The organism is Aggregatibacter kilianii (genome assembly GCF_003129965.1).
GTDB classification, from domain to species: domain Bacteria; phylum Pseudomonadota; class Gammaproteobacteria; order Enterobacterales; family Pasteurellaceae; genus Aggregatibacter; species Aggregatibacter kilianii_A.
On the sequence record NZ_NRCJ01000005.1, the window covers coordinates 115,344 to 172,581 of the forward strand.

At 45.9% G+C, this 57,238-nt stretch carries 58 protein-coding genes, 1 riboswitch and 1 other annotated feature (2 of these 60 only partly in view); of the genes, 44 read left to right on the plus strand and 14 right to left on the minus strand.

Annotated features, from left to right (window positions below):
* The 7 genes from rpoC to glmS all read left to right on the plus strand — a co-directional run.
* Positions 1–621, plus strand: the 3' end of a protein-coding gene (rpoC, locus tag DK430_RS04955) for a DNA-directed RNA polymerase subunit beta' (RefSeq protein ID WP_109078001.1). 3,648 nt of this gene lie to the left of the window's left edge; 621 of the gene's 4,269 nt are visible here — the last part of the coding sequence; its start codon lies off the left edge, out of view; its stop codon occupies positions 619–621.
* Between the two features lie 163 nt (positions 622–784).
* Positions 785–1,567: an NAD(+) diphosphatase gene (gene nudC, locus DK430_RS04960; RefSeq protein ID WP_109078002.1), complete on the plus strand. Its 783-nt coding sequence runs from the start codon at positions 785–787 to the stop codon at positions 1,565–1,567.
* 9 nt (positions 1,568–1,576) lie between these two features.
* A complete protein-coding gene (gene hemE / locus DK430_RS04965; RefSeq protein ID WP_109078003.1) occupies positions 1,577–2,641 on the plus strand; it encodes a uroporphyrinogen decarboxylase in 1,065 nt (354 codons plus the stop codon).
* 22 nt (positions 2,642–2,663) lie between these two features.
* Positions 2,664–3,254: a YjaG family protein gene (locus tag DK430_RS04970; protein WP_109078004.1), complete on the plus strand. Its 591-nt coding sequence runs from the start codon at positions 2,664–2,666 to the stop codon at positions 3,252–3,254.
* Between the two features lie 166 nt (positions 3,255–3,420).
* Positions 3,421–3,693 carry a non-specific DNA-binding protein Hbs gene (hbs, locus tag DK430_RS04975; protein ID WP_005541993.1) on the plus strand — a complete coding sequence of 91 codons (273 nt, stop codon included), beginning with the start codon at positions 3,421–3,423 and terminating at the stop codon, positions 3,691–3,693.
* 145 nt (positions 3,694–3,838) lie between these two features.
* On the plus strand, positions 3,839–4,615 hold the full coding sequence (locus DK430_RS04980) for a DeoR/GlpR family DNA-binding transcription regulator (protein WP_204352513.1): 777 nt from the start codon (positions 3,839–3,841) through the stop codon (positions 4,613–4,615).
* A 65-nt stretch (positions 4,616–4,680) separates the two neighbouring features.
* Positions 4,681–6,513 carry a glutamine--fructose-6-phosphate transaminase (isomerizing) gene (glmS, locus tag DK430_RS04985; protein WP_109078006.1) on the plus strand — a complete coding sequence of 611 codons (1,833 nt, stop codon included), beginning with the start codon at positions 4,681–4,683 and terminating at the stop codon, positions 6,511–6,513.
* 90 nt (positions 6,514–6,603) lie between these two features.
* Here the strand turns inward: glmS and DK430_RS04990 are convergent, their stop codons facing one another.
* Both DK430_RS04990 and DK430_RS04995 read right to left on the minus strand, forming a co-directional pair.
* The gene (locus DK430_RS04990) at positions 6,604–7,419 is read right to left on the minus strand and encodes a class I SAM-dependent methyltransferase (protein ID WP_109078007.1); all 816 of its coding nucleotides are present in this window, start codon (positions 7,417–7,419) and stop codon (positions 6,604–6,606) included.
* Positions 7,420–7,649: 230 nt separating this feature from the next.
* Entirely contained in the window at positions 7,650–9,149 is a 1,500-nt protein-coding gene (locus tag DK430_RS04995) for a helicase HerA-like C-terminal domain-containing protein (RefSeq protein WP_109078008.1), read from the minus strand.
* Positions 9,150–9,274: 125 nt separating this feature from the next.
* On the opposite strand from DK430_RS04995, the gene DK430_RS05000 reads away from it, so the two are divergent.
* From DK430_RS05000 to gltS, 5 genes are all read left to right on the plus strand, one after another.
* Complete coding sequence (locus DK430_RS05000) at positions 9,275–9,943, plus strand: MOSC domain-containing protein (protein ID WP_109078009.1); 669 nt, start codon at positions 9,275–9,277, stop codon at positions 9,941–9,943.
* A gap of 2 nt (positions 9,944–9,945) precedes the next feature.
* Positions 9,946–10,434, plus strand: coding sequence for a YchJ family protein (locus DK430_RS05005; RefSeq protein ID WP_109078010.1), 489 nt, complete (start codon positions 9,946–9,948; stop codon positions 10,432–10,434).
* Positions 10,431–11,276, plus strand: a complete 846-nt coding sequence (locus tag DK430_RS05010; protein WP_109078011.1) for a virulence factor BrkB family protein — start codon at positions 10,431–10,433, stop codon at positions 11,274–11,276. The genes DK430_RS05005 and DK430_RS05010 overlap by 4 nt, the downstream gene beginning before the upstream one ends.
* Entirely contained in the window at positions 11,273–11,707 is a 435-nt protein-coding gene (dtd, locus tag DK430_RS05015; RefSeq protein ID WP_109078012.1) for a D-aminoacyl-tRNA deacylase, read from the plus strand. Before DK430_RS05010 ends, dtd begins: the two co-directional genes overlap by 4 nt.
* Positions 11,708–11,870: 163 nt before the next feature.
* On the plus strand, positions 11,871–13,079 hold the full coding sequence (gene gltS / locus DK430_RS05020; protein ID WP_109078013.1) for a sodium/glutamate symporter: 1,209 nt from the start codon (positions 11,871–11,873) through the stop codon (positions 13,077–13,079).
* Positions 13,080–13,146: 67 nt separating this feature from the next.
* Here gltS and cpxA read toward each other — a convergent pair whose 3' ends face one another.
* The 4 genes from cpxA to yejK all read right to left on the minus strand — a co-directional run bounded on the left by cpxA (position 13,147) and on the right by yejK (position 16,818).
* On the minus strand, positions 13,147–14,535 hold the full coding sequence (cpxA, locus tag DK430_RS05025; RefSeq protein WP_109078014.1) for an envelope stress sensor histidine kinase CpxA: 1,389 nt from the start codon (positions 14,533–14,535) through the stop codon (positions 13,147–13,149).
* Positions 14,536–14,579: 44 nt separating this feature from the next.
* Positions 14,580–15,275, minus strand: a complete 696-nt coding sequence (locus tag DK430_RS05030; protein WP_109078015.1) for a response regulator — start codon at positions 15,273–15,275, stop codon at positions 14,580–14,582.
* 38 nt (positions 15,276–15,313) lie between these two features.
* Complete coding sequence (gene bamE / locus DK430_RS05035; protein WP_109078016.1) at positions 15,314–15,727, minus strand: outer membrane protein assembly factor BamE; 414 nt, start codon at positions 15,725–15,727, stop codon at positions 15,314–15,316.
* A gap of 65 nt (positions 15,728–15,792) precedes the next feature.
* Positions 15,793–16,818, minus strand: coding sequence for a nucleoid-associated protein YejK (gene yejK, locus DK430_RS05040; protein ID WP_109078017.1), 1,026 nt, complete (start codon positions 16,816–16,818; stop codon positions 15,793–15,795).
* Positions 16,819–16,945: 127 nt separating this feature from the next.
* On the opposite strand from yejK, the gene DK430_RS05045 reads away from it, so the two are divergent.
* From DK430_RS05045 to DK430_RS05055, 3 genes are all read left to right on the plus strand, one after another.
* A complete protein-coding gene (locus DK430_RS05045) occupies positions 16,946–17,170 on the plus strand; it encodes a YejL family protein (RefSeq protein ID WP_109078018.1) in 225 nt (74 codons plus the stop codon).
* A gap of 4 nt (positions 17,171–17,174) precedes the next feature.
* Complete coding sequence (locus DK430_RS05050; protein ID WP_109078019.1) at positions 17,175–18,914, plus strand: DUF3413 domain-containing protein; 1,740 nt, start codon at positions 17,175–17,177, stop codon at positions 18,912–18,914.
* A gap of 259 nt (positions 18,915–19,173) precedes the next feature.
* The gene (locus tag DK430_RS05055; protein WP_005546155.1) at positions 19,174–20,163 is read left to right on the plus strand and encodes an amidohydrolase family protein; all 990 of its coding nucleotides are present in this window, start codon (positions 19,174–19,176) and stop codon (positions 20,161–20,163) included.
* A 65-nt stretch (positions 20,164–20,228) separates the two neighbouring features.
* On the opposite strand, the gene mazG is transcribed toward DK430_RS05055, so the two are convergent.
* A complete protein-coding gene (gene mazG / locus DK430_RS05060; protein WP_109078061.1) occupies positions 20,229–21,023 on the minus strand; it encodes a nucleoside triphosphate pyrophosphohydrolase in 795 nt (264 codons plus the stop codon).
* Positions 21,024–21,205: 182 nt separating this feature from the next.
* Here mazG and uspA point away from each other — a divergent pair, with 182 nt between their 5' ends.
* The 9 genes from uspA to ruvX all read left to right on the plus strand — a co-directional run bounded on the left by uspA (position 21,206) and on the right by ruvX (position 29,440).
* On the plus strand, positions 21,206–21,631 hold the full coding sequence (gene uspA / locus DK430_RS05065; protein WP_109078020.1) for a universal stress protein UspA: 426 nt from the start codon (positions 21,206–21,208) through the stop codon (positions 21,629–21,631).
* A 215-nt stretch (positions 21,632–21,846) separates the two neighbouring features.
* Entirely contained in the window at positions 21,847–24,471 is a 2,625-nt protein-coding gene (gene alaS / locus DK430_RS05070) for an alanine--tRNA ligase (RefSeq protein ID WP_109078021.1), read from the plus strand.
* 140 nt (positions 24,472–24,611) lie between these two features.
* Complete coding sequence (gene csrA / locus DK430_RS05075; RefSeq protein ID WP_005702075.1) at positions 24,612–24,794, plus strand: carbon storage regulator CsrA; 183 nt, start codon at positions 24,612–24,614, stop codon at positions 24,792–24,794.
* Between the two features lie 32 nt (positions 24,795–24,826).
* A complete protein-coding gene (locus tag DK430_RS05080) occupies positions 24,827–26,191 on the plus strand; it encodes a phosphohexomutase domain-containing protein (protein WP_109078022.1) in 1,365 nt (454 codons plus the stop codon).
* A gap of 76 nt (positions 26,192–26,267) precedes the next feature.
* Positions 26,268–27,155, plus strand: a complete 888-nt coding sequence (galU, locus tag DK430_RS05085) for a UTP--glucose-1-phosphate uridylyltransferase GalU (RefSeq protein ID WP_109078023.1) — start codon at positions 26,268–26,270, stop codon at positions 27,153–27,155.
* Between the two features lie 152 nt (positions 27,156–27,307).
* Positions 27,308–27,625 (plus strand): met regulon transcriptional regulator MetJ, encoded by a 318-nt coding sequence (metJ, locus tag DK430_RS05090; RefSeq protein WP_109078024.1) that lies wholly within the window; start codon positions 27,308–27,310, stop codon positions 27,623–27,625.
* Positions 27,626–27,712: 87 nt separating this feature from the next.
* On the plus strand, positions 27,713–28,447 hold the full coding sequence (rsmE, locus tag DK430_RS05095; protein WP_109078025.1) for a 16S rRNA (uracil(1498)-N(3))-methyltransferase: 735 nt from the start codon (positions 27,713–27,715) through the stop codon (positions 28,445–28,447).
* Between the two features lie 16 nt (positions 28,448–28,463).
* Positions 28,464–29,021: a YqgE/AlgH family protein gene (locus tag DK430_RS05100; protein ID WP_204352519.1), complete on the plus strand. Its 558-nt coding sequence runs from the start codon at positions 28,464–28,466 to the stop codon at positions 29,019–29,021.
* The gene (gene ruvX / locus DK430_RS05105; RefSeq protein ID WP_109078027.1) at positions 29,021–29,440 is read left to right on the plus strand and encodes a Holliday junction resolvase RuvX; all 420 of its coding nucleotides are present in this window, start codon (positions 29,021–29,023) and stop codon (positions 29,438–29,440) included. Before DK430_RS05100 ends, ruvX begins: the two co-directional genes overlap by 1 nt.
* 97 nt (positions 29,441–29,537) lie before the next feature.
* Here ruvX and eno read toward each other — a convergent pair whose 3' ends face one another.
* Positions 29,538–30,848 carry a phosphopyruvate hydratase gene (eno, locus tag DK430_RS05110; protein ID WP_109078028.1) on the minus strand — a complete coding sequence of 437 codons (1,311 nt, stop codon included), beginning with the start codon at positions 30,846–30,848 and terminating at the stop codon, positions 29,538–29,540.
* Between the two features lie 214 nt (positions 30,849–31,062).
* The gene (gene thiE / locus DK430_RS05115) at positions 31,063–31,713 is read right to left on the minus strand and encodes a thiamine phosphate synthase (protein WP_109078029.1); all 651 of its coding nucleotides are present in this window, start codon (positions 31,711–31,713) and stop codon (positions 31,063–31,065) included.
* Positions 31,714–31,768: 55 nt separating this feature from the next.
* Positions 31,769–31,869: riboswitch (TPP riboswitch) on the minus strand.
* A 161-nt stretch (positions 31,870–32,030) separates the two neighbouring features.
* On the opposite strand from thiE, the gene DK430_RS05120 reads away from it, so the two are divergent.
* Both DK430_RS05120 and DK430_RS05125 read left to right on the plus strand, forming a co-directional pair.
* Complete coding sequence (locus DK430_RS05120) at positions 32,031–32,276, plus strand: AbrB/MazE/SpoVT family DNA-binding domain-containing protein (RefSeq protein ID WP_109078030.1); 246 nt, start codon at positions 32,031–32,033, stop codon at positions 32,274–32,276.
* A complete protein-coding gene (locus tag DK430_RS05125; protein ID WP_204352514.1) occupies positions 32,270–32,587 on the plus strand; it encodes a type II toxin-antitoxin system PemK/MazF family toxin in 318 nt (105 codons plus the stop codon). The genes DK430_RS05120 and DK430_RS05125 overlap by 7 nt, the downstream gene beginning before the upstream one ends.
* Before the next feature lie 84 nt (positions 32,588–32,671).
* On the opposite strand, the gene pyrG is transcribed toward DK430_RS05125, so the two are convergent.
* The gene (gene pyrG / locus DK430_RS05130; RefSeq protein ID WP_109078032.1) at positions 32,672–34,306 is read right to left on the minus strand and encodes a glutamine hydrolyzing CTP synthase; all 1,635 of its coding nucleotides are present in this window, start codon (positions 34,304–34,306) and stop codon (positions 32,672–32,674) included.
* Positions 34,307–34,533: 227 nt separating this feature from the next.
* On the opposite strand from pyrG, the gene brnQ reads away from it, so the two are divergent.
* The 12 genes from brnQ to hisIE all read left to right on the plus strand — a co-directional run bounded on the left by brnQ (position 34,534) and on the right by hisIE (position 46,436).
* Complete coding sequence (gene brnQ / locus DK430_RS05135) at positions 34,534–35,835, plus strand: branched-chain amino acid transport system II carrier protein (protein ID WP_109078033.1); 1,302 nt, start codon at positions 34,534–34,536, stop codon at positions 35,833–35,835.
* A gap of 126 nt (positions 35,836–35,961) precedes the next feature.
* Positions 35,962–36,100: a sequence feature (His leader region), on the plus strand.
* A 31-nt stretch (positions 36,101–36,131) separates the two neighbouring features.
* Entirely contained in the window at positions 36,132–37,031 is a 900-nt protein-coding gene (gene hisG / locus DK430_RS05140) for an ATP phosphoribosyltransferase (protein WP_109078034.1), read from the plus strand.
* A gap of 215 nt (positions 37,032–37,246) precedes the next feature.
* A complete protein-coding gene (gene hisD, locus DK430_RS05145) occupies positions 37,247–38,533 on the plus strand; it encodes a histidinol dehydrogenase (RefSeq protein WP_109078035.1) in 1,287 nt (428 codons plus the stop codon).
* Positions 38,534–38,736: 203 nt separating this feature from the next.
* Positions 38,737–39,792, plus strand: a complete 1,056-nt coding sequence (hisC, locus tag DK430_RS05150) for a histidinol-phosphate transaminase (RefSeq protein ID WP_109078036.1) — start codon at positions 38,737–38,739, stop codon at positions 39,790–39,792.
* A 161-nt stretch (positions 39,793–39,953) separates the two neighbouring features.
* A complete protein-coding gene (gene hisB / locus DK430_RS05155) occupies positions 39,954–41,042 on the plus strand; it encodes a bifunctional histidinol-phosphatase/imidazoleglycerol-phosphate dehydratase HisB (RefSeq protein ID WP_109078037.1) in 1,089 nt (362 codons plus the stop codon).
* Positions 41,043–41,164: 122 nt separating this feature from the next.
* Entirely contained in the window at positions 41,165–42,247 is a 1,083-nt protein-coding gene (locus DK430_RS13160) for a putative phage abortive infection protein (protein ID WP_162616807.1), read from the plus strand.
* Positions 42,244–42,837 carry an imidazole glycerol phosphate synthase subunit HisH gene (gene hisH / locus DK430_RS05165; protein WP_109078038.1) on the plus strand — a complete coding sequence of 198 codons (594 nt, stop codon included), beginning with the start codon at positions 42,244–42,246 and terminating at the stop codon, positions 42,835–42,837. The genes DK430_RS13160 and hisH overlap by 4 nt, the downstream gene beginning before the upstream one ends.
* 117 nt (positions 42,838–42,954) lie before the next feature.
* On the plus strand, positions 42,955–43,410 hold the full coding sequence (tnpA, locus tag DK430_RS05170) for an IS200/IS605 family transposase (RefSeq protein WP_109078039.1): 456 nt from the start codon (positions 42,955–42,957) through the stop codon (positions 43,408–43,410).
* 72 nt (positions 43,411–43,482) lie between these two features.
* Entirely contained in the window at positions 43,483–44,229 is a 747-nt protein-coding gene (gene hisA, locus DK430_RS05175) for a 1-(5-phosphoribosyl)-5-[(5-phosphoribosylamino)methylideneamino]imidazole-4-carboxamide isomerase (protein WP_109078040.1), read from the plus strand.
* Entirely contained in the window at positions 44,211–44,984 is a 774-nt protein-coding gene (hisF, locus tag DK430_RS05180) for an imidazole glycerol phosphate synthase subunit HisF (protein WP_109078041.1), read from the plus strand. Before hisA ends, hisF begins: the two co-directional genes overlap by 19 nt.
* A gap of 226 nt (positions 44,985–45,210) precedes the next feature.
* Positions 45,211–45,834 carry a DUF2726 domain-containing protein gene (locus tag DK430_RS05185; RefSeq protein WP_109078042.1) on the plus strand — a complete coding sequence of 208 codons (624 nt, stop codon included), beginning with the start codon at positions 45,211–45,213 and terminating at the stop codon, positions 45,832–45,834.
* Positions 45,834–46,436 carry a bifunctional phosphoribosyl-AMP cyclohydrolase/phosphoribosyl-ATP diphosphatase HisIE gene (hisIE, locus tag DK430_RS05190; RefSeq protein WP_109078043.1) on the plus strand — a complete coding sequence of 201 codons (603 nt, stop codon included), beginning with the start codon at positions 45,834–45,836 and terminating at the stop codon, positions 46,434–46,436. The genes DK430_RS05185 and hisIE overlap by 1 nt, the downstream gene beginning before the upstream one ends.
* A gap of 49 nt (positions 46,437–46,485) precedes the next feature.
* Here hisIE and nfuA read toward each other — a convergent pair whose 3' ends face one another.
* Together nfuA and DK430_RS05200 are read right to left on the minus strand one after the other, a co-directional pair.
* Positions 46,486–47,070: a Fe-S biogenesis protein NfuA gene (gene nfuA, locus DK430_RS05195; protein WP_109078044.1), complete on the minus strand. Its 585-nt coding sequence runs from the start codon at positions 47,068–47,070 to the stop codon at positions 46,486–46,488.
* Positions 47,071–47,182: 112 nt separating this feature from the next.
* Entirely contained in the window at positions 47,183–47,869 is a 687-nt protein-coding gene (locus DK430_RS05200) for a phosphoribosyltransferase family protein (protein ID WP_109078045.1), read from the minus strand.
* A gap of 156 nt (positions 47,870–48,025) precedes the next feature.
* Here DK430_RS05200 and DK430_RS05205 point away from each other — a divergent pair, with 156 nt between their 5' ends.
* Complete coding sequence (locus tag DK430_RS05205; protein ID WP_109078046.1) at positions 48,026–48,838, plus strand: Cof-type HAD-IIB family hydrolase; 813 nt, start codon at positions 48,026–48,028, stop codon at positions 48,836–48,838.
* 90 nt (positions 48,839–48,928) lie between these two features.
* On the opposite strand, the gene DK430_RS05210 is transcribed toward DK430_RS05205, so the two are convergent.
* Positions 48,929–49,270 (minus strand): carboxymuconolactone decarboxylase family protein, encoded by a 342-nt coding sequence (locus DK430_RS05210; protein WP_109078047.1) that lies wholly within the window; start codon positions 49,268–49,270, stop codon positions 48,929–48,931.
* A gap of 115 nt (positions 49,271–49,385) precedes the next feature.
* Between DK430_RS05210 and DK430_RS05215 the strand changes: the two genes are divergently transcribed.
* Positions 49,386–50,324, plus strand: coding sequence for a cupin domain-containing protein (locus tag DK430_RS05215; RefSeq protein ID WP_109078048.1), 939 nt, complete (start codon positions 49,386–49,388; stop codon positions 50,322–50,324).
* Positions 50,325–50,390: 66 nt separating this feature from the next.
* Positions 50,391–52,235 carry an ABC transporter ATP-binding protein gene (locus DK430_RS05220; protein ID WP_109078049.1) on the plus strand — a complete coding sequence of 615 codons (1,845 nt, stop codon included), beginning with the start codon at positions 50,391–50,393 and terminating at the stop codon, positions 52,233–52,235.
* 62 nt (positions 52,236–52,297) lie between these two features.
* Here the strand turns inward: DK430_RS05220 and uvrA are convergent, their stop codons facing one another.
* Positions 52,298–55,129: an excinuclease ABC subunit UvrA gene (gene uvrA / locus DK430_RS05225; protein WP_109078050.1), complete on the minus strand. Its 2,832-nt coding sequence runs from the start codon at positions 55,127–55,129 to the stop codon at positions 52,298–52,300.
* Between the two features lie 169 nt (positions 55,130–55,298).
* On the opposite strand from uvrA, the gene DK430_RS05230 reads away from it, so the two are divergent.
* The 3 genes from DK430_RS05230 to DK430_RS05240 all read left to right on the plus strand — a co-directional run.
* Entirely contained in the window at positions 55,299–55,778 is a 480-nt protein-coding gene (locus DK430_RS05230; RefSeq protein ID WP_109078051.1) for a single-stranded DNA-binding protein, read from the plus strand.
* 149 nt (positions 55,779–55,927) lie between these two features.
* Positions 55,928–57,208, plus strand: a complete 1,281-nt coding sequence (locus DK430_RS05235) for a site-specific integrase (RefSeq protein ID WP_109078052.1) — start codon at positions 55,928–55,930, stop codon at positions 57,206–57,208.
* On the plus strand, positions 57,195–57,238 hold the 5' portion of the coding sequence (locus DK430_RS05240) for a site-specific integrase (protein ID WP_204352516.1). It continues 1,477 nt past the right edge of the window; the window shows 44 of its 1,521 coding nt (coding positions 1–44); the start codon lies at positions 57,195–57,197; the stop codon falls past the right edge of the window. The genes DK430_RS05235 and DK430_RS05240 overlap by 14 nt, the downstream gene beginning before the upstream one ends.

Consider the following 57,238-nt stretch of genomic DNA (forward strand, 5'->3'; position numbering starts at 1 on the left):
CCACATGACATCTTACGTTTACGCGGCGTACACGCGGTGACCGAATACATCGTGAACGAAGTGCAGGAAGTTTACCGCTTACAAGGGGTGAAAATTAACGATAAGCACATCGAAGTCATCGTACGTCAAATGTTGCGTAAAGCCATCGTCACCAAAGCCTACGACTCCGAATTCCTCGAAGGGGAACAAGTGGAAGTGGCGCGTGTGAAAATCGTTAACCGCAAACGCGAAGCAGAAGGCAAACCGCCGGTTGAATATGAGCGCGAATTATTGGGTATCACCAAAGCCTCCTTGGCAACCGAATCCTTCATCTCTGCGGCATCCTTCCAAGAAACCACTCGTGTGTTAACGGAAGCGGCGGTTGCAGGTAAACGCGATGAATTACGCGGCTTGAAAGAAAACGTCATTGTGGGTCGCTTGATCCCGGCGGGTACCGGTTTTGCGTATCACCAAAACCGTCACAAAAACCCGGCTGTGATTGCTGATGAAGAGGTGCCGGTAAGATTATCGGCGGCGGATGAAGAAGAAATCGCTTCCGAATTCGTGATGACCTCCGACGATGCGTCAGCCAGTTTAACCGAAATGTTAAACATGGTGGAAGAAGACGATCACGCGGAATAAGATTCCCGTTAATAAAAACCCGAGCTAAGTCTCGGGTTTTTTGTGGGCATTATTCGCTAAATGAAAAAATACCCTCTATAATGACCGCACTTTTTTCACGCTTATCTCAAAAAGTACGGTGCAAAATTTCCGTGTTTTTCATGTATTCAAACAGGTATCTAAAATGAAATCAATTCAGCCTGAAGACAAGGGCTTTTGGCTTTTCACGCAAGGTTCAACGATACATCTCGTTGACGGCAATCTTCCTTTCGGCAGCGCAGCCGAGTTCGGTTTAACCGGGCTGTGTGCCATGCTTATCGGCGAATGGTCGGGGCAACCGTTATATCTCGTGGAAACGCAAACGAACGATAATCGCGAATATTTTTCTTTGCGCGATCAATTGCCGTTGCCGCAGGAACAGTTTAATTTGCTCGCTCGCGGCGTGGAGTTGAATCATTTTTACCAAACCCACCGATTTTGCGGCAAGTGCGGTGGCAAAACCGAACAAACCCAAGATGAATGGGCGGTGCAATGTCAGTCTTGCGGTTTTCGGACATATCCCGTGATTTGCCCTTCTATTATTGTCGCCGTGCGACGCGGGTCACAAATTCTGCTGGCAAATCATATGCGCCACAAAGGCGGTATTTACACTACCTTGGCGGGTTTTGTGGAAGCCGGTGAAACCTTTGAGGCAGCGGTTCACCGTGAAATTTGGGAAGAAACTCAAATTAAAGTGAAAAATTTACGTTATTTCGGCAGCCAACCCTGGGCATTTCCAAATTCACAAATGGTGGGTTTTTTAGCTGATTATGCGGAAGGTGAAATTCATATCCAACGGGAAGAAATCTATGATGCGCAGTGGTTTGATTGTGATCAGCCGTTGCCGGAATTGCCGCCTCACGGCACCATCGCGCGTAAATTGATTGAAACCACACTGGCATTATGTCAACAAGAGAAAAATAACTAACGAGGCTTTATGACCACATTAAAAAACGATCGCTATTTAAGAGCCCTTTTGCGTCAACCTGTCGATATGACGCCCGTTTGGATGATGCGTCAGGCGGGGCGCTATTTGCCGGAATACAAAGCCACTCGTGCGCAGGCGGGCGATTTTATGTCCTTGTGCCGTAATGCGGACTTGGCGTGCGAGGTCACATTACAGCCGTTGCGCCGTTATGAGCTGGACGCGGCGATTTTATTTTCCGACATTCTCACCATTCCTGACGCCATGGGTTTAGGCTTGCGTTTTGGCGCGGGTGAAGGGCCGAAATTCGAACGGGTGATTGACAGCAAAAGTGCGGTGGAAAATTTGCCTATTCCTGATCCGGAACAAGAACTGCAATATGTCATGAATGCGGTGCGTACCATTCGCCGTGAATTAAAAGGCGACGTGCCGCTTATCGGTTTTTCCGGTAGTCCGTGGACATTGGCGACGTATATGGTGGAGGGCGGTTCCTCCAAAGCTTTTACCAAAATCAAAAAAATGTTGTACAGCGAACCGCACTTATTACACGCATTGCTGGATAAACTTGCCGACAGCGTGATTTTGTATTTGAACGCGCAAATTAAGGCGGGTGCACAGGCGGTGATGGTGTTCGACACTTGGGGCGGCGTGTTGGCGCATAAGGATTATGCAGAGTTTTCGTTGCGTTATATGCACAAAATCGTGGACGGTTTGCTGCGTGAGCATGATGGGCGCCGCGTGCCGGTGACGTTATTTACCAAAGGCGGCGGCTTGTGGTTGGAAGCCATTGCCGACACCGGTTGTGATGCGGTGGGTTTGGACTGGACGGTGGATATTGGCGAGGCGCGTCGTCGTGTCGGGCACAAAGTGGCGCTGCAAGGCAACATGGATCCGAGCGTGCTATATGCGTCGGCGGGTCGTATTGAAGACGAAGTGTGGTCGATTTTGGCAGCGTTTGGGGCAGGCAGTGGCCATGTGTTTAATCTCGGGCATGGCATTCATCAGGATGTACCGCCGGAAAGCCCGAAAGTATTGGTGGACGCCGTACATCGGCTGTCCAAACCTTATCATCTTTAATCTAAAGTGCGGTGAAAATAGTATGCGAAATCCCATTCAAAAACGCTTAGAAAATTTAGCTACCTGGCAACACATGACCTTTATGACGTGTTTGTGCGAGCGAATGTATCCCAATTATCAGCTGTTCTGCCAAATTACCGAGCAACCGCAACACGCCAAGGTGTATCACAGTGTGCTGAATTTGGTGTGGGAATATTTAACCGTTAAAGAGGCGAAAATTAATTTTGAGAATCAGCTGGAAAAATTGGAAAACATCATTCCTGATGTGAACGACTACGATTTTTATGGCGTGGTGCCGGCGCTGGATGCCTGTGAAGCCTTATCCGAAGTGTTGCATACGATTATTGCCGGTGATTCCTTAACCCAGGCGGTGAAATTGAGCCAACTCTCTCTGCAAACCGTAGCGGATTTGTTGGTGGAACAAAACGGTCGCGAATTATCCGAATCGGAATTAAAGGAAACGGAAGAAATTCAGCAGGAATTGGATGTTCAATGGCAGATTTATCGTGCGTTGAAAGAGGCGGAAAGGCATGATGTGGCGCTGATTTCGGATTTAAAAAACGAGTTACGAGAGGTGGGAATTTCGAATATTTGTGTAAAAATTGACCAATAACGCGAGATTTTCCGCAAAAACAGCATTTCCCGCTTTGCTTTAAGTGCAACTTAGATTAAGCTTTGCACTGCACTGATTCCAGTGATTATGGTCATTGAATAGATAATATGAAAGTTGTTTATTCCACCACTGTCAAATTTTATTTAAAAATAGAAGGTACTAATCCATGAACAAAACAGATTTAATTGATGCTATTGCAAGCTCAGCTGAATTGAACAAAAAACAAGCTAAAGCAGCTTTAGAAGCAACTTTAGACGCTATCACCGGCAGCTTGAAAAAAGGTGAAGCTGTACAATTAATCGGTTTCGGTACATTTAAAGTTAACGCACGTAAAGCGCGTACCGGTCGTAACCCGCAAACCGGTGCAGAAATCAAAATCGCTGCATCTAAAGTGCCGGCATTCGTTTCCGGTAAAGCATTAAAAGACGCTGTTAAATAATTAGCCCTTATATTTAATTACGGAACCCTGTTTAATAAACAGGGTTTTTTGTTTTCTATTTCTCCCGCATTCTTCCGTTTACATCCCGTCTAAATAACGCTAAACTTTCGAACCGAAATTTAATTTGAACTATTTTGACTTAAGAATGACTAAACGAAATATCCAGACCCGTAATACGCAACAACGTCGTCACGGCATCATGCAATTATTGCAGGAGCGGGGCGAAATCAGTGTCGAGCAATTGGTGCAATTATTTGATACCTCGGAAGTGACAATTCGTAAAGATTTGTCGGTGCTACAAAGTAACGGTTTTCTGCTGCGTCGTTACGGCGGCGCGATTTTAATGCCGCAGGAATTGCTGGAAGACGCGCAGGAAGATATTCTTTCGGAACGAAAGTTGGCGATTGCAAAAGTCGCTGCAGAACGCATTCGCGATCATAACCGCATTATTATCGACAGCGGCACGACAACCGCGGCATTAATTAAGCAGCTAAATCATAAACAAGGCTTGGTGGTGATGACCAATTCCATGTATGTGGCGAACGAACTGCGCTCCTTGGAAAACGAGCCGACCTTGCTCATGACCGGCGGCACCTGGGACAACCGTTCCGAATCCTTCCAAGGCAATGTAGCGGAGCAGGTGTTGCGCTCTTATAACTTTGATCAGTTATTTATCGGCGCGGACGGTATCGATTTTGAGCGGGGCACGACCACGTTTAACGAATTGGTAAGTTTAAGTCGCGTGATGGCGGAAGTGGCGCGTGAAGTCATTGTGATGGTGGAATCACAAAAAATCGGGCGAAAAATGCCCAACGTAGAATTAACCTGGCAGCAAATTGATGTGCTAATTACCGATAATTTGCTGTCGGAAGAAAGCAAAAACCGCATTGAAGCCCACGGCGTAGAAGTTATTTGCGCTTAATTGCGGCTAAAAGTGCGGTCGTTTTCGTAAACGTTTTTTTATTTAATTTAGGAGAGCTAAAGCTTATGTGTGGAATCGTCGGTGCAGTCGCACAACGTGATATCGCGGAAATTTTAATTAACGGATTACATCGTCTTGAGTATCGTGGTTACGACTCGGCAGGTTTGGCGGTGGTCAATTCTCAACACGAACTACAACGTGTGCGCTGTTTGGGTAAAGTCAAAGCGTTAGATGACGCCGTGGAGAAAACACCTCTTATCGGCGGCACTGGGATTGCGCACACCCGTTGGGCGACCCACGGCGAGCCTTCTGAAGAAAATGCTCACCCGCACGTTTCCGGCAATTTCGCCGTGGTGCATAACGGCATTATCGAAAACTACGAAGAATTGCGTACTTTATTGAAAGAGCGCGGCTATGTGTTTACTTCACAAACCGATACGGAAGTGATTGCACACTTGGTGGAATGGGAAATGCGTACCGCAGGCAGCTTGTTGGAAGCGGTACAAAAAGTGGTGAAACAATTAACCGGTGCTTACGGCATGGTCGTAATGGATCGTATGCAACCGGAACATTTGGTTGCCGCCCGTTCCGGTAGTCCGCTGGTGATCGGTTTAGGTATCGGTGAAAATTTCCTGGCCTCCGACCAACTTGCCTTGCTAAGCGTAACCCGTCGCTTTATTTTCTTAGAAGAAGGCGACATTGCCGAAATCACCCGTCGTTCCGTGGCGATTTACGATCGCGAAGGCAACAAAGTGGAACGTGAAGCTCATGATTCCAATTTGGAAAACGACGCGGCGGAAAAAGGCAAATATCGCCACTTCATGCAAAAAGAAATTTACGAGCAACCGACCGCATTAATTAACACCATGGAAGGTCGTGTCACTCATAATAACGTGGTGGTGGAAGCCATCGGCAACGGCGCGAAAGAAATCTTGGAAAAAGTTGAACACATTCAAATCGTGGCGTGTGGGACATCTTACAACTCCGGTATGGTGGCGCGCTATTGGTTTGAAAGCCTGGCAGGCGTGAGTTGCGATATTGAAATCGCTTCCGAGTTCCGTTACCGCAAATTCGTGGTGCGTCCGAACAGCTTGTTAATCACACTTTCCCAATCCGGTGAAACGGCGGATACCTTAGCCGCCTTGCGTTTGGCGAAAGAAAAAGGCTACATGGCGGCGATGACCATTTGTAACGTGGCGGGTTCCTCCTTGGTGCGCGAATCCGATTTAGCCTTCATGACCCGCGCCGGCGTGGAAATTGGGGTAGCGTCTACCAAAGCCTTCACTACTCAGTTGGCTTCCTTGTTAATGTTGGTGATTGCCATCGGTAAAGCGAAACATACTCTTTCCGCCGAGAAAGAACAGGAAATGGTGAAAGCCTTGCAAGCCTTGCCGGCGGAAATCGAAAAAGCCTTGGCGTTCGATAAACAAATTGAAGCCTTGGCGGAAGATTTCGCGGAAAAACATCATGCATTATTCTTAGGTCGCGGCGAATATTACCCGATCGCCATGGAAGCCTCTTTGAAGTTGAAAGAGATTTCCTATATTCACGCCGAGGCTTATGCTGCCGGTGAATTGAAACACGGCCCATTGGCGTTAATTGACGCAGATATGCCGGTGATCGTGGTGGCGCCGAACAACGAATTATTGGAAAAAATCAAATCCAATATTGAAGAAGTACGCGCCCGTGGCGGTCAGTTGTATGTCTTCGCCGATAAAGAAGCCGGTTTCAGCGAAGCGGAAGGCATGAAAATCATCACGATGCCGACCGTAAACGAAATCACCGCGCCGATTTATTACACCGTGCCGATGCAATTATTGGCGTATCACATTGCGCTGATTAAAGGCACCGACGTGGATCAGCCGCGTAACTTGGCGAAAGCCGTTACGGTGGAATAAGCACGAAAAAACAACTTGAGAGCTGACCGCACTTTGCTTCCCTCGATCAAAGTGCGGTCTTTTTTTTCGTTAAATTTTTGCTAACTCGTCCTAAGTCATTCGGTAGTGTAGAAAACGATAAGAACGGCGCACTGTCGGCACAATCCACATGATGGCGGCTTTCAATAAACCGATACGTTTCCAAGTGGGGAAATCGAACATATATTTTGCCGAAATCAGTTGCAAATTATGCGCCCAACGTTCCATTTCATGATCGTCGTCACAGCCGTAATCAAATTGCGCGCGCATATGTTTCATCACGTCATGATGTTTTTGCGAATTACGACTCATCCAAGTGCTACCGATGTCAAATGCGATTTCTCCGCCGCTAAAACGGGCGGCTAAGTCTTTAAACAGCTTTTTCACCTGTGCTTCGCTGAAGTACATCAGCACGCCCTCAATCACAAATAAAAACGACGCATGAGGGTGCTGCGTCCGTAATTCGTCCATCCAATCCGTTTCAAGTGCCGAGGCGGCGAGCAGAATTTCATTGTCCGCCGGCGGTAATAATTGTCGGCGTAGCGCAATCACATCCGGCAAATCCAGTTCGTAAAACGGCACATGATTGCCGATGTCGCCGACACGCTTGTTACGACTGTCCAAGCCGCAACCGATCATCACGATAATCGGTTGTTGGTGGCGTTGAATAAAGGTTTTAGTCACCTCATCCAAGTAAACCGCACGAATTGCCGAACCGACGGAACTACGGATTGCCGTATCGAACTTACTGAAATCATAATCGATTTGCGGTATCAGCCGCATCGCCTCTTCATCATGAATAATCGGATCGGGTTTGAGGGATTCGTGATAACGCATGTACAGCGGAATAAGCAGGGTCTCGCTGACCGCATCTTGAATTTTAAACATCATTACCTCCTTGTGGAAACGCGCGATTTCATCGCGTGGAGTCATGAGCGGCGGACAGTACGGCTAAAGCTGCCGTCAGAATAAGTGAATATTGTCTTGTAGAGAACAGGAAGATTATAGATGAGAATTATTCTTAATTAAAGGGTAATTGATGGTGATTGAAAAACGCTTAGAAAAACCACCGCACTTTTCATGGAACAAAAAAGTGCTGTGGTTTTTTCAGGTGAATGTTACTTCTTAAACGCCCCCAAAATCCCGCGCATGATTTGCTTGGTGATTTGGTTACGGATGTTGCGCCCCACGGCTTTGGTTACGCCGCTGACCAGTTCTTCCGTCACGGTCAGTTGTTCGCCGCGTTTTTTGGTGCCGAAAATCATGCGGCTGAGGCTACCCATGATACCGTTTTCTTCTTCCTGTTTGGCTTGTTCCTCCTGTTTTTGCGCTACGGCGGCAAGATCCGCTTGCGCGTTTAACACTTCAAACGCCGATTCGTTATCCACATAATCTTTATAGAAGGTGTATAAATCGTCGTCTTTCACCCAAGCAGTGCGCTGTTCGGCGGTAATTGGCGCCAGTTGGCTTTTTGGCGGAAAAATGTAGGCGATCTCCACCGGTGTCGGCATGCCTTTTTCATCTAAGAACGAGACTAACGCTTGCCCCACTCCAAGGGTGGAAATGGCTTCCACCACATTCACTTTCGGGTTGGAACGGAACGTATCCGCCGCCGATTTCACCGCTTTTTGATCCCGAGGCGTGAAAGCACGCAGGGCGTGTTGCACGCGATTGCCAAGCTGACCCAGTACGGTGTCCGGCAAATCCAGCGGGTTTTGCGTCACGAAATAAATGCCCACGCCTTTGGAACGAATCAGGCGCACCACCTGTTCCACTTTGTCCACTAACACGCTCGGCGCACCATCAAACAACAAATGCGCTTCATCAAAGAACATCACAAATTTCGGTTTGTCGGGGTCGCCCACTTCCGGCAGCTGCTCGAACAATTCCGCCATTAACCACAGCAAGAACGCGCTGTACATCCGCGGAGAGTTAATCAGTTTTTCCGAATTGAGCACGTTAATCACGCCGCGCCCGTCTCGGGTTTGCAGCCAGTCTTCCAAATTCAGTGCCGGTTCGCCGAATAAATTTGCCGCCCCTTCGTTTTCCAGCGTTAATAAAGCGCGTTGAATGGCGCCCACGCTGGCGGCAGACACATTGCCGTATTCCACTTGGAAGGTTTTGGCGTTTTCCGCTACGTATTTCAACATGGCGCGCAAGTCTTTTAAGTCGATAAGCAACAAGCCTTTGTCATCGGCAACGCGGAATACGAGGTTGAGCAAACCTTCTTGGGTGGCGTTTAAATTCAATAAACGGGATAACAATAACGGCCCCATTTCCGAAATGGTGGTGCGCAGCGGAATGCCGGTTTCGCCGAACACGTCCCAGAAAGACACCGGGTAGCCGCTCAAATAGCTTTCCCCGCCTAAATTGAATTGTTCGATACGCTCGGCGATTTTACCCTGCATGGCGCCCGGTTGTACCAAGCCGGAAAGGTCACCTTTGACATCCACTAAAAATACCGGCACACCGTCATCACTAAAGGCTTCCGCCATTTTACGTAGGGTGACGGTTTTCCCGGTACCGGTGGCGCCGGCGATTAATCCGTGGCGGTTTGCCATTTTGGCGGTAATGCCGAGTTGCTGGTTTTGTTCGGTTTGGGCGAGTAAATATTGCATGTTTATTGTTCCTGCTGGATTGCTGATAAATTTTCCGCATGATATTTAAAAATAGAAGTGCGGTCAAAAATTTCGTTGTTTTTACGGTATAATTCCACAAATTTCGAATAAGAACGGGGAAAATGATGACAAATGCAGAAGTTTTGATCATTAAAATCGGGCAGGTGCAACAGCTGACCTTTGCCGACGGTTCGCAATATGAAAGTGCCATTCGTAAACAGCCGGTGGAATCGGTGAAAATTCATGGCTTAGGCGCGGAAGGCAATGATGTAGGGTTAAAAGCCCATCATGGCGGCGTGGACAAAGCGCTGTTTTTTATGTCGGCAGATGCTTTTCCCGCGTTAAATGCCTTGCTGGGCGAAAATTTTTCTTATCAGGGCACGGCGACTTACGGCGAGAATTTCGTCGTTTCGGAGCTGAACGAGGATTCCGTGTGTGTCGGCGATCGGTATCAAATCGGTTCTTGTGTGGTGGAGGTCTCGCAGCCGCGTAAGCCTTGCGAGCGGCTATCGAAAAATACCGATAATCCGAATACCCAACAAACCGTATACCGTTCCGGCTGGTCGGGCTGGTATGTGCGGGTGGTGCGTGAGGGCGAGATTCGGCGCGGCGATAAATTGCTGTTGCAGGCGCGTCCGCACCCTGATTTTACTATTCGTCATTTGAATCGTTTATTATCGGCGCCGAAGAATGTCAGCGAATTGGAGCAGGCGTTGGCGCTTGACGTGTTGGCGTCCGCGTTCAAACGTTCGCTCAATTCTCAACTCATGAAACTACAGCAAAAACAGAGTTAAAAATGACCGCACTTTTAGATTCAGTTTGCCCTTGTCAATCGAATAAATCCTATGCAGATTGTTGCGGGCGTTTCCATAGCGGCGCACAGTTCCCGCAAACTGCCGAGCAATTAATGCGTTCCCGTTATGCCGCCTATGTGTTAAAAAACGTGCCTTATATTGTAGCAACGACGGTGCCGAGCCAGCAGGCGTTGCTGAACGTACCGGCAATTCAGGCTTGGGCGGAGAACACCCAATGGCTTGGCTTGCAGATTCTGAACACGGAAACCTTAACGAAGGTACAAAGTGCGGTAGAATTTAACGCCCTTTTTAAAGGGGAAAAAGGTCAGGGCGAAGAGGGCGAACAAGCGCATCATGAGCGTTCAATTTTTGTGAAAATTGACGGGCGTTGGTATTTTGTGGATCCGACCGTGCCGTTGCCGAGCATGAAACAGCCTTGCGTATGCGGTTCCGGCAAAAAATTTAAGCACTGCTGCGGAGGCTTTTTATGATTGATCTGAAACCCTTTTGCACCTTATTTTGGCAGCGTTTTAATCAGAATAAACTCACGCAAGCCGCCGGGTATCTCACTTACAGCACCATGCTTGCCATCGTGCCGTTGATTATGGTGGTGTTTTCCATATTTTCTGCGTTTCCGGTGTTTAATGAAGTCACCGGTGCCTTGAAAGAGTTTATTTTCACTAATTTTGCGCCATCGGCAAGTGACGTTGTGGGGCAATATATTGATGAATTTGTGAACAATTCCAAACAAATGAGCGCCGTGGGGATTATCAGCTTGATTGTGGTGGCGTTGATGTTGATTAACTCTATCGATCGCACGCTAAACGGCATTTGGCATGACACCAGCACCCGCCCGATTTTCACGTCTTTTGCCATTTATTGGCTCATTCTCACGCTAGGACCGCTGTTAGTCGGCACCAGTATTGCCGCCAGTTCCTATGTCAAAACGATGTTTGAACAGTCGACAACCTTCTCTTTTGGATTGAAATTGCTTAGTTTCGTGCCGTTTCTTTCCACCTGGTTTATTTTCACCGTGCTTTATATGGTGGTGCCGAATAAAAAAGTCAGCATTAAACATTCCGCCGCCGGTGCACTCATCGCCGCCGTGTTCTTCACGTTGGGCAAGCAGGCGTTTGCTTGGTACATCGTGACGTTTCCGTCTTATCAATTAATTTACGGTGCCATGGCAACCTTGCCGATTATGTTGTTATGGATTCAGTTAAGCTGGACGTTCGTATTGCTCGGCGCGCAATTGGCTGCAGTGTTGGCAGAAGTGCGGTCGAAAAAACAAGTAAATCATCAGGAGCAAGTCAATTATCAGGAGGAAGCGTGATTGCGTTAATTCAACGGGTAACCCAAGCGAAAGTGGACGTCGGCGGCGAAACTGTCGGACAAATCGGTAAAGGCTTGCTGGTATTGTTGGGGGTAGAAAAGGATGATGATCACCAGAAAGCGGATAAGTTGGCGGAGAAAGTGCTGAATTATCGTGTGTTTAGCGATGAGGATGACAAAATGAATCTGAACGTGCAACAAATCGGCGGTGAAGTGTTGGTGGTGTCGCAGTTTACTTTGGCGGCGGATACGCAAAAAGGCTTGCGTCCGAGTTTCTCCAAGGGTGCGCCACCGCAGTTGGCGAACGAACTTTACACCTATTTTGCGCAAAAGTGCGGTGAAAAAATCAAGGTGGAATGCGGGCGATTTGCCGCCGATATGCAAGTGAGCTTAGTGAATGACGGGCCGGTCACCTTTTGGTTAAGTTGTTAGACCGGGTGAAAATTTTGTGAGTTTTCCTAGCAGTAGCCTGATTTTTCTGCTAAATTGAAGTTCCTTCCGTGATCGATAAAAATTTTTTATTCTTCGCATAAAATTTCCTAGCGCTTTAAATCTGAATAATCACTGGGATTCATCATTACAAAGAGGATGTTCTATGACTTTCAATACTTTTGAAACCCTCGCATTGGCGGGCTTTGTGCTGTTGCTTGGGTATTTTTTGGTAAAACGTATTTCCTTCTTAAAAAATTATAATATTCCCGAGCCGGTGGTGGGCGGTTTCTTAGTGGCAATTTTATTGACCGTTTTATATCAAGGTTGGGGCTTGTCTTTTACTTTCGACGATAATTTGCGTTCTACCATGATGTTGGTGTTCTTTTCTTCCATCGGTTTGAGCGCCAACTTTGCCCGTTTGGTTAAGGGTGGTAAGCCGTTAATTATTTTTGTGATTGCCGCAGGGATATTGATTGCCGTACAAAATATCGTCGGTGTAGCAGGTTCTGTGTTACTTGGTATCGATCCGGCTTATGGTTTAATTGCCGGTTCGGTAACTTTAACCGGGGGGCATGGTACCGGTGCTGCGTGGGCAGGCAAGTTAACGGAATTATTCCAACTTGAGGGTGCGTTAGAACTGGCAATGGCTTGTGCGACCTTCGGTTTAGTTTCCGGTGGTATTATTGGTGGTCCGGTGGCTCGCCATTTATTGAATAAAATGAAACATGGCGAGAACCCGGAAAATGATGAAGTTGATGATGTGCAGGAAGCCTTTGAGCATCCCACTTATCAACGTAAGATTACAACCCGCTCCTTAATTGAAACCATTACGATGATGGCGTGCTGTTTGCTTATCGGTCAGTTCTTGGATGCGCATACAAAAGGTACGGTCATTGAGTTGCCGACATTCGTATGGTGTTTATTTACCGGTGTGGTGATTCGTAACTCATTAACCCATATCTTCAAATTTAACGTTGCCGATTCTGCCGTGGATGTATTAGGTAACGTGGGCTTATCTTTGTTCTTGGCGATCGCGTTGATGTCTTTAAAACTGTGGCAGTTGGCAGGTTTAGCATTGCCGGTAATGGTTATCTTGGCGATTCAGGTTGTTATTATGGCGTTATTCGCTATTTATGTGACTTATCGCATGATGGGTAAAGATTATGATGCGGTGGTATTGAGTGCCGGTCACTGCGGTTTTGGTCTTGGTGCGACACCTACTGCGGTAGCGAACATGCAGGCGGTGACCAGTCGTTTCGGACCATCACACAAAGCCTTCTTAATTGTACCGATGGTAGGGGCGTTCTTTATTGACTTGGTGAATGCGTCTTTACTTAAAGTCTTTTTATTTGTGGTATCTGCACTGCACTAATTGGCGATATAAAAAAGAAAACCCCACTATGTTTGAGTGGGGTTTTTTGTTGTTTGGATGCGTTAGGCTATTTTGCTGCCCAAAGAGGTAAACGTAGGGTGACGGCTAAACCGCCCAGATTGGCTTTTCCTGCCCAGACCGCGCCGTGGTGATCTTTGGCGGTATTGGCTACGATAGATAAACCTAAGCCGGTTCCGCCGGTTTCGCGGGTACGGGCTTCGTCAACGCGATAAAACGGTTTAAAGATTTTTTCGTATTCATCTTCCGGTAAGCCGGCTCCGTTGTCTTCAATACGAATGAATAAATCATTTTCATGGGTATAAATGTGCATGGAAATTGCCGATTTAGTATATTTCAATGCATTTCTGACAATATTTTCTACCGCACTTGCAAGGAGTCCGTGGTTGCCATTGAGATAATATTGTTCAGGATGATCAATTCCCTGTTCCACATTAAAACGAATGTTCCTTTGTGCTGCTTCAAACTCCGCATCTTCTAAAATTTCTTCCCATAGTAAAGGCACAGGGAAGATATCTTTTTCCAGATGGCTATGGAGTTGTTGACGGGAAAGCTGCAGTAAATCGTTGATCATTTTATCTAAACGTTGAGCTTCCGTGTCAATGCGCTGAATTTCGTTACTATCACCCAGGCGGCGGCGCAGTAGTGCTGTTGCCAGCTGTAAACGGGTTAACGGTGTTCTTAATTCATGGGAAATGGAGGAGAGCAATGATTGTTGATTTAGCAACACCTCTTCAAGGGAAAGCATCATACGATTGAAACTTTGCCCCACTTGACGTAGTTCAATTAATCCTTTGGTTTCAAGATCTTTATTAATGTTGAGATTTCCCACCGCGACTGCATTTGCTGCCAGTTGTAAATTACGAATAGGTTGCCCGATACTGCGTGATAGCCACCATAGCAAAGGTGTGGAAATTAAAATAACCAGAATAATCAGGAAAAACGGGCGATCAAAAATATAGTTGAGAATTTCCTTTTGTGCATTGATCTGATTGACAAAATAGAGGCTGTAAGATTGATTATGCTCCGGGTTTAAATAGAGCGAAAACGGACCAACAATTTGAATATTGGAATAGATTTTTTTCAGTGGTTGATCCAGTGAGGCGTTGTTAAAGATAAATTGGCGCACAGACTTTTCTTCCTCAGGCAATGCACCGAGGATTTGTCCGCTTGGCGAAATTAATACCGGATGGGAGGTGAATCGATCATTCGGTAAACTTGGAACGCCGGCCAAAATACGGGAAATTTGGTTGTTACGAATGGATGTGGTGATTTCTTTTTGATATTTGGCAACTTCATATTCTTTTAGGTTCGAGTAAATGTGGGCATCAAAATAAGGTAATAGAAAAATAAAAATAAGTAAAATGGAGAATGTTAGCCAGAAGAAGGTGAAAATTCGTATGGTTAATGAGTTAAAAATAAATTCTTTTCTGAACATGATTGTTGGGGGATGAAAAAGGCTATATAAAATAGCCTTTATTGTTATTTTTCAGCAATTAACAAATAACCGCGACCGCGAAGTGTTTTAAACCATGGGAGATCATCGGGACGGGATGGTAATTTTTTTCGTAAATTCGACATATGCATATCAATAGCGCGATCGAATGGTGTAAGCGGTTTGCCTAACACTTCAAGACTTAATTCTTCACGGGTTAAAATGATGCCCGGATTGGTGATCAGTTTTAATAATAAAGCAAATTCGGTGCCGGTTAATTCCAGATCTTTTGAGCCTAACATCGCTTGCTGGCGACCCGGATAGAACATAATGCCACCAAATTCCACTTTATCCACATCTGCCGGATCTTTTGTGCTGTTAGCTTGTGCGGTACGTCTTAAAATCGCTTTAATGCGTGCCACTAATTCACGGTCATTAAACGGCTTCGGCAGATAATCGTCTGCACCTAATTCAAGCCCTAAAATACGGTCAATGTCATCACCGCGTGCGGTCAACATCATGACCGGTGTGGAATAGTTTTTTCTAATTTGTTTGAGTGTTTCGATACCATTTAAGACCGGCATCATAATGTCTAACAAGATGAGATCGTAACTATGGTCAAGTAATTCCAACGCTTCTTTACCATTGTTTGCAACATTCACCTGAAAGCCCTCTAAATCTAATAATTGGGCTAACAATTCGGTGAGTTCCGCATCGTCATCAACAAGTAAAATTTTAGCCATAGGTTAAACCTTATTTGGGTTACAAATAAAAAATCGAATTATTTCCAGAATTGCCACCAGCGCTTGGTTTGTGCGTCAGGTGCAGTGATAATGGTATTGTTTACTTCGACTTTATCATCGTTCGGCAAGGGTTTGTCCAAATCAAAGTTGCTGACGATGCCGTTTTGATCGAAATGTACTACCAACGTATGTTGTTCCGGTGTTTCATACGCTTTTTGTTGCAGATAAACATAATACCAAGTGTGATTACTGTAAGGATCAATGAGAACCGGCGTACCCAATAAATATTGAACCTGTTGAGCGGTCATCCCGGTTTTTAGTTGTGTCACTTTTGACGCTTCCAAATAATTGCCTTGCGGCACATCAATACGATAAACAATTTTATTGACACTGGAGCAAGCGGTAACACTAAGCGCGAAAATAAGTGCGGTTACAACAGATTTGAATTGCATTTCTTTGCCTTTTTATTCTCTAAATAATGTAAACGATGATACCGAAAGTTTAATTAATTGCCAAACTAATTCTGTTCTTTTAACCCGCGCTGTAACTGATCGCGCAAATTCGGCGGTAATCCTTTAATGGTCAGCGTATCGGCGGCTTCATCCCAAATAATGCGTTGATTAATTAATTCCGCATCAAAGCTAATGGTAATCCCTTTGCCGGAGCCGGAAAATTTCGTCAGCGACTTAAGTGCAGTGCGAATTGGCGGTATATTTTCTTCTAAACCGTAATTTTGCGCTTGGGTAAACTCGGCGAAAGGTTGTTCGTTTAGAGTCGGCAGCTCGCCGGAAAGTTCCGCCAGTTCAATGTCTTCACCGCTGTTTATCTGCCCTTTGCAATATTCAAACACCTGTTTTTTCACCGCTTGGGTTTGCTCGGAGTTTAACTCGCCTTGTGCGCAGTAATCGCTCACCGCCTGCAATAAACATTGATTTTGCACCTGCGGGTTAAGCCCTTCTTCCGCACCGAGGAAATCCATAAAAAAGTCAGCAATTTTGCGTCCTACACGACCTTTAATGAAGGTTAAATAACGATTGGAATTGGCGTTGAGTTGCAGATCGGTCAAATTAATGCGCGCGGCGACATCAAATTGGGTGATGTCCAAGTATTCGGTGCGTTGAATTTCCAGTTTTTCGTCCACAAGCATACTGACACGACTGTCCAATAGGGCGATAAACAAATAATCGGTGGCGAGAAAATTGTACTGACACAAGACTAATGTGCCGCTGTCGGCAAAATTGTATTTACCGAGCTCGTTAATTAGCAAATGGGTGGATTCATAGCTGAAAGGCAAAAATTCCAGTTCATTTTCCAATAAACGATTCAGGCTTTGGGCAAATACGGAAGAATCAAGAAAAACGCCGTAGGCTTTGGCTTTATTTTGATAACCTTGATGTAATTGCAACATCATTTGTTCTACTTCCGGCGTGATAGTCAGCACTTGTTCACGTAACACGCTATGTAGTTGCGGCGCGCTTTCCGGTTCGGTTTGGGGCGATTTAATAATCTGGTGAAGAATAACTTGTTTGACGGTAATGCTCATAAAATTGTCCTTAAAAAAATTCCGCCTATTATAACCGCACTTTTTAACAGAACTAACAAAATATGTTAGGATTAGCGCAATTATCGGTTAATATAAGCGACATTTTAAATCGGCAAACCAATCCAACATGGCAATTCAATCAAAATACCAAGATAAACAAATAGATGAGATTCTCAATGACATGATCGCGGTGCTTGAAAAACATCAGGCGCCACTGGATTTATCCTTAATCGTGTTAGGCAATATGACCACCAATTTACTGCTCGGCAGTGTCGGAAAACAACAGCGACAAGTTCTCGCTCAAGCCTTTTCCGATGCTTTGCTGAACTCCGTTAATACGGCGAATCAATAGCATCATGTGGAAATTCAACAGCAAACAATATCGTGAAGAAACCTCACAAAAAATTTCGTGGGGGCACTGGTTTGCTTTTTTTAATATTCTGTGGGCGGTTTTTATCGGCGCCCGTTATGCCTTTATTATTGATTGGCCGGATACTTTATTCGGCAAAATTTATTTTTTCATCAGCCTGTTAGGGCATTTTAGTTTTATTGTTTTTGCCTTCTATTTGCTGGTGATTTTCCCCCTCAGTTTTATCGTCAAAAACCACCGCACTTTTCGTGGATTGACTGTAATTCTCGCAACTATCGGCAATACGTTATTGCTGGTAGATACGGAAGTGTTTGTTCGCTTTAATCTACACCTTTCTTCTTTGGTCTGGAATTTGTTAGTGAATCCGGAAAACGGCGAACTTTCCCGCAACTGGCAGCTTTTCTTTGTACCGATGCCCTTGATTTTATTGGTTCAAATGCTGTTTTCCCGTTGGTCTTGGCAAAAATTGCGCAGTTTGGAACGGCAAAAATGGCTGAAAGGCGCGGGCATCTTTTTTGTCTGCACGTTTATCGCGACCCACCTAATTTACGCCTGGGCGGATGCGTATTTATACCGTCCGATTACCATGCAACGTTCGAATTTCCCGTTGTCTTATCCGATGACCGCCCGCTCGTTTTTAGAAAAACACGGTTTTATTAATAAGCAGGAATACGCCGAACGTTTGGAACAGGAAGGGCGCCTGGATGCCTTGGCGATTAATTATCCTAAACAGCCGCTTACTTTTAACGAACCGCCGGAAAAGCAGAATATCGTGCTAATTACGGTTTCGGGGTTGCGTTATGATGCTGTAAATGAGGAAAAAATGCCGAATTTGACACAGTTTGCAGCGGATTCCACACAATTTACCAATCATTACAGCAGCGGCAATAACAATAATGCCGGGTTAACCGGCTTATTTTACGGTTTGAACGCAAACTATACGGACAGTTTATTGAGCAACAAAACGCCGTCGGTGTTGGTTGACCGCATAGCACAACAGAAATATGCGCAAGGGCTATTTTCCGGCAATAAATTTGCTTCCAGTATTTTACGGCGCGCTATTTATCAGCAAACCAAACCGAGTGGCGATACGTCCAACCAAGCGGCGGTAAGTGCCTTCCAACGTTGGTTGGAAAGTGCAAAAGCACAAGAGAACCCCTTCTGGGGTTATTTAAGTTTGAGTATTAAGCCGAATTTGTCGCAGGAAAAATATGCACAGGAACTTGCCAAAATCGATGAATTACTGGGGCAAATTTTACCGCAATCAGATTTGCCGAACACACTGGTGATTGTGACCGCCGAACATGGTTATACCTTCCGCAAACTCACAGAAAAAGAGGAAAACAGCTATTTCGCCCGTGATGAAGTACAAGTGCCGATGATTGTCCATTGGCAGGGGCTGGCGAAAGGCAAGGTGGCGAAATTAACCTCTCATGTGGATCTCTTGCCGGCGCTGATGAAACACGTTTTCTATGTCAAAAATCCGATTGGCGATTATGCGCAGGGACGGGATTTATTTGATTTGAATCAGACGCCGGATTGGGTGTTGGTGTCCAATTACCGTTGGAATGTGATTATTCAGCCGGACGGTACGCAATACCATATTAATACGCGTGGAAACTATCAAAAATATGACCGCACTTATCAAAAAATTTCCTCCGAAAGACCTCCGTTGGGGCTGTTTTTGGACGTGTTTAATCAGGAACGTTCATTTTTAGAAAAATGATTAAAAATACGCCAGACCAATAGTCAAAACCGATTATATTTTTAAGGTGGCTCGCTTTATACTAGCGGGCAAATTTAATCAGGACAAATACGATGTTATTAATTAAAAATCTGCGAATTTTTCATAACATTATCCGTTATTGCAATGAAACCGTTTCATTGATCGCCTTTCTTTTTTCAATTAATAAACAATCCTCTTTTGAGGATTTTTTTCTATTTGCTCCCACCACATTGTCAAATCTGCTTAGCACGGAGTAATTATGACGAAGAACCATGTTCGTAGTTTCAAAACCTATATTCGAGATGAAATTATTAAAAAAGGCGGCTGGGTCAATGCGCACGCGCACGCCGACCGCGCTTTTACCATGACTCCGGAAAAAATCGGGATTTATCACAGCAGTAATTTGCAGCAAAAATGGGATTTGGTGGACGAGGTTAAACGCACGTCTTCCGTGGACGATTATTACGCCCGTTTTTGCCAATCTATCGAGTTAATGATTTCCCAAGGGGTGACGGCATTCGGTACTTTTGTGGACATCGATCCGGTGTGTGAGGATCGCGCGATTATCGCCGCCCACAAAGCGCGCGAAGTGTATAAAAATGACATTATTCTGAAATTTGCCAATCAAACCTTGAAAGGCGTGATTGAGCCGACGGCACGCAAATGGTTCGACATCGGCTCGGAAATGGTGGACATGATCGGCGGCTTGCCGTATCGCGATGAGCTGGACTACGGACGCGGTTTGGACGCCATGGATATTTTGCTGGATAAAGCCAAATCCCTCGGCATTATGTGCCATGTGCATGTGGATCAGTTCAATTCGCCGCAGGAAAAGGAAACGGAACAGTTATGCGATAAAGCCATCGAGCACGGTATGCAAGGGCGTGTGGTGGCGATTCACGGGATTTCCATCGGCTCGCATTCCAAAGAATATCGCTATCGTTTATATGAAAAAATGCGTCAGGCGCAAATGATGATGATCGCCTGCCCGATGGCATGGATTGACAGCAACCGAAAAGAAGAGCTGATGCCGTTCCATAATGCCTTAACACCGGCGGATGAAATGATTCCGGAAGGCATTACGGTGGCGATCGGCACCGATAATATTTGCGATTACATGGTGCCTTTGTGCGAAGGCGATATGTGGCAGGAGCTGAGTTTGCTCGCCGCCGGTTGTCGTTTCCCGGATCTGGATGCTATGGTGAATATCGCCAGCATCAACGGGCGCAAAGTGCTCGGCATTGATTAGAAAAGAAAATACCGAGTTTGGCGCTCGGTATTTTTTATTGTGAGAACGGAAAAGTGCGGTCGTTTTTAACGGTGTTTTTCTTCCCGCTTTACTTCATCCCACAACACATCCATTTCTACCAGGGAAGTTTCTTCAAAACGACGATTTTGTTGCGTTAACTTTTCCTCCACGCGACGGAAACGTTGCTCAAATTTTTGGTTGGCTTTACGCAGACTTTCTTCCGCCTGACATTTTAAATGGCGGCTTAAGTTGACGGTGGCAAACAACAAATCGCCCATTTCTTCTTCGATTTTTTGTTGATCCGGTGATGAACATTCCATTTCCTGTTTTACTTCCTGCAATTCTTCTTCTACCTTGGCAAAAACCTGCGCAATCTCCTTCCAATCAAATCCGACTTTGGCACAGCGTTTTTGCAATTTTTCTGCGCGCATGAGGGCGGGGAAGGCATTTGGAATGTTATCTAAAATGGACGTGTGACCTTGATTTTGGTGTTCCTTTGCCTTCATCGCATTCCAATTCTGCAAGGCCTCCAGTTCGTTATTGGCGTGTTTATCGCCGAACACATGCGGATGACGGCGCACGATTTTTTCCGCCACGTCCTGTACCACTTGATCGAAGGTAAATTTCTTTTCTTCCGTCGCCAACTGGCTCAGAAACACCACTTGTAGCAACAAATCGCCCAGTTCTTCTTTAAGGTTTTCCACATTGTCCTGTTCGATTGCTTCAATGACTTCGTAGCTTTCTTCTTTCAGGCAAGGAATCATGGATTGGTAGGTTTGTTTGATGTCCCACGGGCAACCGTGCTCGGGATCGCGTAATTGGGCGATTAATTTGACAAAATCATGGATAGAATAGGTCATTTTTTGCTCCATGTTAGTTAAATAAAGGAAATGGGATCCTAACACAAAAGGCATTTTGGATCATTTTCTGCATCTCAAATGAAAGTTTTTCTCAAAATGTGATCCAGCACATATTTTTTTTTATATCCCGGTGCTACTATACAACCAAAGTAAATTAACCCTGATCAGATAAGGAGTCGATTATGTATAAACATGTGTTAGTTGCAGTTGATCTTTCAGAAGAAAGTGCGTTCTTATTGAAAAAGGCTGTCGGCGTGGCAAAACGTCATGATGCGAAGTTATCCATTATTCATGTGGATGTAAACTTCTCGGATCTTTACACAGGGCTGATTGATGTGAATATGGTATCAATGCAGGATCGTATTTCCAGTGAAACACAACAGGCATTGATCCAACTCGCCGAACAAGCGGGTTACCCAATTACCGAAAAACTCAGTGGTAGTGGGGATTTAGGTCAAGTATTAACCGATGCCATCGAAAAATATGATGTTGATTTGCTTGTCACCGGTCATCACCAGGATTTCTGGAGTAAGTTGATGTCCTCCACACGTCAGGTGATGAATTCAATTACTGTTGATATGCTTGTCGTTCCTCTTCGTGACGAATAAGACGATAGTAAAGTAAGTTGTAGAAAATAATACAAAAACTAACCGTACTTTCACGAGTCTCGGATGTGAGTGCGGTTTTTATTTTCCGTGCTGTCAAGAAAATAAAAACATTATGGCTAAAAAGGTTTTTTATAAATAAGAAAAATATGCAACAATACGCAGTTACCTAATTACCTTTTAATTTTAAAGATATTTTAAGAAAGCAAGGCTTGTAAATGAAGACAACAGCACAAATTCGACAATCGTATCTTGATTTCTTCCATAGTAAGGGGCATCAAGTCGTCGCAAGTAGTTCTTTGGTTCCGGAAAATGACCCGACGTTATTGTTTACCAACGCGGGAATGAACCAGTTTAAAGATGTTTTTTTAGGTTTGGAAAAACGCCCTTATAGCCGTGCCACCACAGCCCAACGTTGTGTGCGTGCCGGGGGAAAACATAACGATTTAGAAAATGTGGGTTACACAGCCAGACACCACACATTTTTTGAAATGCTCGGTAATTTCAGTTTCGGGGATTATTTTAAACACGACGCCATCCATTTCGGTTGGGAATTTTTAACTTCTCCGCAATGGTTAGGATTGCCGAAAGAAAGATTATGGGTCACCGTATACGAAACCGATGAAGAAGCCTACAAAATTTGGCATGACGAAATCGGTATTCCGGCAGAACGCATTATTCGTATCGGTGATAATAAAGGTGCGCCTTATGCTTCCGATAACTTCTGGCAAATGGGTGATACCGGTCCTTGCGGGCCTTGTACCGAGATCTTCTACGATCACGGCGATCATATTTGGGGCGGACCGCCGGGATCGCCTGAAGAAGATGGTGATCGTTACATTGAGATCTGGAATATCGTGTTCATGCAATTTAACCGCCATGCGGACGGCACGATGGAAAAATTGCCGAAACCGTCTGTGGACACCGGTATGGGCTTGGAGCGAATCAGTGCGGTGTTGCAACATGTCAACTCTAACTACGATATTGATATTTTCCAAAAATTAATTGCCAAAGCGGCAGAATTAACCGGCGAAAAAGATTTAAGCAACAAGTCCTTGCGCGTCATTGCCGACCACATTCGTTCCTGCGCTTATTTAATTGCGGACGGTGTGGTGCCTTCCAATGAGGGACGCGGTTATGTGTTGCGTCGTATTATTCGTCGCGCGGTACGTCACGGACATTTGTTAGGCGCAACCGAAGCGTTTTTCTATAAACTCGTGCCAACCTTGATTGAGGTGATGGCGCAGGCGGGCGAAGAGGTGAAAAAACATCAAGCCACCGTAGAAAAATTATTACGTTTGGAAGAGGAGCAATTCGCGCGCACATTGGAACGTGGTTTGACCTTATTGGATGAGGCTTTAGCGGAAGTAAAAGACAATGTATTATCCGGCGAAGTGGCGTTTAAGTTATACGATACTTATGGCTTCCCGTTGGATTTAACCGCCGATGTTTGTCGTGAGCGCGGTATTGCCATTGATGAAGCGGGCTTTGAACGCGAAATGGAAAACCAACGTTTGCGCGCGCAATCCGCCAGCCAGTTCGGCATGGATTATAACAGCGTGATTCGTGTTGACGGCACAACCCGTTTTGAAGGCTATACCGAATCAGAAACGCTGGCAAAAGTGACCGCACTTTTCCACGACGGGAAGTCGGTAGATACGGTTCATGCCGGTCAACAGGCAGTTGTTGTTTTAGATAACACGCCATTCTATGCGGAATCCGGTGGTCAAATCGGAGATATTGGTCGCTTAGAAGGCAACGGTTTTAATTTTGACGTAAAAGACACCCAGAAATATGGTCAGGTATTCGGTCATATCGGTGAGCTTACCCAAGGTAGCTTATCCGTCGGGCAGTCGGTGAATGCTGTGGTTGACGTCGTTCGCCGTCAACGCATTTCATTGAATCACTCTGCAACCCACTTGTTGCACGCCGCATTACGTCAGGTATTAGGCGAACATGTCGCTCAGAAAGGATCGCTTGTTTCTGATGCGTTATTGCGTTTTGACTTTGCCCAACATGAAGCAATCAGTAAAGAGCAATTAGCCGAAGTAGAACGCATAGTTAATCAGCAAGTTAGAGCGAATAACCCGATTCAAACGGAGATTATGGAGCTGGAAGCCGCCAAAGCGAAAGGCGCGATGGCGTTATTCGGCGAGAAATATTCCGACCAAGTGCGCGTCTTAACGATGGGTGATTTTTCCATTGAATTATGCGGCGGTATCCATGCGAAACGCACCGGCGATATCGGGCTATTTAAAATTGTAACGGAAACGGCAGTGGCGGCGGGGATTCGTCGTATTGAAGCGATTACCGGCGAAACTGCAATAGAATGGTTACAAAACCAACAATCTTTATTAAATCAAAGCGCCGAATTACTGAAATCGGATGTCAATTCCATTACGGATAAGATTTCTCTGTTGCAAGATAAATTTAAGAAAGTTGAAAAAGAACTACAAACATTAAAAGAAAAAGCTGCGCTACAGGCCGGTAACGACTTGGCTCAAAGTGCGGTCAAAATTAATGGTGTTTCTGTCATTGCGCAACAACTTGATGGTATTGAAGCGAAGTCTTTACGTTCAATGGTTGATAGCCTGAAAAATCAATTAGGTTCGGCGGTGGTTGTATTTGCTTCCGTAGTAGATGAAAAAGTTAATCTTATTGTAGGTGTGACTCAGGATCTGACAGGGAAAGTAAAAGCCGGCGAATTAGTGAATTTGATGGCACAACAAGTTGGTGGTAAAGGCGGTGGCCGTCCTGATATGGCCATGGCCGGCGGTACTCAGCCGGAAAATGTAGACAAAGCGTTATCGGTTTGCTCCGATTGGCTGAAAGCGAATTTATAAGCTTTGTTTGTGTCTGAGGCGTCGTTTTGTATGCAGTAAGGCAAAACGACGCAGAATAAAAGTAATGTTTAACGTTTTGATAGGGATGTTGGAAGCAAAATAGGGAAGTTGTAAATAAACTATAAAGGTGAGGAGTTTATATGCTAATCTTAACCCGTAAAGTTGGCGAAAGCTTGCTCATCGGCGATGATGTTTCTATCACGATCCTGAATATACGAGGCAACCAAGTCAAAATCGGTGTGCAAGCACCAAAGGATGTTTCTGTTCATAGAGAAGAAATTTACCAACGTATTCATCAAGCAAAGGATGAACAGAAAGCGTAGCAAATTTTTTAATCAATGAAGATGGTGAAATTATGACTAAATTAACTTGCTTTAAGGCTTATGATATCCGTGGTCGCTTAGGCGATGAATTAAACGCAGATATTGTTTATCGTATAGGTCGTGCATTTGGGCAGTTTTTAAAGCCCAAAACAATTGTCGTTGGTGGCGATGTTCGCTTAACGAGCAAAGAACTAAAAAGTGCGGTAACAAATGGATTATTGGATTCCGGTGTTAATGTAATTGATTTAGGTGAAACGGGGACAGAGGAAGTCTATTTTGCTACATCATTTTTGAAAACTGATGGTGGTATTGAAGTTACCGCAAGCCATAACCCGATGGACTATAACGGCTTGAAATTAGTGCGTGAAGGGTCCCGTCCGATTAGCGCGGACACCGGGTTGGCGGATATTCAACGTTTGGCGGAAGAAAATAATTTCCCGCCGGTCACCAAACGTGGCGAGTATAAACAACTTTCCGTACTTGGTGATTACGTTGAACACCTCTTATCTTATATTAATCTCGATTCGCTAAAACCGTTGAAGTTAGTGATTAACTCAGGTAATGGCGCCGCAGGGCACGTGATTGATGCGATTGAAGCGCAATTTAAGGCAAAATGCGTACCTGTCGAGTTCATCAAAGTGCACAATAATCCGGACGGTACGTTCCCGCACGGTATTCCTAATCCGTTGCTACATGAAAACCGTCAGGATACGATTGATGCGGTGTTAAAACATAAAGCGGATATGGGAATCGCATTTGACGGCGATTTCGACCGTTGCTTCCTGTTTGATGAGCACGCAAACTTCATTGAAGGTTATTATATTGTCGGTTTATTGGGTCAGGCATTCCTGCAAAAAAACAAGGGTGCGAAAATCATTTATGATCCGCGTTTAATCTGGAATACGGTGAAATTAGTGGAAGAAAACGGCGGTGAAGCTGTGATGTCTAAATCCGGACACTCTTTCATTAAAGAAAAAATGCGTGCTGTGGATGCCATTTATGGCGGCGAAATGAGCGCGCACCATTATTTCCGTGATTTCTTCTACTGCGATAGCGGCATGATCCCATGGTTATTGGTGATGGAGCTGGTTTCCGTAACCGGTAAATCATTGGGCGAATTGGTGAATAATAGCGTGAATACCTTCCCGTCTCCGGGAGAAATTAACAGCAAATTGGCCGATGCGAAAAGCGCGATTGCCCGCGTGCGTGCCGCATATGAAAAAGATGCCGTGAGCGTCGATGAAATTGACGGTATCAGCATTGAATATCCGAACTGGCGTTTCAATCTGCGTTCATCCAATACCGAGCCGGTGGTTCGTTTGAATCTGGAAACCCGTGGTGATAAACAATTAATGGCGGAAAAAACAGAAGAAATTCTGGCGTTGTTGCGTCAATAAAAACGCTCTGGAAACTAACCGCACTTTTCTTTGTCAGAGAAGTGCGGTCATTTTTATCTAAAAGAAGGAAAACTAAATGAAAGCGATTATTCCTGTTGCAGGCTTAGGTACGCGTATGTTACCTGCTACTAAAGCCATTCCGAAAGAAATGTTAACTTTAGTGGATAAACCGCTAATTCAATATGTGGTAAACGAATGTGTTGCCGCCGGTATTAAAGAAATCGTGTTGGTTACCCATTCATCCAAAAATGCCATCGAAAACCATTTTGATACTTCTTTTGAGTTGGAAACGATGCTGGAAAAACGCGTAAAACGCCAGTTATTGGAAGAAGTGCGTTCAATCGTGCCGAAAAACGTGACCATTATGCACGTTCGCCAAGGTAACGCGAAAGGGTTGGGACACGCCGTATTATGCGGTCGCCCGTTAGTGGGTAATGAACCTTTTGCCGTGGTGTTGCCGGATGTGTTGTTAGCCGAATTTTCTGCCAACCAGAAGAAAGAAAATCTGGCGGCAATGTTAAAACGCTTTAAACAAACCCAAGCCAGCCAAATCATGGTTAGCCCGGTGAAACCTGAAGAAGTCAGTAGTTATGGTATTGCAGACTGTGGTGGTGTTGAAATTCCACCGGGGGAAAGTGCTAAAATCGATAGCATTGTTGAAAAACCGAGCATTGATGAAGCGCCGTCTAATTTGGCGGTGGTCGGTCGTTATGTATTCTCAGCGGCAATTTGGGATTTACTGGAAAAAACACCGGTGGGCGTGGGCGACGAAATTCAGTTGACCGATGCCATTGATATGCTTATCGACAAAGAAACCGTGGAAGCCTTCCACATGACCGGGGTGTCTTATGACTGCGGCGATAAAATCGGCTATATGAAGGCCTTTGTGGAATACGGCTTGCACCACAACAAGCTTGCCGGCGAGTTTAAATCTTATTTAAAAGATTTAGTGAAAACCTTTTAACCCAATTCAATACAATGAGGCATCATAAAGATGCCTTTCTTTTTGTTTATTTTTAGCATGGAAATCTAGCAGTCTTCACGGCTAGATTGTTATTATCTTTATTTTTTATTAAAATATTGCCTCAAACAATAAGGTTATTTCAGGAATCAACTATGGCGGATTGGAGCGGACAATATATTAGTCCTTATGCAGAACACGGTAAAAAAAGCGAACAAGTCAAAAAAATTACGGTATCCATTCCCATTAAAGTGCTTGAGATTCTGACTAACGAGCGTACCCGTCGCCAAATCCGTAATTTACGCCATGCCACCAACAGCGAGCTTCTCTGCGAAGCTTTCCTTCATGCCTTTACCGGGCAACCCTTGCCGACAGATGAAGATTTGTTGAAAGAACGCAGCGATGAAATCCCGGAAGAAGCGAAAGTCATCATGCGTGAGTTAGGCATTGATCCGGATAACTGGGAATATTAATTTCGCAATTTTTCATTTCGTATTTTCGTTTCTCAGTCGGCTTTTCTGCTATGATAGAACAAATTATTTTTACCGGTTTGTTCTATTATGCGAATCCCTCGAATTTATCACCCAACCCCTCTTAATCCGCACACATTTTGTGTGCTTTCGGAAGACGGCGCGAACCACGTCGGTCGTGTTTTGCGTATGCAACCGGGCGATCAACTTGAACTTTTCGATGGTAGCAACCATATATACGAAGCCGTTATTAAAACGGTCACGAAAAAATCCGTTGAAGTGGATGTGTTAAACCGTCAATTGGACGATCGCGAGAGCCCGCTTGCTATTCATTTGGGACAAGTGATTTCCCGTGGTGAGCGCATGGAATTCACCATTCAAAAATCCGTTGAGCTGGGTGTCAATGTGATTACGCCTTTATGGTCAGAACGCTGCGGTGTGAAATTAGACGGCGAACGGATGGAGAAAAAAATCCAACAATGGCAAAAAATCGCCATTGCTGCCTGCGAACAATGCGGACGCAATAAAATTCCGGAAATTCGTCCGTTAATGAAGTTACAACAATGGTGTGCGGAGCCTGACGACGCACTCAAATTAAATTTGCACCCAAGAGCGGCTTATTCTATTCGTACTCTGCCTGAAATACCCGCGGCGGGTGTACGCTTATTAATTGGCTCGGAAGGCGGTTTATCGCCACAAGAAATCGCACAAACCGAACAGCACGGGTTTGTGGAAGTCTTATTAGGAAAACGTGTATTACGCACCGAAACCGCTGCTATGGCGGCAATTACCGCCTTGCAAGTGTGTTTCGGTGATTTAGGATAGAGAAGAACGAAATATGATGGACTTACAAGATCATCTGCTGATTGCCATGCCGAATTTAGATGACAGCTATTTTTATCGCACCGTCATTTATATTTGTGAACATAACGAAAAAGGATCTATGGGCTTGGTGTTAAACCAACCGACGGATTTAAGCATTGCAGAATTAGGCGCCAAAATGAATTTTATGATGGTTACCCACCGCACTTATAACGATAAGCTCGTACTTGCAGGCGGGCCGGTCAATATCGACCGTGGCTTTATTTTGCATACCAACACCAAAGAGCCTTTTGATCACAGCTATCGGGTCAATGACAATCTTATGCTGACCACCTCAGCTGACGTGGTGGACACTTTCGGCACCTTGTTGGAGCCGGAGAAATATTTGGTCACCCTTGGTTGCGCCAGCTGGGAACCGAACCAGTTAGAACAGGAAATTATGAATAATTCCTGGTTGGTGGTGCCGGCGACGGAGCAAATTTTATTCGATTTGCCATACGAACAGCGTTGGTGGGCAGCAAATCAATTGTTGGGCATTGACTCCCATAACTTCGCCGGTCAGGTTGGACACAGTTAATGGGCATTACGGTTCTCGCCTTTGACTTTGGTACAAAAAGTATCGGTTGCGCCGTCGGGCAAAGCATTACCGGCACGGCGCAATCTTTGCCTGCATTTAAAGCGCAAGATGGCATTCCGAATTGGGATGATATTGCGAAATGTATTCAAGAATGGCAGCCGGCGCGTATTGTGGTCGGTTTACCGCTGAATATGGACGGCACCGAACAGCCGTTAACCTTACGCGCCAAGAAATTTGCCAACCGTCTCCATGGGCGTTTTAATTTGCCTGTGGATTTACAAGACGAACGCCTCACTACCACAGAAGCCCGTAGTGAAATTTTCAGTCGTGGCGGTTATCGCGCCCTTAATAAAAGCAAGGTGGACGGCATTTCCGCCTGTTTGATTTTGGAAAGCTGGTTTGAGAATTACGTTGAATAAAGCCCGTTAAAAAACACATAAAAAAATCACCGCACTTTTTATCCTTCAACAAAAAGTGCGGTGTTTTTTTCAAACGTTTTAATGAACGTCTTAGCGATTACGCTTGACCTTTAACCGCTTTTAAGCCCGGGAACGGAGCAGGTGTGCCTGCACGTTCTAACGCTTCTTCAATACGGATTAATTGGTTGTATTTCGCGATACGGTCGGAACGGCTCATAGAACCGGTTTTGATTTGACCTGCTGCAGTACCTACTGCCAAGTCAGCAATGGTCGCATCTTCGGTTTCACCGGAACGGTGAGAGATAACGGCGGTGTAGCCTGCATCTTTCGCCATTTTAATCGCAGCCAAGGTTTCGGTTAAAGAACCAATTTGGTTGAATTTGATTAAGATGGAGTTCGCGATACCTTTTTCGATACCTTCTTTTAAGATTTTGGTGTTGGTCACAAACAAGTCGTCGCCCACTAATTGAACGCGGTCGCCCAATACTTTGGTTTGGTATGCGAAGCCTTCCCAGTCGGATTCGTCCTGACCGTCTTCAATAGACACGATTGGGTATTGTTTGGTTAATTCTTCAAGATAATGAGTGAATTCTTGAGAAGTGAATGAACGGCCTTCACCTTTCATTTCATATTTGCCGGTTTCTTTGTTGTAGAATTCGGAAGAAGCGCAGTCCATCGCTAAAGTGACGTCTTTACCTAACACATAACCCGCTTTTTCAACCGCTTCTTTAATGCAAGCCAATGCTTCTGCGTTGGAAGCCAAGTTTGGTGCGAAACCGCCTTCGTCACCCACAGCGGTGTTCAAGCCTTTGCCTTTTAATACTTTAGCAAGATTGTGGAACACTTCGGCACCGATGCGTAGCGCTTCGCGTAAGGTTTTTGCGCCGACCGGTTGGATCATGAATTCTTGAATATCAACGTTGTTGTCTGCGTGTTCACCACCGTTGATGATGTTCATCATTGGTAATGGCATTGAATATACGCCCGGAGTACCGTTGAGTTCGGCGATGTAAGCGTAAAGCGGAAGACCTTTAGAGGCGGCTGCGGCTTTCGCGTTAGCAAGAGAAACCGCAAGAATGGCGTTTGCGCCGAATTTGGATTTGTTGTCTGTGCCGTCTAAATCGATCATGATTTGGTCAATTTCGGCTTGGTTTGAACCATCTTTACCGATGATGGCTTCTGCAATCGGACCGTTTACCGCTGCAACTGCTTTTAATACACCTTTACCTAAGAAACGGGATTTATCGCCGTCGCGTAATTCCAAGGCTTCGCGAGAACCGGTGGAAGCACCTGAAGGCGCTGCTGCAAGACCGACGAAACCGCCTTCTAAATGAACTTCCGCTTCAACAGTTGGGTTACCGCGAGAGTCGATAATTTCGCGACCAATGACTTTAACGATTTTTGCCATTTTATTTTCCTCATATAAGTTAATTAAAACCAGTTAGGGCAAGTCCTAAAATGCCAAGTATAATAAAGCTATTTTGCCATTTTGTCTTGTAAAAAATGCGCCGAACTTGATTTGGATCCTATTTCCGAGGCAAAAGTGCGGTTGAAATTCAGGATGTTTTTCACATTGCCGAAAGGGATTATCGAACCTGATCGGACCAATGCCGAAAATACCCTTAAGCAAAAAATTTGAGCAAATTTTTGACCGCACTTTGCCAGTCTTTTGCCTGTGTAATAGCGCTGACCACCGCAATACTTCCCACGCCGGTGGCTAAAATCTCGGCAAAATTCTCTTCTTTTATGCCGCCGATAGCAACGCTTGGCATATCGCCGAGCAGTTGCACTTGACGGGCTAAATTTACAACACCTTGTGGGGCGGAGGGCATGGCTTTGGTTTGCGTCGGGAAAATATGCCCGCAGGCAACATAGGAGGGACGCAACGGCAACACACGGGCAATTTCTTCCGCATCGTGGGTGGACACACCAAGGCGCAGTCCCGCCTGCTGAATGGCGACCAAATCCGCATCGGCAAGATCTTCCTGCCCCAAATGCACGCCGTAAGCCTTATGTTTCACCGCAAGTTGCCAAAAGTCGTTAATAAATAACCGCACTTGATGCTGACGCGCCAATTCGATACAACGGGCAATTTCTTTTTCCGCCTGTTCGGGCGAGCGATTTTTAATACGGATTTGCAGGGTTTTCACGCCAGCATGAATCAGCCGCTCAATCCATTCATAACTGTCCACAATGGCATACAAGCCGAGTTTAAATTCGGTACGTGCAAAAGGTTCCGACGGCGCGATAAGACAAGGTTCTGACGTTGACATAACAAACTCCAAAGGTTGATGAAAAGGGGTTGTGTGAAGCGACAGAAAGGCGGTTGAAAGGAGAGAACTTGTTTCCTACGCGGGCATTAACCCACAGGTTCCACGGATCCCGCTGTTCCCAGCGATCTCAGCCTTCCGGCACTCCGACAAGAGGGTTTCACTATAATCAAAGGGAAGTGGAAGAACAAGGAATAGACCAGTTTTTTGTGAGACGGATCACGTTGAAAAAACAAAAAGTGCGGTCGGTTTTTGGAGTGAATTTTATTGAAAAAAAATGATGGATAAATATAATAACTTTGTTATTACAGGAGGCGAAAATGAATGTGACATTAAGAAAACTAGGAAATTCCCAAGCGGTCATCATTCCTAAAGCGATTTTATTGCAATTGGGTTTGAGCGAATCGCTGAATATGGAAGTAGTACAGGATAAAATCGTATTGTCGAAACCAAAAACACCCGTTCGTGAAGGTTGGGCGTTAGCGGCGCAAGAAATCGCGGCAGAAGGTGATGATACATTGGTGTTGGATATGCCGTTGGAAAGCGATGAGGAATGGCAATGGTAAGAGGTGATATTTATTTGGTGAATTTGGATCCGACCGTAGGGCATGAAATTCAGAAAACCCGACCTTGCGTGATTGTATCGCCGCCGGAAATTCATAATCACTTAAAAACGGCACTCATTGCACCGATGACCACAGGGAACCGCCCGGCACCTTTTCGGGTTGAGGTGAGTTTTCAAGGCAAGACGGGATTAATTTTAACGGAGCAAATTCGTGCGGTGGATAAAGTGCGTTTAGTGAAGAAAATCGGTGCATTAGATAACGAAACATTGAAGCAATTGCTTTCGATCCTACAACAAATGTTCAGCGAATAAATTATCAGCCTTTAGAAAACAAAAAGTGCGGTCAAAAATCCATGTGTTTTTTCGACCGTACTTTTTTATTTTTCCGGTAATCCGTTAATCGGATTTTTTCTGATTGTCTTTTGCCGCTTTGATGAAGCCTTCAAATAACGGGTGACCGTCGCGCGGGGTGGAGGTGAATTCCGGGTGGAATTGGCAGGCGACGAACCAAGGATGATTTGGCACTTCGATAATTTCCACCAGTTTTTTATCGGCGGATAAACCGGTCACTTTCAAGCCTGCTTTTTCGATTTGCGGCAGCAATACGTTGTTCACTTCGTAGCGGTGGCGATGGCGTTCTTCGATGGTTTCGGCGCCGTATAATTGGCGCGCCAGGCTGCCTTCCGCCAAATGGCATTTTTGTGCGCCGAGACGCATGGTGCCGCCCAAGTCGGATTCATCGTTGCGCACTTCGGTATTGCCGTCGGCATCTTGCCATTCGGTGATTAAGCCCACTACCGGTTGTTCACAAGTGCGGTCGAATTCGGAAGAGTTTGCGTGGCTCATGCCGGCAACATTGCGGGCAAATTCGATTAACGCCACTTGCATCCCCAAGCAAATGCCTAAATACGGAATGTTATTTTCGCGCGCATATTTGGCGGTGAGAATTTTGCCTTCCACGCCGCGATAGCCGAAACCGCCCGGCACTAAAATGCCGTCTAAGCCTTTTAAGATTTCCACGCCTTTGGTTTCCACATCTTGCGAGTCGATATATTTAATGTTCACGGTGAGGCGATTTTTCAAGCCTGCGTGTTTTAAAGCTTCGTTTACGGATTTGTAAGCGTCCGGCAATTCGGTGTATTTGCCCACCATGCCGATGGTGACTTCGCCCGTCGGGTTGGCTTGTTGATACAGCACTTGCTCCCATTCGGACAAATCCGCTTCCGGGCAGGTTAAATGGAAACGATCACAAATAAAATCGTCCAATCCTTGAGATTTCAATAACGCCGGAATTTGGTAAATGGAGGAGACGTCTTTCAAGGAAATCACCGCGCGTTCCGGCACGTTACAGAATAGCGCGATTTTGGCGCGTTCGTTCGGCGGAATCATGCGGTCGGAGCGGCAAATCAACACGTCCGGCTGAATCCCGATGGACAGTAGCTCTTTCACGGAATGTTGCGTCGGTTTGGTTTTCACTTCGCCGGCAGTCGGAATGTACGGCACAAGCGTTAAGTGCATGAAAATGGTGCGTTCGCGGCCCACTTGCACCGCAAGCTGACGCAGGGCTTCCAAAAACGGCAGGGATTCAATGTCGCCCACCGTGCCGCCTACTTCCACGATAGCCACATCATGACCTGCCGCGCCGTCAATGACGCGTGCTTTGATTTCGTTGGTAATGTGCGGAATCACTTGAATGGTGGCGCCCAAATAGTCGCCGCGACGTTCTTTGCGTAACACTTCGGAGTAGATTTTGCCGGTGGTGAAGTTGTTACGTTTGGTCATTTTGGTACGAATAAAACGTTCGTAGTGGCCCAAATCCAAGTCCGTTTCTGCGCCGTCTTGGGTAACGAACACTTCGCCGTGCTGGGTCGGGCTCATGGTGCCCGGATCGACGTTGATGTAAGGGTCGAGTTTCATGATCGTGACGTTCAAGCCGCGCGCTTCTAAAATTGCCGCAAGGGATGCCGCCGCAATGCCTTTACCAAGCGAAGAAACCACACCGCCTGTGACGAAAATATAATTGGTAGCCATAAGAAACCTATTTGTTGCTATTGGGATGGATGGAAAAATTAGGATAAATATAATCTATCAAGACGGGAGCGTAGTTTACAACAAAGGCAGGATGAACTCAATTGCCGCGCGGGCGAATTACGCCGAAAAGTGCGGTCGAAAAACACAGCGTTTTTTGTGCTTTCATTACGAATTGCAGGGCTTTTGTAGTAGAATGCCACGGTTTTTATTACCTAAGAGAAAGAATTATGTTTTCACGCAAAGATATTGTTGTTTTAGGCATGATGATTTTCGCGCTGTTTTTGGGCGCCGGAAACATTATTTTCCCGCCGATGGAAGGTTACACCGCAGGTCAGCATTGGGCGACCGCCGCCTTAGGATTTGTGCTCACCGGCGTCTTCATGCCGTTTATCACTTTGGTGATAGTGTCCGTGTTGGGGCGCGGCGAAGAATTGACGCGCGATTTACCGAAATGGGCGGAAGTGTTGTTTTTAGCCACCTTGTATTTGGTGATCGGTTCCACTTTCGCCATGCCTCGCATTACCAACGTCGCCTATGAAATGGCGTTAGTACCTCTGGATATTGTGGCGGATACCCCCGCAACCCACCTGATTTTCGCCGTGGTCTTCAATATCATCGCCATGCTATTTATGCTCAAACCGAACACCATTATTTCCAGCGTAGGCAAATTCATGACGCCGGCGTTGTTAGTGTTGTTGGTTGTCGTCACCGTTACCGTGTTTATTTCACCGTTATCCGACATTGCCGAACCGACCAAAAGCTATGCCGACGGCTCCGCGCTGACCACGGGCTTAATCAGCGGTTATCAAACCATGGACGTCTTGGCGGCGATTGCTTTCGGCGGCATTGTCGCCCGTGCCTTAAGCGCGAAAAACGTCACCGAACCGCAAAAAATCCTGCGTTACACTATTTCCGCCGGCTGCATTTCGGTGGTTTTATTAGCCGCACTTTATTTTTCGCTGTTCTATCTCGGCGCCACCAGTGACCAAGTGGCACAAGGCGCGAGCAACGGCGGACAGATTTTCTCCCGTTATGTGGGCGTGCTATTCGGCAAAGAAGGCTCCTGGATTATGTCCGGCATCATCTTCCTGGCAAGTTTAACCACCTTAGTGGGCGTCACCAGTGCTTGTGCTTACTACTTCGCCAAATTCTCCACCCGTTTGCCGTATTCCTTCTGGGTGGTGTTATTTACCATCATGACGATCATTATTTCCGAAAACGGCTTAACCAAATTACTGCAAGTGACCATTCCGGCACTGTTATTGATCTACCCGGTGGCGATCATGCTGGTGGTGTTGCAATTCGTGCGTGCCAAATTGCCTTGTGTGAAATTAAGCTACAGCGCCACCATCGCCGTCACCGTCTGTTTCAGCCTGTGCGACAGCTTAAATAACGTGGAATTGTTGCCTGACGGCATAAAACAACTGCTCGCCAACTTCCCGTTATATGACAACGGCTTGGCGTGGTTGATTCCGGCGTTGAGCATGATGGTGTTAACCATGTTGATAGGAAAAGTCGCGAAAAAATAGCGGATGAATTTTTACCTCGAAGACATTTTCTGCAAAAAATCCCTTGCATATACATTTTTTCTTGGTTATATTCTGGCCATCTTTTGATTAAAAAGGATTCATTATGTACTTGACTAACGCATTACACCATCATCACCGTTTACCTGAATAATCTTTCGGGCATTCGGCGTGTTCGGGAGATAACTTCCGAGTACGAGTGAAATGCAGACATAATCAATCACCGTTTAACAACCCCTCGGAAGGCAACTTTCGAGGGGTTTTGCTTTTTTAGTTTTTCACAAAATGAGGGTAACAACATGACTGACAAACAACGTTTACGCATCGCCATGCAAAAGAAAGGTCGCTTAAGCAAAGACTGCGCGGAATTGCTGGGACAATGCGGCGTGAAAATTAACTGGAACGAGCAACGCCTCATCGCCTATGCGGAAAATATGCCCATCGAAATCCTGCGCGTGCGTGACGATGATATTCCCGGCCTGATTTTCGACGGCGTGGCGGATCTCGGCATTATCGGCGAAAACGTGCTGGAGGAAGAAGAATTAGGGCGTATCGCCGCCGGTGAAACGGTCGCCTATAAAAAGCTACGCCAGTTGGATTTCGGCGGTTGCCGTTTGTCGTTAGCGGTGGATCGCGATTATCAATATAACGGCGTACAAGATTTCGCCAATGCCCGTATTGCTACTTCTTACCCGAACTTACTCAAACGTTACATGAAAGCGCAAGGCGTGCCGTTTAAAAGCACGTTGCTGAACGGCTCTGTCGAAGTCGCCCCTAGCGCAGGACTTGCCGACGCTATCTGCGATTTAGTCTCCTCCGGTGCCACGTTAGAAGCCAACGGTTTGAAAGAAGTGGAAGTGATTTATCGTTCCAAAGCCTGTTTAATTCAACGCGCCGAACCGCTTTCAGTGGAAAAACAAGCCCTGGTGGATAAACTCCTCACCCGCATTCAAGGTGTGCAACAAGCCGCCGAGTCCAAATACATCATGCTGCACGCCCCGAAAAATAAACTTGAAGAAATCACCGCACTTTTACCCGGCGCAGAAAACCCGACCATCCTGCCGCTGGCGCACGACGATTCCAAAGTGGCAATGCACGTCGTCAGCCAAGAAAACCTGTTCTGGGAAACCATGGAGCGGTTAAAAGACATTGGCGCCAGTTCGATTTTGGTATTGCCGATTGAGAAGATGATGGAATGAGTTGTTACTTTCTTTGCGTCGCCAAAGAAAGTAACCAAAGAAAGGGCCCCTGCTTTGCCTTTCTTCCTGAAAAATTCAAAATTTGCTTCACGGAAATTTCCGAACTCGCTACGCTCAAACATGCGGAAATTTCCTACAAATTTTAAATTTTTCAGGTGGCAAAGAAGGGAACCCGATCCAACATACAATCATTTTTTAAATAATAGGAAAATAATATGCAAACCCTTATATGGAACGAACTCAGCTCAGCTGAAAAACAACAAGCCCTTACTCGCCCGGCGATTTCCGCCTCGGGGGAGATTAAAAGTGCGGTGGAAAATATCGTTAAATTTGTGCAACAGGAAGGCGATAAGGCGTTGTTTGAACTTACGGAAAAATTCGACAAAACCCAACTTGACAGCCTGATCGTTACCCGACAACAAATTGCGGACGCCACGGCGCGTATTCCCGAGCCGTTAAAGCGGGCGATTCAAAACGCCAAGCGCAATATCACTGCGTTTCACGAGGCGCAAAAACCGCAGGCGGTGGATATTGAAACTCAGCCGGGTGTGCGTTGTCAGGTGGTGACGCGCCCGATAAATCGCGTCGGTTTGTATATTCCGGGCGGTTCCGCGCCGTTGTTTTCTACCGTGCTGATGCTTGCCATTCCGGCGCAAATTGCGGGTTGTAAGAAAGTTGTGTTGTGTTCGCCGCCACCCATTGCCGATGAAATTCTTTATGCCGCGGATTTGTGCGGTGTGCAAACCATTTACGCGGTGGGGGGCGCGCAAGCCATTGTGGCGATGGCGTTAGGCACGCAAAGCGTAGCGAAGGTGGATAAAATTTTCGGGCCGGGCAATGCCTTTGTGACGGAAGCCAAACGCCAGGTCAGTCAAATGATTAACGGCGCCAATATCGATATGCCGGCAGGTCCATCGGAAGTGCTGGTGATTGCCGATGAACAGGCGGAACCGGAATTTGTCGCTTCCGATTTGCTTTCGCAAGCGGAACACGGTGCGGATTCGCAGGTGATTTTGGTCACGCCTTCAAAAACGCTGGCAAAACAGACCGCACTTTGTGTGGAACAACAGCTCGCCCAGCTGCCCCGTGCAGAAATCGCTCGTAAAGCGTTATCTCACAGCCGCATTCTTATCGCCGAGGATTTGGCTCAATGCGTCGCCATCAGCAATGAATACGCGCCGGAACACCTCATAGTGCAAACCCAAAAAGCGCGCGAGTTGTTGCCTCAATTGGACAACGCCGGCTCCATTTTCCTCGGCGCCTACTCGCCTGAAAGCATGGGCGACTACGCCAGCGGCACCAACCACGTTCTGCCGACTTACGGCTACACGCGCACGTATTCCAGCCTCGGTTTGGCGGATTTCAGCAAACGTATGACCGTGCAGGAACTCACCCCGCAAGGCTTTAAAGATCTCGCTGAAACCGTGGAGTTGATGGCGCAGGCGGAGCAGTTGGATGCGCACAAAATGGCGGTGAGTTTGAGACTGAAAAAACTTTCATAAAAATTAACCGCTCTTTATATTCCCCTCGCCCGCTTGCGGGAGAGGGTGGAGAAAATCCGAAGGATTTTCGGAGGGAGAGGGGACTCATAAATTTCTCAGAAAAAAATGAACGCTCTTTCCCCTCTCTCTGCTTTCCGCTACTAAACGTAGCTTCAAGCTGTCTCTCTCCCGCAAGCGGGCGAGAGGAAAAAACAGGAAAAATTATGACAATCACAACATTATCCCGACAAAACGTCCAGGCCCTTACGCCGTATCAATCCGCCCGTAAACTCGGTGGCAACGGCACCATTTGGTTGAATGCGAACGAATACCCAACCTCGCCTGAATTCCAACTTTCAGGCAAGGATTTAAACCGTTATCCCGAACCCCAACCGCTGGCGGTGGTGCAGGGCTATGCCGACTATGCCGGCGTGTTGCCTGAAAATGTGCTGGTTACGCGTGGCGGCGATGAAGGCATTGAACTGCTCATTCGTGCCTTTTGCGAGCCTGAACAAGACGCGATTTTGTTCTGCCCGCCGACTTACGGCATGTATGCCGTGAGTGCCGAAACCGCAGGCGTGCCATGCAAAACCGTGCCGTTAACCGCCGATTTTCAGCTAAATCTGCCGGAAATCAAAAAACATCTTGATGGCGTGAAAGTGGTGTTTGTGTGCAGCCCGAACAACCCGACGGGCAATCTTCTCAATCGCTCGGATTTGCTCGAGCTGTTGCAAATCACGGCGGGCAAGGCCATTGTGGTGGTGGACGAAGCCTATATTGAATTTTGCCCTGAAGCCACGCTTGCAAAAGAACTGAAAAATTACCCGCACTTAGCCATTATCAGAACCCTTTCCAAAGCCTTCGCCTTGGCAGGTTTGCGTTGCGGTTTTGTATTGGCGAATGCCGAGTTAATTCAGATTTTGAGCAAAGTGATTGCGCCATATCCGATTCCCGTACCAAGCGCCGACATCGCCGAACAAGCCTTGCAACCCGCAAACATCGCCACCGTTCAAGCCCGTACGCAGGACATTTTAGCCAACCGCCAATGGCTCGCCGAAGCCCTTTCCGCCTTGCCGCAAGTGGAAAAGGTGTACGACAGCGAAGCCAATTATTTGCTCTTTAAATGCCAAAACGGACAGGCTGTATTTAAGGCGTTATGGGAGCAGGGGATTATTTTAAGAGATCAGAATAAGGCGTTAGGCTTGAAGGATTGTATTCGGGTGACGGTGGGGACGAGGGAGGAGAATCAAGCTGTTATAGAAGCGATTAAACAGATCTAAGATGCCCTGCCTAGGGTAGCAGAGCTACCCTAGGTTAGGCATAATTCTGCCCCTTTGGGGCAGGCTAGTTTGTACCCCAAAGGGGTACGGTTATAACTAACCTAGGGTAACTTGTTACCCTAGGTACAGAAGCGATACACAACATACATAGGAAGAAAAATATGCAACCCACCCTTTTCATCGACCGCGACGGCACGCTGATTGACGAGCCGAAAACCGATTTCCAAATTGACAGCCTTGAGAAGCTGAAATTTGAGCCGAACGTGATTCCCGCGTTGCTCAAACTCAAAGGCAAATACCGCTTTGTGATGGTGTCCAACCAAGATGGGCTTGGCACGGATTCTTTCCCGCAAGCGGATTTCGACAAACCGCACAACGCCATGATGGCGCTGTTTAAATCGCAGGGCATTGAATTTGACGACGTGCTGATTTGCCCGCACAAACCTGAAGACAACTGCGCTTGCCGCAAGCCGAAAACCAAATTGCTGAAAAAATACATCGACAAAAACTTGTTCGATCCCGACCGCTCTTTTGTCATCGGCGACCGCGCGACAGACGTACAATTGGCGGAGAATCTTGGCATTCGCGCGCTGCAATATCACCCTGAAAAATTAAACTGGGATTTGATCGCGGAAAAACTGTTCGGCGAACCCGTTACTAACATCGGTAACCGCCCGCCGCGTTACGCGGAAGTGTCGCGCAAAACCAAAGAAACGGACATCAAGGTGCAAGTGTGGCTGGACGAAACAGGCGTGAACCAAATCAGCACGGGCGTAGGCTTTTTTGACCACATGCTGGATCAAATCGCCACCCACGGCGGTTTCCGCATGAACGTCAGCTGCAAAGGCGACTTACACATTGACGAACACCACACCGTGGAAGACACCGCTCTTGCCTTAGGCCAAGCATTAAAGCAAGCTATCGGCGACAAACGTGGCATCGCCCGTTTCGGCTTCGTGCTGCCGATGGACGAATGCAAAGCGGAATGCGCGCTGGATTTATCCGGTCGCCCGTGGATCAAATTCAATGCAAAATTCAAACGGGACAAAGTAGGCGATTTCAGCACTGAACTCACCGAACACTTCTTTCAATCCCTCGCGTTTTCGCTGCTCGCCACGTTGCACTTGAAAGCTACCGGCGACAACGACCACCACAAAATTGAGAGTTTGTTTAAGGTTTTTGGACGGACGTTGAGACAGGCGATTCGGATTGAGGGGGAGGAGTTGCCGAGTTCGAAGGGCGTGTTATGATTCTCCCAATCTTCCCCTCGCCCGCTTGCGGGAGAGGGTGGAGAAAATCCGAAGGATTTTCGGAGGGAGAGGGGGAAAAGTGCGGTTGGTTTTTGAAGTGTTTTTAATTTAAGGAATCAATAATGTTTAAGGAAATTTTAGATTTTATTAAAAATAATAAATGGTATGTTTTACTTGTCATGGGATTGCTAGGATTATATTTCTATCAATTTCATGGTGGATTATCGTCAGAAAGTGAAAAGTGGGATCATTTCGGTAGCTATATTGGAGGTATATTTTCAGCAGTAACTTTGCTAAGTGTTTTACATGGAATGCAATTAGAACGTAAACGCTTTAATGAGCAGAGAATTGAATTTGAAAATGAGAAAAAGGAACAAGAGGAATGGAGAAAAAAAGAAGATTTTGAACGGACTTTCTTTATGATGTTAGAACAGCATAATAATAAAATTAATTTTCTCTTTGATAATAAAATTAATCGAGATAATATGGAGTTGTCTGTTGTTGATTATCTATATCAAGAACTTATTAACTATCCAAAACTTGAAGAAGATTATTGTATTAGGGAAAGATTAGAGTTTGGGGACTTAAAAGGAATTTACGAATATCTAGATTCATATTTCCTTAGTTTATATAAGGTGTTAGATTTTTTGGGGGTAAATAGTGATTTTAATGTAAGTAATAAATATTCTGATATTTTAGTAAGTTATATCCCCAGTAAATTATTGGTTATCCTATCATATCATTTGTATGAAAGACGTAATTCTAGTTTGAGTCATATTAATTATGTAAATGAGTTTTCATTGTTTAAAAACGTAGATCTTTTTATATTGGAAACGGTTTTTATTAGTAAGGTTAGCTTACTTGATAAAGAAGAGGTTTTAAAATTAATAGAATTAATTAAATTTAATCAGTTAAAGGTCTTGGATATTAGGTTGGATACCCTGGAAAGATACTGTGGAGAACATTTCTATTTTGATAAACTTAAAGAGTTTATTGATTCTAGACGAAATAATTCTCCAATCTTAATTAGTGATAAAGATATTTTTGATGATAATTATTTTTTAAATATCTTTTTTTGTATGTTAGTTACCTTTAGTCCAAATGCTTTTAAAGGAAATGATGACTATAAAGTTATAGTCAATGTGTATCAGAAATATTTAGCTTACTTGAAAAATACACTAAATATCGAATGGAAAAAACAATGACCAACATCACCATCATCGACACCGGCTGCGCCAACCTCTCCTCCGTCAAATTCGCCTTTGACCGTTTGGGTTATCGCGCCGAAATCACACGGGATATTCAAAAAATCCAATCTGCCGATAAATTGCTGTTGCCCGGTGTGGGCACGGCGATGGCGGCGATGCGAAATTTAGCGGAGCGTAACCTGATTGACTGCATCCGCAACGCCACTCAGCCCATGCTCGGCATTTGTTTGGGTATGCAGCTGATGACCGAATTTTCCACCGAAGGCAATGTGGCGACGCTCGGTTTAATGCACGGGCAGACGGATCTCATCCCCGACAACGGTTTGCCGTTGCCGCACATGGGCTGGAACAAAGTACGCTACACGCCCGATCATCCGCTATTTGCCGGCATTGAACAGGACAGCCATTTTTACTTCGTCCACAGCTACGCCGTGCAACCCAACGAAAACACCATTGCGACAAGCCATTACGGCGTGGATTTCTCCGCCGCCATCGCCAATAAAAATTTCTACGGCGTGCAATTCCACCCGGAACGCTCAGGCAAAAACGGCGCGTTATTGCTGAGGAATTTTGTTGAGAAGATTTGATTTTGCGAGCGGGGTCGAGAAATTGAGGTAGTGTGGTTGAGACTCTTTTCTACCTAGGGTAACAAGTTACCCTAGGTTAGTTATAGTTCTGCCCCGTTGGGACAGACGGAGAGAGAAATGAGTTATACCAATCTGCTTTATCATATTATTTTTCGGACAAAATATGGGCTTCCAACTATTAATGAAGAAAATGAACAGGTTTTATATCGTTATATTTGGGGATTTGTAGAAGCGCATGATTCGGTTTTATATCGAATAAACGGCATGCCCGATCATTTACATTTATTTATCGAATTGCACCAAACCATTTCAGTTGCTGAATTTGTGCGTAAATTAAAGAAAGCGACACATTTATTCTTAGATGAAAATAAAGATTTATTTCCTGAGTTTACGGAATGGTCAGTGGGATATTGTGCCTTAAGCTATTGTGAGCGAGACAAACAAAAAATTATTAATTACATCAAAAATCAGAAAACGCATCATAAACACTGTGATTTTACGAATGAAATAAAAAATTTATTCCAAGAAGAAGGAATAAATTTCAATCAAGAATACTTTGATCAAAGCCTATAACTGCCCCAACGGGGCAGAACTATAACTAACCTAGGGTAGCTTTGCTACCCTAGGCATAGAGTAGGAGAAAATATGCAAACCTCACAAATCATCCCCGCCCTCGATCTCATCGACGGCCATGTTGTCCGCCTGCACCAAGGCGATTATGCGCAGCAGACCACTTACAGCGATAATCCTATCGAGCAGTTCGCAAGCTATATCCGGCAAGGCGCAGAGCAGTTGCATTTGGTGGATTTAACGGGCGCGAAAGATCCGTCGCAAAGACAGACCGCACTTATCGGCAAGATTATCGCCACCACGCAAAGCCAAATTCAAGTAGGTGGTGGGATTCGTACCGAGCAGGATGTTGCCGATTTGCTGGAAGTGGGGGCGAACCGCGTGGTGATTGGTTCCACGGCGGTGACGCAGCCTGATATGGTGCAAGGCTGGTTTAACAAATACGGCGCGGGAAAATTCGTGTTGGCGCTAGATGTGCGTATCGAAAACGGGCAAAAGTTGGTGGCGATTAAAGGCTGGCAGGAAACCAGTGCGTTGACCCTCGAAAACGTTGTGGAAAACTACCGCACTTTTGGCTTGCAGCACGTGCTTTGCACCGACATTTCCCGCGACGGCACGCTGGCGGGTTCCAACGTGCAGCTTTATCGCGAGGTGTGCGCTAAATTCCCTGACGTGCAGTTCCAGTCTTCCGGCGGCATTGGTTCGCTGGCGGACATAGAATCCTTGAAAGGCACGGGCGTGGCGGGCGTGATCGTAGGGCGCGCGTTGTTGGAAGGCAAATTTAATGTAGCGGAGGCAATCAAATGTTGGCAAAACGGATAATTCCTTGTTTGGACGTGCGCGACGGGCAGGTGGTGAAAGGCGTGCAGTTTCGTAACCACGAAATCATCGGCGACATCGTGCCGTTGGCGCAGCGTTATGCGCAGGAAGGGGCTGACGAGTTAGTGTTTTACGACATCACCGCCTCTTCGGACGGGCGCACCGTGGACAAAAGCTGGGTGGAAAGAGTGGCGCAGGTGATCGACATCCCGTTTTGCGTGGCGGGTGGGATTAAAACTATCGCCGATGCGGAGCAGATTTTCGCTTTCGGTGCGGATAAAATTTCCATCAATTCTCCCGCCCTTGCCGACCCCGAGCTGATTTCCCGCTTGGCGGATCGTTTCGGCGTGCAGGCGATTGTGGTGGGCATCGACAGCTGGTTCGAGCAGGAAACAGGCAAATATTGGGTAAACCAATACACCGGCGACGAAAAACGCACCCGTCAAACCCACTGGCAACTGCTGGATTGGGTGGCGGAAGTGCAACAACGCGGCGCGGGCGAAATCGTGCTGAACATGATGAACCAAGACGGCGTCCGCAACGGCTATGATTTGGCGCAATTAAAACTGGTGCGCCAAGCCTGCCACGTCCCCCTCATCGCCTCCGGCGGCGCCGGCGAAATGGTGCACTTCCGTGATGCTTTTATTGATGCCAACGTGGACGGCGCACTAGCCGCGAGCGTGTTTCATAAACAGATTATCAACATCGGCGAATTGAAAGAGTATTTGGCGCGGGAAGGCGTGGAAGTACGGCGCTAGCGCAAAAAAGTGCGGTCGTTTTTAGAAGTGTTTTTTATAAAACGATGGCGCGCGTTTCCCAACGCGTGCCGGAATAGGTAATAAAAAGAGTAAGTTACAAGCACCCGTTAGGAAACGGGCGCTATCAGTGGGGTACGGCGGTAGCGCAAAAAAGTGCGGTCGTTTTTAGAAGTGTTTTTCTTTATAATGACGGACATAAATTTCTAAGAATAACTAAGGTAACCAAATGATATTAGAACAATTAATAAGAAATAAAATGTTCTTTTTAGGATTAATTTTTATCGGTGTTGTTGTTTTATTAACCGTTCTAAAAGAGTTAACAAAGAAACAAAGAAAAAGAACAAAGAAAACATATCGTTACGTCGAGCCATCGATAGTGGATACGCATACAATAATAAATTCAAATTCTTTTTCCAGCCCAAATCTAGGTATTGTTGCTAATGCAGAATTTCACAGGAAGTTCTTATTAAATAAGAGCGAATATCGCTTGTTTACCCGATTGATTTCTCTATTAGAAAAATCCCATCAGGAGCAGAAATATCGTTTATTTTCTCAAGTCGCTATGGGGGAATTTATTCAAAGTGAAAACCCAGAAGCATTTCGTCTGGTTAACAATAAACGTGTTGATTTTTTAATTACCGATAAATTTGGTAATCCGGTGGTTGTGATTGAATATCAGGGTGGTGGGCATTATCAAAGTAATGCGATTGAGCGAGATGCTATTAAAAAAGAAGCTTGCCGAAAAGCCCGAATTGAATATATTGAATTTCCACAAAAATATGATGAATTGCATTTCGAACGAATATCACAAGTTTTAAATTTAGAATTTAATAGAAAGAGGGAAAAATAATGTTAGAAATCAACTGGCAAAAAATCAATAACCTCCTCCCCGTTATCGTGCAAAACGCCACCACTTGCGAAGTGCTGATGCTTGGGTATATGAATCCCGAGGCGTTGGAGAAAACCTTGGCGGAGAAGAAAGTCACGTTCTTTTCCCGCACGAAAAACCGTCTGTGGACAAAAGGGGAAACCTCGGGCAATTTCTTAAACGTGGTGGATATGAGCTTGGATTGCGATCAGGATGCGTTGTTGATTCTCGTGGATCCTGTGGGGCCGACTTGCCATACGGGCACGGAAAGTTGTTTCAGTCAGCTGCAAAATGAGCCGAATTGGATCTTTTTCAGCAAGCTGGAACGCTTGTTAAATGCGCGTAAAGGGGCTGATCCGGAAACCTCTTACACGGCGCAATTATATACGCGCGGCACTAAACGCATTGCGCAGAAAGTGGGCGAGGAAGGCGTGGAAACGGCATTGGCGGCGACGGTGAAAGATCGTAACGAAACCATTTGCGAAGCGGCGGATTTGGCGTATCACTTGACAGTGTTGTTGCAGGATGCGGATTTAAGCTGGGCGGATGTGATTGGTAAATTGAAAGAACGCCACGCAAAATAAATTTGACGTGCAATAAAAAACCACCTTATCGGTGGTTTTTTGTTTTGGCTTAGTAATAAGAATGTTCGCCACGTTGGTGTTCGGTAACGTCTTTGGCACCGCTGAGTTCACCCGGGAAGAGGCTGACCAGTTGTTTTTCCACGCCGTCTTTCAAGGTCACATCCACCATGGAGCAACCGTTACAACCGCCGCCGAATTGCAAAATGGCGTAGCCGTCATCGGTGATTTTCAATAAGGTGATTTTGCCGCCGTGGCTTGCCAGTTGCGGGTTGATTTGGGTTTGAATGACGTATTCCACCCGTTCGATTAACGGCGCGTCGTCCGCCACTTTACGCATTTTCGCGTTCGGTGCTTTTAAGGTAAGTTGCGCGCCCAGTTCTTCGGTCACATAATCGATTTCGGCGTCTTCCAAAAACGGCAGGCTGATTTCATCTACAAAAGCGGAAAAGGTGTCGTATTTGATTTCCGTGTCGCTGGCTTCCACGGAATTCGGCGGGCAGTAAGACACGCCGCACTCGGCATTCGGCGTGCCGGGATTGACCACAAAAATACGAATGTTGGTGCCTTCTTCCTGTTGATCCAATAAGCGGCGGAAATGGGCTTGCGCCGCCGCTGAGATAGTGATTTGTTGCATAGTTCTCCCACAATAAAACCGGATTAAATTTGTCGGACATAATACGCCTCGCGCAGCTTTTTTTCTACCTTTTGCTGTAATAAAAAAATGCCGATTTTGTCTTTCGCGCGTTTTATGTGCGGGCAAGCCCCCACACCTGAATATGGGCTACGTTGGCTTTGCGCAACAGCTTGGCGATTTCGTTTAAGGTGGCGCCGGTGGTAATTACATCGTCCACTAATGCCACACTGCGATACGGAAAACTCTTGCGTTTTGTCGAAAGTTGAAACGCATTTTTCAGATTTTGTCGCCGATCTTTGGCACTTAACCCTCGCTGGGTCGGTGTTCGTTTAGTGCGGGCGAGCACATGGTTATTCACGGGAAGGTGAAGCCATTTGGCAAGTTGCCGAGCCAATAAATCCGCCTGGTTATACCCGCGTCGCCATTGCCGAACATGATGCAACGGCACGGGAAGAATGACATCGGGCAAAGGTAATCGGTGGTTGCGGCGCGCTTCGCGAATCGCCAAATACAAAAGGCGCGCTAAGGTGCGGTCGAGCCGGAATTGATTTTGAAATTTGAAGCGATGAATTAACGTAGAAAGCGGTTCGTTGTAACGCCCGATAATCACCATGCGATCCCACGACGGTTCCTGTTGCAAACAGTTGCCGCAGTGCAACGCATTTTCCGCTAATTCCGCGCCGCAGCAACCGCAATAAGGAAAACGCCGAATGGTGCGGTTGCAACGGCTGCATAGGCCGTGTTTGGCAAGTTTGAGGGGCGTGTGGCAATGCACGCAGCAGGATTGAAAAACGTTCACGAAAACGACCGCACTTTATTGAATGAAGAGGCGTATCATAAAAGTGCGGTGATTTTTTTCGATGTTTTTTCGCCGATTTTAGGATCCGTCTCGCAAAAATGCTAAAATCAGGCGGCATTTTGAACTAAATTTTTTGATTTATAGAAAGAGATAACTATGACAATTCCCAATTACCGTGATCAAATTAAAGTGATCTTTTTTGACATCGACGAAACCTTATTTATGAAAGAACAGGATCAGTTGCCGGCAAGCGTGCCGCTGTTTATCCGCAAGCTCAAACAAAACGGCATTATTCCCGCCATTGCCAGCGGGCGTTCGCGCACGACGTTTCCGTGGCAGGTGAAACAGCTGATTGAACAGGAGGGGATGGATTTATTCGTTACCATGAACGGACAATCGGTTAGTCATAAGCATCAGAATATTGCCAAACATACCATTCCTACCGAGCAAATCCGCCGTTTAACCCATTTCTTCGACCAACATCACATTGCTTATGCTTTCATTACCGACGATGCCGTGAGTGTGTCGGAGAAAAACGAACGGGTAACCCGATCTTTTGATGTGATCACGACGGATTATTCCGTGGATAAACATTTTTTTGAACATCACGCTATCAGTCAAATTCTGCCGTTTTACCGTGAAGATCAAGACCAATTGGTGCAAAATTGCGGTTTATTGGACGGTTTACGCATGGTGCGCTGGCATGAGGAATCCGTGGATTTATTTGATGCGGAAGGTTCTAAAGCGCGCGGTATTGAAGCGGCGGTACATCATTTAGGGCTGACCATGGAAAACGTCATGGCATTCGGCGACGGCTTAAATGATTTGGAAATGCTAAGTCGCGTCGGCGTCGGTGTCGCCATGGGCAATGCCCACCCCGAGCTAAAAGCCCTCGCCGACCACATCACCGACCCTATCGACCAAGACGGCATTTACCGATTTTTGGTGAAGGCGGGGTTGATTGACTAGCGTTTGAAAAGTGCGGTGGTTTTTCCGCTCGTTTTTCATAAAAAAATCGGCACCTTAAGGTGCCGATGGTGTTTTAAGCCTGAATGAGCTTTAGTCTTTCTGTGTATTATAAGCCTCTAATGCACGCAACGAATAAGTGTAAGCGGCGCCCGCGTTTAATGCGATAGACATGGCGAGTGCGGCGGCAACTTCTTCTTCGGTAGCGCCGGCTTTCACCGCTTCGGCGGCGTGTACGCCGATACAGCTTTCGCAACGGGTGGTGACGGCGACGGCAAGGGCGATCAATTCGCGGGTTTTGGCGTCCAATACATTACCTTCCGCCGCGGCTGCGCTGAGTGCACCGTAAGCTTGTAACATTTTAGGGTGTTTTTTACCTAATTCGCCGAATGATTTTTTCACATGGGCAACGTCATTTTTCCAATCTGCAAACATAATTTTCTCCTTAAGCATATGTTTAAAATGTGTTTCAAATTTCGAGACAAATTATAAGTAAATTCTTGTATCATACTTGCCAATTCGTCTTAACTTTTATACTTAAAATCTCATTATGGATTGTCTTGATAAACTTATTCAGTTGGCGCAAGTCAGCGGCGAAGTGAATGTCCGTTGCTTATTTCAGGGTGATTGGCAGGTTCAGCAGGGCGCTTGCGGAAATCAATATGTCGGTATTTTTCATTTAATTGAACAAGGGGATTGTTGGTTGAGTCTGGAAAATCAACAGATTCATTTACAAGCTGGCGACATTTTTTTTCTCCCGCAAAATCGACCGCACTTTATTGCTAGTCAAACGCAACCTGATGTAATAAAAAAACGGAAGACGCTCTCAAAACCGCAAGAAAATCAGACGGATTTATTCAAGGTTTATCATATCGGGCAAAATTCGCCCGATTTAAAAATGTTTTGCGGCATGTTGTATTACAACCGCCCGTCCTTGTTAATTGATGCATTACCGCCGTATTTGCATTTGTCTTTACGCGACACGCCGCTGTTGCCGCTGATCCAGGTGTTGCAGCAGGAGGCGGATAAAACGCAAAGTGGCGCGAAGTCCTTGATTGATTCGCTGGTGACCGTGCTGTTTATTTATATTTTGCGTCACGGATTACAATCGGCACAGCTTAATCAAGGGGTGCTTGCCGGCTTGCAGGATAAGCGTTTGAGCGTTGTCTTAACACAATTGTTAAACGCGCCGCAACAGGCGTGGAGTATGGATTCTCTGGCAGAACTGGCGGCGATGTCGCGGGCGAATTTTATGCGGGTGTTTCAACATACGATCGGCATGGCGCCGGGGAAATTTTTGACTCAGCTGCGCCTTCAACAGGCGGCGTTATTGTTGAATAAAACGCAGAAAAGCGTGTTGGCGATTGCGCTGGAAGTTGGCTATCAATCGGAGGCGCATTTCAGCAAAGCCTTTAAAACCGCCTACGACATGAGTCCAAGTCAGTATCGTAAACGTCAGCCCCATGAGTATCGACTGAAGCAAATTTAGGCTATAATGCGCCCCAATTTACAGGCAACAACCGAGTTGCCTTTTGTTTTTAAGGATAGATGATATATGTTCGATAAAATTTTCAGTTGGTTTGAGAATCGCCTCAATCCGTATCCCGACCCATCGCCGAAAACGCCGGATAAAGGCTTGTTCCGCTTTATTTGGTCGAGTATTGACGGCATGAAACGCTGGATTTTGTTGTTGGCGATACTCACCATCGGCACCGGCGTTATGGAAGCCATTTTGTTCCAATTTATGGGGCTGTTGGTGGATTGGCTTGGTGTTTATACGCCGGCGACCTTATGGCAGGAAAAAGGGCATCTGCTTCTGGGCATGGCGGGTTTATTGATTTTCAGTATCCTCTGGCTGTTTTTAGCCTCCGCCGTACGTTTGCAAACGTTGCAAGGGGTTTTCCCAATGCGCCTGCGTTGGAATTTTCACCGCCTCATGCTGGGACAAAGTTTGAGTTTCTACCAAGACGAGTTTGCCGGTCGGGTTTCCGCCAAAGTAATGCAAACCGCTCTGGCAGTGCGCGACACAGTACTGACCATCGCCGATATGTTGGTTTATGTGGTTGTCTATTTTGTCACCTCAGGTCTGGTGCTTGCTTCGTTAGACAGTTGGTTCCTGCTGCCTTTCTTTGTTTGGATTGTGCTTTTCATCACCATTTTACGCCTATTAATCCCGCGCCTTGCGAAAACCGCCGAGCGTCAGGCGGATGCGCGTTCTCTCATGACGGGGCGGATCACCGACGCTTACGCCAATATTGCCACGGTGAAACTGTTTTCTCACGGTTCTCGTGAAGCGGGCTACGCCAAGCGCTCCATGGAAGAATTTATGGTGACTGTGCACGCCCAAATGCGTTTGGCGACTTCGCTGGATAGCTTGACTTATATTACCAACGTTATGCTGATTTTAAGCACTGCCGTCATCGGCGTATTACTTTGGCAACAAGGGCTGGTGGGCGTCGGTGCCATTGCCACCTCCACCGCGATGGCGCTACGCGTGCACGGACTTTCCCGCTGGATTATGTGGGAATCGGCACGCTTATTTGAAAATATCGGAACAGTGAACGACGGCATGAACACGCTAACCAAGCCGCAAACCATTTTGGATAAACCGAACTGCCCGCCGTTGAACGTGACGCACGGTGAAATCAAATTTAATAATGTCAGCTTTGCTTATGACCCGGTTAAACCGCTGTTGGATCATTTCAATTTAACCATTAAACCGGGCGAAAAAGTGGGCTTGATCGGGCGTTCCGGGGCGGGTAAATCTACTATCGTCAATCTACTTTTACGCTTCTATGAAGCGCAACAAGGTGCGATTACCATCGACGGACAAAATATTATCGACGTGCAGCAGGAAAGTTTGCGCAGCCAAATCGGCTTGGTGACGCAGGATACGTCGCTATTACACCGTTCCGTGCGTGATAACATTGTGTACGGCAGACCGAGCGCCACCGAGCAGGAAATGCTGGATGCGGCGGAACGCGCCGAAGCAGCGGATTTCATTCCGTATTTGAGCGATGCGCAAGGTCGTCACGGCTATGACGCCCATGTGGGCGAACGCGGCGTAAAACTCTCCGGCGGACAACGCCAGCGTATTGCCATCGCCCGCGTAATGTTGAAAGACGCACCGATTTTATTACTGGATGAAGCCACCAGTGCATTGGATTCCGAAGTGGAAGCGGCGATTCAGGAAAGCTTGGACAAAATGATGGAAAACAAAACCGTTATCGCCATCGCTCACCGTTTATCCACCATCGCCGCCATGGATCGCTTGATCGTATTGGATCACGGACAAATCGTGGAACAAGGCACTCATGCTGAACTGCTGGCGCACAACGGCTTATACGCCAAATTGTGGCAACACCAAAGCGGTGGCTTCTTAAGCGAACATGTAGATTAAAAATACCGAAAAAAATGACCGCACTTTATAGACCTAAAGTGTGGTCAAAAAATACGGCGTTTTTAGCCTTTCGCCAGAATGCTCTTCAGGAAGCGGGCGGTGTGTGAACCCTCCACGTTGGCAACCTGTTCCGGTGTGCCGGTGGCGATGATCTGCCCGCCGCCACTGCCGCCTTCCGGGCCGAGATCCACAATCCAGTCGGCGGTTTTGATTACGTCTAAATTATGTTCGATGACCACAATGGTGTTGCCTTGATCGCGCAAGCGGTGCAACACGGAAAGTAGCTGTTTGATGTCGGCGAAATGTAACCCTGTGGTCGGTTCGTCGAGAATATACAGGGTTTTGCCCGTATCCCGCTTGGAAAGTTCCGTCGCCAGTTTCACCCGTTGCGCCTCACCGCCGGACAGGGTGGTGGAGGATTGCCCCAAACGGATGTAAGACAAGCCCACGTCAATCAGGGTTTGCAATTTACGGGCAATCATCGGAATGGCGTCGAAAAATTCACGTGCGTCTTCCACGGTCATATCCAACACTTGATGGATGGTTTTGCCTTTGTAGCGAATTTCCAAGGTTTCGCGGTTGTAGCGTTTACCCTTACATTGATCGCACGGCACATACACATCCGGCAGAAAGTGCATTTCCACTTTGATCACGCCGTCGCCCTGACAAGCTTCGCAACGCCCGCCGCGGACGTTAAAACTGAAACGTCCCGGGTTGTAGCCGCGCGCACGGGCTTCCGGAACACCGGCGAACAGTTCGCGAATCGGCGTAAACACGCCCGTATATGTCGCCGGGTTGGAACGCGGCGTGCGTCCGATCGGGCTTTGGTTAATGTCGATGACTTTGTCGAAAAATTCCAAACCTTCAATGGATTTATACGGCGCTGCTTCGGCGTTTTCCGCGTGATTCAAGGCATTTTGCGCAATCGGGAATAGGGTGTCGTTTATCAACGTGGATTTGCCCGAGCCGGACACACCGGTGATACAGGTGAATAAGCCTACGGGAATGTCCAGATTGACATCTTTCAGATTGTTGCCGGACGCGCCGAACAGTTTGAGCATTTTTTTCTTATCAAGTGCGGTGCGTTTTTTCGGTATTTCGATCTTTTCCGCGCCCGATAAAAATTTACCCGTGAGGGAATTCGGGTTTTGCATAATTTGTTGCGCCGTGCCTTCGGCGATGACGCTACCGCCGTGTACGCCTGCGCCGGGGCCGATGTCAATAATGTGATCGGCGCTTAAAATGGCGTCTTCGTCGTGTTCCACCACAATTACGGTGTTGCCCAAATTCCGCAAATGAATCAAGGTGTTAAGCAGGCGTTCGTTGTCCCGTTGGTGTAAGCCAATGGAAGGTTCGTCCAATACATACATCACGCCGACCAGACCCGCGCCGATTTGACTGGCGAGACGAATACGCTGCGCTTCGCCGCCCGAAAGGGTTTCGGCAGAACGGGAAAGGGAAAGGTAGTTCAAACCCACATTCACCAAAAATTGTAACCGCTCTTTGATTTCTTTCAGGATTTTCTCGGCGATTTGGGCTTTTTGCCCGCTCAGTTGAAGTTCACTGAAGAAACTCAAGGCTTCGCCGATACTTTTTTCCGATACGTCAGGCAGGTTGGTTTGCTCAATATAGACGTTACGCGCTTCCGGGCGTAAACGGGAACCGCCGCAATCGGCACAAGGGCGGTTGCTGATGTGTTTGGCGAGTTCTTCGCGCACCGACATGGATTCCGTTTCTTTATAACGGCGCGCCATGTTGTTCAAAATGCCTTCAAAGGTGTGGCGACGCAGCACCACATCGCCGCGATCGTTCATGTATTGAAACTCGATTTCTTCCTTGCCGGAGCCGTGCAAAATAATCTGCTGAATTTTTTTCGGCAGTTCCTCAAAAGGCGTTTCAATGTCGAAATGGTAGTGTTTCGCCAGTGAGGTGAGCATTTGGTAGTAGTAGAAATTGCGGCGATCCCAGCCTTTAATGGCGCCGTTGGCAAGGGAAATACCGGGATTTTGCACCACGCGTTTTTCATCGAAATATTGCTGTACGCCCAAGCCGTCGCAAGTCGGGCAGGCACCGGCGGGATTATTGAAAGAAAACAGACGCGGTTCCAGTTCCGGCACGGAATAACCGCAGTGCGGACAGGCAAAATTGGCGGAGAAAATTAATTCTTCCGCTTTCGGATCGTCCATATAGGCAACTACTGCCGTGCCGCCGGAGAGTTCTAATGTGGTTTCAAAGGATTCCGCTAATCTTGTGGCTAAATCCGACCGCACTTTAAAGCGATCCACCACCACTTCGATGGTGTGTTTTTTCTGTAATTCCAGCTTCGGCGGATCAGACAAATCGCAAATTTCACCGTCGATACGGGCGCGAATATAACCTTGCGCGGCTATTTGTTGCAGCAACTTAACGTGTTCGCCTTTGCGCTCTTTCACCAACGGTGCCAACAGCATCATTTTGCTTTCTTCAGGCAAGGAAAGCACCTTATCCACCATTTGGCTGATGGTTTGCGCCGCCAGCGGCACATTGTGGTGGGGACAGCGCGGTTCGCCCACACGGGCAAACAATAAACGCAGATAATCGTGAATTTCGGTAATGGTTCCCACCGTCGAACGCGGGTTGTGGGAGGTGGATTTTTGTTCAATAGAAATCGCCGGCGAAAGCCCTTCAATGTGGTCCACATCGGGTTTTTCCATTAATGACAGAAACTGGCGCGCATAGGCGGACAGGGATTCCACATAACGGCGCTGACCTTCCGCATACAGCGTATCAAACGCCAAGGAAGACTTGCCGGAACCGGATAAGCCGGTGATGACAATCAGTTTGTCGCGTGGAATGGTTAAGTTAATATTTTTCAGATTGTGGGTTCGCGCCCCACGAATGTCGATGGTATCCATAATAGATTTTATAAATGAAAGAAGTGTAAATTTGCGACAATTATCGCATATTCCTAAATAACTGTGCAAATATCCAGTTAATTTTGTTGAAGGCGTGGATTTCTTCTGAATTTTCAGGCAGAATAGGGCAAATTTTTTTACAGCAAAATCGAATAAAGAAGAGGATATTATGGCTGGAGTAAATAAAGTAATTATCGTCGGTAATTTAGGCAATGACCCTGAAATCCGCACCATGCCGAACGGCGAAGCAGTTGCCAACATCACAGTTGCCACCAGTGAAAGCTGGAATGACAAAAACACCGGCGAACGTCGCGAAGTGACCGAATGGCATCGCATTGTGTTCTACCGTCGTCAGGCAGAAGTGGCGGGCGAATACCTGCGCAAAGGATCCAAAGTGTATGTTGAAGGACGTTTAAGAACCCGTAAATGGCAGGATCAAAACGGCCAGGATCGCTACACCACGGAAATTCAAGGCGACGTGTTACAAATGTTAGACAGCCGTGCCGATCGTCAATCCGCCGGCGGCTATGCCCCGGCAGCCCAACCGAGCTACCCAAGCCAAGCACAAAGCGCCCCGCGCGCTGCCCCGGCAAGCAAACCGGCTACTGAAGCGCCGATGGATAATTTTGATGATGATATTCCGTTTTGAATTCCATATACAGAAATTATGTAAAAATACATCGTAGAAACCAGAGAGAAGCCTTATAAAATAAGACTTCTCTTTTTTTACATTAATTTTGACACAATATCTTTAATTTGATAGTATTTATATATGATATTTTTGTAAATTAAATGAATATGCATAGATTAGAAACAGTCCTTTTTTCAAATGGAGAACGTTTTCCTATATTGGTTAATGTTAAAACTGGTATTCCTGATTTTTATTCAACCTTATGGGTAACTGTAGAACTACGTAATCAATCCGCAGTAAACACAATTAGAAATAAGCTGGGAACTATACAGTGGATAATGAATTGGGAAAAACAGAATAATCTTGTTATTAGTGATCTAATTCATAACAAAGTACTCTTAACAGAAAACCAATTAGAATCTCTTATCCAACATATGAGAATAAATGTAAAAAAGCGAAAGAATGTAATCAATACAAAAAAAAGTGTGTTAATGAAAGGTAGGACTCAATTTATTGATATTTATTCTGCCGTATCTCTTAGTCATCAATATAATAGACTAACAACGCTTTCAGAATACATATTATTTCTATCTAAAGTAATTAATGTATCTAATGAATATATTGAAAAATTGACGAAACTAATTACTTTAATTAAAGAGTTAAGACCTAAAAATCATAAAACATTATCTATCAAACCAGAAAGTGAGCTACCTGATGGATTGTTAGATGAGTTTATGTCTATTGCGAACTTTTCTAATCCTAATAATCCATTTCAAGATATTGGAATTAGAAAAAGAAACCATTTGATGTTTATCTTATTAAAGGAATTAGGGATTAGAAGAGGAGAGCTATTATCAATTCAAATCCCATTTATTGATATAGGGACAGCTAAATCCTCAATTACAATTAGACGAACGCATGATGATAAATTTGACACAAGGAAGAAGCAAGCTGTAAGTAAAACGAAAGAAAGGCGACTTCCTATTTCACAAAATATAGCTCAACTTATCAATGACTATATTATGAACTATCGCTCTAAGATTCCTAACGCTAATAAACATCCATATTTATTTGTAACCCATCGAAAAGGAAAAACGCAAGGAAACCCAATTAGTACCAGTTCTTTTGATAACGTTATTGTACCAACAATGAAAAAGATAGATCCTAAATTTTCTATTATTCATCCGCATATTTTTCGTCATGAATGGAACTTAGATTTTTCACGAAAGGTGGATAAAAATAATCAAAATATAAATCATGATTTTTCTCATAAAGATTTTATTTCTTCCGAAAAAGAAGCAAAGATGAGACAACATCTTATGGGACATACATCCGAGAAATCAGGAAATATTTATAATCAACGTTATATAAGAGAAAAAGCTAACAAGATATTATTAGATCTTCAGATTGAGTTTCAAAAAAAGGTTGATAATTATGAATCAGAATAAACTTCTTAGACAGTCAAGAGATGGGTATGC

Excerpts from the sequence above, each read along its gene's own strand:
- nudC (WP_109078002.1), top strand. The coding sequence starts at position 785 with ATGAAATCAATTCAGCCTGAAGACAAGGGCTTTTGGCTTTTCACGCAA.
- hemE (WP_109078003.1), top strand. The coding sequence starts at position 1,577 with ATGACCACATTAAAAAACGATCGCTATTTAAGAGCCCTTTTGCGTCAA.
- DK430_RS04970 (WP_109078004.1), top strand. The coding sequence starts at position 2,664 with ATGCGAAATCCCATTCAAAAACGCTTAGAAAATTTAGCTACCTGGCAA.
- hbs (WP_005541993.1), top strand. The coding sequence starts at position 3,421 with ATGAACAAAACAGATTTAATTGATGCTATTGCAAGCTCAGCTGAATTG.
- DK430_RS04980 (WP_204352513.1), top strand. The coding sequence starts at position 3,839 with ATGACTAAACGAAATATCCAGACCCGTAATACGCAACAACGTCGTCAC.
- glmS (WP_109078006.1), top strand. The coding sequence starts at position 4,681 with ATGTGTGGAATCGTCGGTGCAGTCGCACAACGTGATATCGCGGAAATT.
- DK430_RS04990 (WP_109078007.1), bottom strand. The coding sequence starts at position 7,419 with ATGTTTAAAATTCAAGATGCGGTCAGCGAGACCCTGCTTATTCCGCTG.
- DK430_RS04995 (WP_109078008.1), bottom strand. The coding sequence starts at position 9,149 with ATGCAATATTTACTCGCCCAAACCGAACAAAACCAGCAACTCGGCATT.
- DK430_RS05000 (WP_109078009.1), top strand. The coding sequence starts at position 9,275 with ATGACAAATGCAGAAGTTTTGATCATTAAAATCGGGCAGGTGCAACAG.
- DK430_RS05005 (WP_109078010.1), top strand. The coding sequence starts at position 9,946 with ATGACCGCACTTTTAGATTCAGTTTGCCCTTGTCAATCGAATAAATCC.
- DK430_RS05010 (WP_109078011.1), top strand. The coding sequence starts at position 10,431 with ATGATTGATCTGAAACCCTTTTGCACCTTATTTTGGCAGCGTTTTAAT.
- gltS (WP_109078013.1), top strand. The coding sequence starts at position 11,871 with ATGACTTTCAATACTTTTGAAACCCTCGCATTGGCGGGCTTTGTGCTG.
- cpxA (WP_109078014.1), bottom strand. The coding sequence starts at position 14,535 with ATGTTCAGAAAAGAATTTATTTTTAACTCATTAACCATACGAATTTTC.
- DK430_RS05030 (WP_109078015.1), bottom strand. The coding sequence starts at position 15,275 with ATGGCTAAAATTTTACTTGTTGATGACGATGCGGAACTCACCGAATTG.
- bamE (WP_109078016.1), bottom strand. The coding sequence starts at position 15,727 with ATGCAATTCAAATCTGTTGTAACCGCACTTATTTTCGCGCTTAGTGTT.
- yejK (WP_109078017.1), bottom strand. The coding sequence starts at position 16,818 with ATGAGCATTACCGTCAAACAAGTTATTCTTCACCAGATTATTAAATCG.
- DK430_RS05045 (WP_109078018.1), top strand. The coding sequence starts at position 16,946 with ATGGCAATTCAATCAAAATACCAAGATAAACAAATAGATGAGATTCTC.
- DK430_RS05050 (WP_109078019.1), top strand. The coding sequence starts at position 17,175 with ATGTGGAAATTCAACAGCAAACAATATCGTGAAGAAACCTCACAAAAA.
- DK430_RS05055 (WP_005546155.1), top strand. The coding sequence starts at position 19,174 with ATGACGAAGAACCATGTTCGTAGTTTCAAAACCTATATTCGAGATGAA.
- mazG (WP_109078061.1), bottom strand. The coding sequence starts at position 21,023 with ATGACCTATTCTATCCATGATTTTGTCAAATTAATCGCCCAATTACGC.
- uspA (WP_109078020.1), top strand. The coding sequence starts at position 21,206 with ATGTATAAACATGTGTTAGTTGCAGTTGATCTTTCAGAAGAAAGTGCG.
- alaS (WP_109078021.1), top strand. The coding sequence starts at position 21,847 with ATGAAGACAACAGCACAAATTCGACAATCGTATCTTGATTTCTTCCAT.
- csrA (WP_005702075.1), top strand. The coding sequence starts at position 24,612 with ATGCTAATCTTAACCCGTAAAGTTGGCGAAAGCTTGCTCATCGGCGAT.
- DK430_RS05080 (WP_109078022.1), top strand. The coding sequence starts at position 24,827 with ATGACTAAATTAACTTGCTTTAAGGCTTATGATATCCGTGGTCGCTTA.
- galU (WP_109078023.1), top strand. The coding sequence starts at position 26,268 with ATGAAAGCGATTATTCCTGTTGCAGGCTTAGGTACGCGTATGTTACCT.
- metJ (WP_109078024.1), top strand. The coding sequence starts at position 27,308 with ATGGCGGATTGGAGCGGACAATATATTAGTCCTTATGCAGAACACGGT.
- rsmE (WP_109078025.1), top strand. The coding sequence starts at position 27,713 with ATGCGAATCCCTCGAATTTATCACCCAACCCCTCTTAATCCGCACACA.
- DK430_RS05100 (WP_204352519.1), top strand. The coding sequence starts at position 28,464 with ATGGACTTACAAGATCATCTGCTGATTGCCATGCCGAATTTAGATGAC.
- ruvX (WP_109078027.1), top strand. The coding sequence starts at position 29,021 with ATGGGCATTACGGTTCTCGCCTTTGACTTTGGTACAAAAAGTATCGGT.
- eno (WP_109078028.1), bottom strand. The coding sequence starts at position 30,848 with ATGGCAAAAATCGTTAAAGTCATTGGTCGCGAAATTATCGACTCTCGC.
- thiE (WP_109078029.1), bottom strand. The coding sequence starts at position 31,713 with ATGTCAACGTCAGAACCTTGTCTTATCGCGCCGTCGGAACCTTTTGCA.
- DK430_RS05120 (WP_109078030.1), top strand. The coding sequence starts at position 32,031 with ATGAATGTGACATTAAGAAAACTAGGAAATTCCCAAGCGGTCATCATT.
- DK430_RS05125 (WP_204352514.1), top strand. The coding sequence starts at position 32,270 with ATGGTAAGAGGTGATATTTATTTGGTGAATTTGGATCCGACCGTAGGG.
- pyrG (WP_109078032.1), bottom strand. The coding sequence starts at position 34,306 with ATGGCTACCAATTATATTTTCGTCACAGGCGGTGTGGTTTCTTCGCTT.
- brnQ (WP_109078033.1), top strand. The coding sequence starts at position 34,534 with ATGTTTTCACGCAAAGATATTGTTGTTTTAGGCATGATGATTTTCGCG.
- hisG (WP_109078034.1), top strand. The coding sequence starts at position 36,132 with ATGACTGACAAACAACGTTTACGCATCGCCATGCAAAAGAAAGGTCGC.
- hisD (WP_109078035.1), top strand. The coding sequence starts at position 37,247 with ATGCAAACCCTTATATGGAACGAACTCAGCTCAGCTGAAAAACAACAA.
- hisC (WP_109078036.1), top strand. The coding sequence starts at position 38,737 with ATGACAATCACAACATTATCCCGACAAAACGTCCAGGCCCTTACGCCG.
- hisB (WP_109078037.1), top strand. The coding sequence starts at position 39,954 with ATGCAACCCACCCTTTTCATCGACCGCGACGGCACGCTGATTGACGAG.
- DK430_RS13160 (WP_162616807.1), top strand. The coding sequence starts at position 41,165 with ATGTTTAAGGAAATTTTAGATTTTATTAAAAATAATAAATGGTATGTT.
- hisH (WP_109078038.1), top strand. The coding sequence starts at position 42,244 with ATGACCAACATCACCATCATCGACACCGGCTGCGCCAACCTCTCCTCC.
- tnpA (WP_109078039.1), top strand. The coding sequence starts at position 42,955 with ATGAGTTATACCAATCTGCTTTATCATATTATTTTTCGGACAAAATAT.
- hisA (WP_109078040.1), top strand. The coding sequence starts at position 43,483 with ATGCAAACCTCACAAATCATCCCCGCCCTCGATCTCATCGACGGCCAT.
- hisF (WP_109078041.1), top strand. The coding sequence starts at position 44,211 with ATGTTGGCAAAACGGATAATTCCTTGTTTGGACGTGCGCGACGGGCAG.
- DK430_RS05185 (WP_109078042.1), top strand. The coding sequence starts at position 45,211 with ATGATATTAGAACAATTAATAAGAAATAAAATGTTCTTTTTAGGATTA.
- hisIE (WP_109078043.1), top strand. The coding sequence starts at position 45,834 with ATGTTAGAAATCAACTGGCAAAAAATCAATAACCTCCTCCCCGTTATC.
- nfuA (WP_109078044.1), bottom strand. The coding sequence starts at position 47,070 with ATGCAACAAATCACTATCTCAGCGGCGGCGCAAGCCCATTTCCGCCGC.
- DK430_RS05205 (WP_109078046.1), top strand. The coding sequence starts at position 48,026 with ATGACAATTCCCAATTACCGTGATCAAATTAAAGTGATCTTTTTTGAC.
- DK430_RS05210 (WP_109078047.1), bottom strand. The coding sequence starts at position 49,270 with ATGTTTGCAGATTGGAAAAATGACGTTGCCCATGTGAAAAAATCATTC.
- DK430_RS05215 (WP_109078048.1), top strand. The coding sequence starts at position 49,386 with ATGGATTGTCTTGATAAACTTATTCAGTTGGCGCAAGTCAGCGGCGAA.
- DK430_RS05220 (WP_109078049.1), top strand. The coding sequence starts at position 50,391 with ATGTTCGATAAAATTTTCAGTTGGTTTGAGAATCGCCTCAATCCGTAT.
- uvrA (WP_109078050.1), bottom strand. The coding sequence starts at position 55,129 with ATGGATACCATCGACATTCGTGGGGCGCGAACCCACAATCTGAAAAAT.
- DK430_RS05230 (WP_109078051.1), top strand. The coding sequence starts at position 55,299 with ATGGCTGGAGTAAATAAAGTAATTATCGTCGGTAATTTAGGCAATGAC.
- DK430_RS05235 (WP_109078052.1), top strand. The coding sequence starts at position 55,928 with ATGCATAGATTAGAAACAGTCCTTTTTTCAAATGGAGAACGTTTTCCT.